Annotated in this window: 52 protein-coding genes, 20 tRNA genes and 1 riboswitch (1 of these 73 running past the window's edge); of the genes, 6 read left to right on the forward strand and 66 right to left on the reverse strand. The window is 29.8% G+C overall.

The window, feature by feature from the left end; genetic code table 11:
- Positions 1–179 precede the first annotated feature (179 nt).
- The 8 genes from ACQ3F0_RS16505 to ACQ3F0_RS16540 all read right to left on the reverse strand — a co-directional run bounded on the left by ACQ3F0_RS16505 (position 180) and on the right by ACQ3F0_RS16540 (position 8,175).
- Complete coding sequence (locus tag ACQ3F0_RS16505) at positions 180–428, reverse strand: DUF3892 domain-containing protein (RefSeq protein ID WP_428866472.1); 249 nt, start codon at positions 426–428, stop codon at positions 180–182.
- Between the two features lie 294 nt (positions 429–722).
- Positions 723–1,367: a tRNA (guanosine(46)-N7)-methyltransferase TrmB gene (trmB, locus tag ACQ3F0_RS16510; RefSeq protein WP_428866473.1), complete on the reverse strand. Its 645-nt coding sequence runs from the start codon at positions 1,365–1,367 to the stop codon at positions 723–725.
- 168 nt (positions 1,368–1,535) lie between these two features.
- On the reverse strand, positions 1,536–2,681 hold the full coding sequence (locus ACQ3F0_RS16515; protein ID WP_428866474.1) for an ABC transporter permease: 1,146 nt from the start codon (positions 2,679–2,681) through the stop codon (positions 1,536–1,538).
- The gene (locus ACQ3F0_RS16520) at positions 2,682–3,815 is read right to left on the reverse strand and encodes an ABC transporter permease (protein ID WP_428866475.1); all 1,134 of its coding nucleotides are present in this window, start codon (positions 3,813–3,815) and stop codon (positions 2,682–2,684) included.
- A 10-nt stretch (positions 3,816–3,825) separates the two neighbouring features.
- Positions 3,826–4,761, reverse strand: coding sequence for an ABC transporter ATP-binding protein (locus tag ACQ3F0_RS16525; protein ID WP_428866476.1), 936 nt, complete (start codon positions 4,759–4,761; stop codon positions 3,826–3,828).
- A 105-nt stretch (positions 4,762–4,866) separates the two neighbouring features.
- Entirely contained in the window at positions 4,867–5,493 is a 627-nt protein-coding gene (locus ACQ3F0_RS16530; protein WP_428866477.1) for a response regulator transcription factor, read from the reverse strand.
- Between the two features lies 1 nt (position 5,494).
- Complete coding sequence (locus ACQ3F0_RS16535) at positions 5,495–6,607, reverse strand: sensor histidine kinase (protein WP_428866478.1); 1,113 nt, start codon at positions 6,605–6,607, stop codon at positions 5,495–5,497.
- 191 nt (positions 6,608–6,798) lie between these two features.
- Positions 6,799–8,175, reverse strand: a complete 1,377-nt coding sequence (locus ACQ3F0_RS16540; RefSeq protein WP_428866479.1) for a PhoH family protein — start codon at positions 8,173–8,175, stop codon at positions 6,799–6,801.
- A 179-nt stretch (positions 8,176–8,354) separates the two neighbouring features.
- Here ACQ3F0_RS16540 and perR point away from each other — a divergent pair, with 179 nt between their 5' ends.
- Together perR and ACQ3F0_RS16550 are read left to right on the forward strand one after the other, a co-directional pair.
- Entirely contained in the window at positions 8,355–8,768 is a 414-nt protein-coding gene (perR, locus tag ACQ3F0_RS16545; protein WP_428866480.1) for a transcriptional regulator PerR, read from the forward strand.
- A 123-nt stretch (positions 8,769–8,891) separates the two neighbouring features.
- Positions 8,892–9,851 (forward strand): hypothetical protein, encoded by a 960-nt coding sequence (locus tag ACQ3F0_RS16550; RefSeq protein WP_428866481.1) that lies wholly within the window; start codon positions 8,892–8,894, stop codon positions 9,849–9,851.
- A 113-nt stretch (positions 9,852–9,964) separates the two neighbouring features.
- Here ACQ3F0_RS16550 and ACQ3F0_RS16555 read toward each other — a convergent pair whose 3' ends face one another.
- The 15 genes from ACQ3F0_RS16555 to carA all read right to left on the reverse strand — a co-directional run bounded on the left by ACQ3F0_RS16555 (position 9,965) and on the right by carA (position 27,357).
- A complete protein-coding gene (locus tag ACQ3F0_RS16555; RefSeq protein WP_428866482.1) occupies positions 9,965–10,567 on the reverse strand; it encodes a hypothetical protein in 603 nt (200 codons plus the stop codon).
- A 45-nt stretch (positions 10,568–10,612) separates the two neighbouring features.
- Positions 10,613–10,810, reverse strand: a complete 198-nt coding sequence (locus ACQ3F0_RS16560; RefSeq protein ID WP_428866483.1) for a hypothetical protein — start codon at positions 10,808–10,810, stop codon at positions 10,613–10,615.
- A 78-nt stretch (positions 10,811–10,888) separates the two neighbouring features.
- On the reverse strand, positions 10,889–11,080 hold the full coding sequence (locus ACQ3F0_RS16565) for a hypothetical protein (RefSeq protein WP_428866484.1): 192 nt from the start codon (positions 11,078–11,080) through the stop codon (positions 10,889–10,891).
- 87 nt (positions 11,081–11,167) lie between these two features.
- Complete coding sequence (locus ACQ3F0_RS16570) at positions 11,168–11,353, reverse strand: hypothetical protein (RefSeq protein WP_428866485.1); 186 nt, start codon at positions 11,351–11,353, stop codon at positions 11,168–11,170.
- A gap of 64 nt (positions 11,354–11,417) precedes the next feature.
- Entirely contained in the window at positions 11,418–12,011 is a 594-nt protein-coding gene (locus tag ACQ3F0_RS16575) for a hypothetical protein (RefSeq protein WP_428866486.1), read from the reverse strand.
- A gap of 124 nt (positions 12,012–12,135) precedes the next feature.
- Positions 12,136–12,717, reverse strand: coding sequence for a ribosome biogenesis GTP-binding protein YihA/YsxC (gene yihA / locus ACQ3F0_RS16580; protein WP_428866487.1), 582 nt, complete (start codon positions 12,715–12,717; stop codon positions 12,136–12,138).
- Positions 12,707–15,040, reverse strand: a complete 2,334-nt coding sequence (gene lon, locus ACQ3F0_RS16585) for an endopeptidase La (RefSeq protein ID WP_428866488.1) — start codon at positions 15,038–15,040, stop codon at positions 12,707–12,709. The genes yihA and lon overlap by 11 nt, the downstream gene beginning before the upstream one ends.
- A gap of 249 nt (positions 15,041–15,289) precedes the next feature.
- Positions 15,290–16,978 (reverse strand): ATP-dependent protease LonB, encoded by a 1,689-nt coding sequence (gene lonB, locus ACQ3F0_RS16590; protein WP_428866489.1) that lies wholly within the window; start codon positions 16,976–16,978, stop codon positions 15,290–15,292.
- A 177-nt stretch (positions 16,979–17,155) separates the two neighbouring features.
- Positions 17,156–18,448, reverse strand: a complete 1,293-nt coding sequence (clpX, locus tag ACQ3F0_RS16595) for an ATP-dependent Clp protease ATP-binding subunit ClpX (RefSeq protein WP_428866490.1) — start codon at positions 18,446–18,448, stop codon at positions 17,156–17,158.
- A 17-nt stretch (positions 18,449–18,465) separates the two neighbouring features.
- Positions 18,466–19,050, reverse strand: a complete 585-nt coding sequence (gene clpP, locus ACQ3F0_RS16600; RefSeq protein WP_428866491.1) for an ATP-dependent Clp endopeptidase proteolytic subunit ClpP — start codon at positions 19,048–19,050, stop codon at positions 18,466–18,468.
- Between the two features lie 470 nt (positions 19,051–19,520).
- Complete coding sequence (gene tig, locus ACQ3F0_RS16605) at positions 19,521–20,813, reverse strand: trigger factor (RefSeq protein ID WP_428866492.1); 1,293 nt, start codon at positions 20,811–20,813, stop codon at positions 19,521–19,523.
- Between the two features lie 164 nt (positions 20,814–20,977).
- The gene (locus ACQ3F0_RS16610; protein WP_428866493.1) at positions 20,978–21,769 is read right to left on the reverse strand and encodes a sugar phosphate isomerase/epimerase family protein; all 792 of its coding nucleotides are present in this window, start codon (positions 21,767–21,769) and stop codon (positions 20,978–20,980) included.
- An 86-nt stretch (positions 21,770–21,855) separates the two neighbouring features.
- Positions 21,856–22,701 carry a hypothetical protein gene (locus ACQ3F0_RS16615; protein ID WP_428866494.1) on the reverse strand — a complete coding sequence of 282 codons (846 nt, stop codon included), beginning with the start codon at positions 22,699–22,701 and terminating at the stop codon, positions 21,856–21,858.
- A 181-nt stretch (positions 22,702–22,882) separates the two neighbouring features.
- On the reverse strand, positions 22,883–26,068 hold the full coding sequence (carB, locus tag ACQ3F0_RS16620; protein ID WP_428866495.1) for a carbamoyl-phosphate synthase (glutamine-hydrolyzing) large subunit: 3,186 nt from the start codon (positions 26,066–26,068) through the stop codon (positions 22,883–22,885).
- A 227-nt stretch (positions 26,069–26,295) separates the two neighbouring features.
- Positions 26,296–27,357 (reverse strand): glutamine-hydrolyzing carbamoyl-phosphate synthase small subunit, encoded by a 1,062-nt coding sequence (gene carA / locus ACQ3F0_RS16625; protein WP_428866496.1) that lies wholly within the window; start codon positions 27,355–27,357, stop codon positions 26,296–26,298.
- Positions 27,358–27,694: 337 nt separating this feature from the next.
- Here carA and pflA point away from each other — a divergent pair, with 337 nt between their 5' ends.
- On the forward strand, positions 27,695–28,411 hold the full coding sequence (gene pflA, locus ACQ3F0_RS16630) for a pyruvate formate-lyase-activating protein (RefSeq protein ID WP_428866497.1): 717 nt from the start codon (positions 27,695–27,697) through the stop codon (positions 28,409–28,411).
- A gap of 52 nt (positions 28,412–28,463) precedes the next feature.
- Here pflA and pyrE read toward each other — a convergent pair whose 3' ends face one another.
- The 7 genes from pyrE to pyrB all read right to left on the reverse strand — a co-directional run bounded on the left by pyrE (position 28,464) and on the right by pyrB (position 34,225).
- The gene (gene pyrE, locus ACQ3F0_RS16635) at positions 28,464–29,033 is read right to left on the reverse strand and encodes an orotate phosphoribosyltransferase (protein ID WP_428866498.1); all 570 of its coding nucleotides are present in this window, start codon (positions 29,031–29,033) and stop codon (positions 28,464–28,466) included.
- A 128-nt stretch (positions 29,034–29,161) separates the two neighbouring features.
- Entirely contained in the window at positions 29,162–30,058 is an 897-nt protein-coding gene (locus ACQ3F0_RS16640) for a dihydroorotate dehydrogenase (protein WP_428866499.1), read from the reverse strand.
- On the reverse strand, positions 30,051–30,782 hold the full coding sequence (locus ACQ3F0_RS16645) for a dihydroorotate dehydrogenase electron transfer subunit (protein WP_428866500.1): 732 nt from the start codon (positions 30,780–30,782) through the stop codon (positions 30,051–30,053). The genes ACQ3F0_RS16640 and ACQ3F0_RS16645 overlap by 8 nt, the downstream gene beginning before the upstream one ends.
- Entirely contained in the window at positions 30,783–31,655 is an 873-nt protein-coding gene (gene pyrF / locus ACQ3F0_RS16650) for an orotidine-5'-phosphate decarboxylase (protein ID WP_428866501.1), read from the reverse strand.
- A gap of 10 nt (positions 31,656–31,665) precedes the next feature.
- A complete protein-coding gene (locus ACQ3F0_RS16655) occupies positions 31,666–32,859 on the reverse strand; it encodes a dihydroorotase (RefSeq protein ID WP_428866502.1) in 1,194 nt (397 codons plus the stop codon).
- Entirely contained in the window at positions 32,859–33,299 is a 441-nt protein-coding gene (locus ACQ3F0_RS16660) for an aspartate carbamoyltransferase regulatory subunit (protein WP_428866503.1), read from the reverse strand. The genes ACQ3F0_RS16655 and ACQ3F0_RS16660 overlap by 1 nt, the downstream gene beginning before the upstream one ends.
- Complete coding sequence (gene pyrB, locus ACQ3F0_RS16665; protein ID WP_428866504.1) at positions 33,299–34,225, reverse strand: aspartate carbamoyltransferase; 927 nt, start codon at positions 34,223–34,225, stop codon at positions 33,299–33,301. The genes ACQ3F0_RS16660 and pyrB overlap by 1 nt, the downstream gene beginning before the upstream one ends.
- A gap of 468 nt (positions 34,226–34,693) precedes the next feature.
- Here pyrB and pdxS point away from each other — a divergent pair, with 468 nt between their 5' ends.
- Both pdxS and pdxT read left to right on the forward strand, forming a co-directional pair.
- Positions 34,694–35,563 (forward strand): pyridoxal 5'-phosphate synthase lyase subunit PdxS, encoded by an 870-nt coding sequence (pdxS, locus tag ACQ3F0_RS16670; RefSeq protein WP_428866505.1) that lies wholly within the window; start codon positions 34,694–34,696, stop codon positions 35,561–35,563.
- A gap of 1 nt (position 35,564) precedes the next feature.
- Positions 35,565–36,131 (forward strand): pyridoxal 5'-phosphate synthase glutaminase subunit PdxT, encoded by a 567-nt coding sequence (pdxT, locus tag ACQ3F0_RS16675; protein WP_428866633.1) that lies wholly within the window; start codon positions 35,565–35,567, stop codon positions 36,129–36,131.
- 92 nt (positions 36,132–36,223) lie between these two features.
- On the opposite strand, the gene ACQ3F0_RS16680 is transcribed toward pdxT, so the two are convergent.
- The 31 genes from ACQ3F0_RS16680 to ACQ3F0_RS16830 all read right to left on the reverse strand — a co-directional run bounded on the left by ACQ3F0_RS16680 (position 36,224) and on the right by ACQ3F0_RS16830 (position 49,149).
- Positions 36,224–37,156: an ABC transporter permease gene (locus ACQ3F0_RS16680; protein WP_428866506.1), complete on the reverse strand. Its 933-nt coding sequence runs from the start codon at positions 37,154–37,156 to the stop codon at positions 36,224–36,226.
- Complete coding sequence (locus tag ACQ3F0_RS16685) at positions 37,157–38,227, reverse strand: ABC transporter permease (protein ID WP_428866507.1); 1,071 nt, start codon at positions 38,225–38,227, stop codon at positions 37,157–37,159.
- The gene (locus tag ACQ3F0_RS16690) at positions 38,228–39,751 is read right to left on the reverse strand and encodes an ABC transporter ATP-binding protein (protein ID WP_428866508.1); all 1,524 of its coding nucleotides are present in this window, start codon (positions 39,749–39,751) and stop codon (positions 38,228–38,230) included.
- Positions 39,752–39,879: 128 nt separating this feature from the next.
- Complete coding sequence (locus ACQ3F0_RS16695; RefSeq protein ID WP_428866509.1) at positions 39,880–41,010, reverse strand: BMP family ABC transporter substrate-binding protein; 1,131 nt, start codon at positions 41,008–41,010, stop codon at positions 39,880–39,882.
- A 49-nt stretch (positions 41,011–41,059) separates the two neighbouring features.
- On the reverse strand, positions 41,060–41,629 hold the full coding sequence (locus ACQ3F0_RS16700) for a xanthine phosphoribosyltransferase (protein ID WP_428866510.1): 570 nt from the start codon (positions 41,627–41,629) through the stop codon (positions 41,060–41,062).
- A gap of 147 nt (positions 41,630–41,776) precedes the next feature.
- Positions 41,777–41,878, reverse strand: a riboswitch (purine riboswitch).
- A gap of 100 nt (positions 41,879–41,978) precedes the next feature.
- Complete coding sequence (locus tag ACQ3F0_RS16705; RefSeq protein WP_428866511.1) at positions 41,979–43,055, reverse strand: DmpA family aminopeptidase; 1,077 nt, start codon at positions 43,053–43,055, stop codon at positions 41,979–41,981.
- 163 nt (positions 43,056–43,218) lie between these two features.
- The gene (locus ACQ3F0_RS16710) at positions 43,219–43,686 is read right to left on the reverse strand and encodes a hypothetical protein (protein WP_428866512.1); all 468 of its coding nucleotides are present in this window, start codon (positions 43,684–43,686) and stop codon (positions 43,219–43,221) included.
- 459 nt (positions 43,687–44,145) lie between these two features.
- Positions 44,146–44,222, reverse strand: a tRNA-Arg gene (locus tag ACQ3F0_RS16715).
- 130 nt (positions 44,223–44,352) lie between these two features.
- Positions 44,353–44,426, reverse strand: a tRNA-Gly gene (locus ACQ3F0_RS16720).
- A gap of 8 nt (positions 44,427–44,434) precedes the next feature.
- Positions 44,435–44,509 (reverse strand) — tRNA-Gly (locus ACQ3F0_RS16725).
- Between the two features lie 17 nt (positions 44,510–44,526).
- Positions 44,527–44,610 (reverse strand) — tRNA-Leu (locus ACQ3F0_RS16730).
- Positions 44,611–44,627: 17 nt separating this feature from the next.
- Positions 44,628–44,703, reverse strand: a tRNA-Lys gene (locus tag ACQ3F0_RS16735).
- A 3-nt stretch (positions 44,704–44,706) separates the two neighbouring features.
- Positions 44,707–44,781, reverse strand: a tRNA-Gln gene (locus ACQ3F0_RS16740).
- Between the two features lie 8 nt (positions 44,782–44,789).
- A tRNA-His gene (locus ACQ3F0_RS16745) sits at positions 44,790–44,865 on the reverse strand.
- A 4-nt stretch (positions 44,866–44,869) separates the two neighbouring features.
- A tRNA-Arg gene (locus ACQ3F0_RS16750) sits at positions 44,870–44,946 on the reverse strand.
- Positions 44,947–44,958: 12 nt separating this feature from the next.
- Positions 44,959–45,032: transfer RNA gene (locus tag ACQ3F0_RS16755), tRNA-Gly, on the reverse strand.
- Positions 45,033–45,037: 5 nt separating this feature from the next.
- A tRNA-Pro gene (locus ACQ3F0_RS16760) sits at positions 45,038–45,113 on the reverse strand.
- A gap of 60 nt (positions 45,114–45,173) precedes the next feature.
- Positions 45,174–45,250, reverse strand: a tRNA-Arg gene (locus ACQ3F0_RS16765).
- An 8-nt stretch (positions 45,251–45,258) separates the two neighbouring features.
- Positions 45,259–45,332: transfer RNA gene (locus tag ACQ3F0_RS16770), tRNA-Gly, on the reverse strand.
- A gap of 8 nt (positions 45,333–45,340) precedes the next feature.
- Positions 45,341–45,415, reverse strand: a tRNA-Gly gene (locus ACQ3F0_RS16775).
- A gap of 17 nt (positions 45,416–45,432) precedes the next feature.
- A tRNA-Leu gene (locus ACQ3F0_RS16780) sits at positions 45,433–45,516 on the reverse strand.
- A 17-nt stretch (positions 45,517–45,533) separates the two neighbouring features.
- A tRNA-Lys gene (locus ACQ3F0_RS16785) sits at positions 45,534–45,609 on the reverse strand.
- 3 nt (positions 45,610–45,612) lie between these two features.
- Positions 45,613–45,687, reverse strand: a tRNA-Gln gene (locus tag ACQ3F0_RS16790).
- Between the two features lie 8 nt (positions 45,688–45,695).
- A tRNA-His gene (locus ACQ3F0_RS16795) sits at positions 45,696–45,771 on the reverse strand.
- A gap of 4 nt (positions 45,772–45,775) precedes the next feature.
- Positions 45,776–45,852: transfer RNA gene (locus tag ACQ3F0_RS16800), tRNA-Arg, on the reverse strand.
- Between the two features lie 10 nt (positions 45,853–45,862).
- Positions 45,863–45,936, reverse strand: a tRNA-Gly gene (locus ACQ3F0_RS16805).
- Between the two features lie 3 nt (positions 45,937–45,939).
- Positions 45,940–46,015 (reverse strand) — tRNA-Pro (locus ACQ3F0_RS16810).
- Positions 46,016–46,130: 115 nt separating this feature from the next.
- Entirely contained in the window at positions 46,131–46,601 is a 471-nt protein-coding gene (locus ACQ3F0_RS16815) for a YfcE family phosphodiesterase (RefSeq protein WP_428866513.1), read from the reverse strand.
- A 12-nt stretch (positions 46,602–46,613) separates the two neighbouring features.
- Positions 46,614–47,210 (reverse strand): XTP/dITP diphosphatase, encoded by a 597-nt coding sequence (locus tag ACQ3F0_RS16820; protein ID WP_428866514.1) that lies wholly within the window; start codon positions 47,208–47,210, stop codon positions 46,614–46,616.
- Positions 47,211–47,219: 9 nt separating this feature from the next.
- Positions 47,220–47,963, reverse strand: coding sequence for a ribonuclease PH (gene rph / locus ACQ3F0_RS16825; protein ID WP_428866515.1), 744 nt, complete (start codon positions 47,961–47,963; stop codon positions 47,220–47,222).
- Positions 47,964–48,162: 199 nt separating this feature from the next.
- Positions 48,163–49,149 (reverse strand): AIR synthase family protein, encoded by a 987-nt coding sequence (locus ACQ3F0_RS16830; protein ID WP_428866516.1) that lies wholly within the window; start codon positions 49,147–49,149, stop codon positions 48,163–48,165.
- 91 nt (positions 49,150–49,240) lie between these two features.
- Between ACQ3F0_RS16830 and ACQ3F0_RS16835 the strand changes: the two genes are divergently transcribed.
- Positions 49,241–50,629 carry a hypothetical protein gene (locus tag ACQ3F0_RS16835; RefSeq protein ID WP_428866517.1) on the forward strand — a complete coding sequence of 463 codons (1,389 nt, stop codon included), beginning with the start codon at positions 49,241–49,243 and terminating at the stop codon, positions 50,627–50,629.
- A gap of 46 nt (positions 50,630–50,675) precedes the next feature.
- On the opposite strand, the gene ACQ3F0_RS16840 is transcribed toward ACQ3F0_RS16835, so the two are convergent.
- The 5 genes from ACQ3F0_RS16840 to ACQ3F0_RS16860 form a co-directional block, all read right to left on the reverse strand.
- Complete coding sequence (locus ACQ3F0_RS16840) at positions 50,676–52,214, reverse strand: ABC transporter substrate-binding protein (protein WP_428866518.1); 1,539 nt, start codon at positions 52,212–52,214, stop codon at positions 50,676–50,678.
- Between the two features lie 205 nt (positions 52,215–52,419).
- Positions 52,420–54,417, reverse strand: a complete 1,998-nt coding sequence (gene ligA / locus ACQ3F0_RS16845) for an NAD-dependent DNA ligase LigA (protein ID WP_428866519.1) — start codon at positions 54,415–54,417, stop codon at positions 52,420–52,422.
- A 115-nt stretch (positions 54,418–54,532) separates the two neighbouring features.
- Positions 54,533–56,776, reverse strand: a complete 2,244-nt coding sequence (pcrA, locus tag ACQ3F0_RS16850; protein ID WP_428866520.1) for a DNA helicase PcrA — start codon at positions 56,774–56,776, stop codon at positions 54,533–54,535.
- Between the two features lie 129 nt (positions 56,777–56,905).
- Entirely contained in the window at positions 56,906–57,205 is a 300-nt protein-coding gene (locus ACQ3F0_RS16855; RefSeq protein ID WP_428866521.1) for a YerC/YecD family TrpR-related protein, read from the reverse strand.
- A gap of 348 nt (positions 57,206–57,553) precedes the next feature.
- On the reverse strand, positions 57,554–57,671 hold the end of the coding sequence (locus tag ACQ3F0_RS16860) for a pseudouridine synthase (protein ID WP_428866522.1). The gene runs 599 nt beyond the window's last position; 118 of the gene's 717 nt are visible here — the last part of the coding sequence; its start codon lies off the right edge, out of view; the stop codon is at positions 57,554–57,556.

The raw sequence follows: 57,671 nt of genomic DNA on the forward strand, positions 1-57,671 counted from the left end.
TTCTACAATGAAGAAAGATTTCAAAAAAAATTAGGGTGCTTGACTCCAATAGAATATCGAAATCAAGCACCAAAATGTGCATAAATTTTTAATTAAATTACCTGTCTACTTGACAAGAGTCAGTTCACCTTTGCCTTTTCATTATTTAATGTTATTTATTTGACGTATTTCATATTAAATTAGATTTTTAAATTATCATTAATTATTGGCATATTATCTAAATTATTATTTGTAGTACTATCAGGGTTGCTCCTCAAATATTCTTCTCCTAGCTTAGACATAGAAACTAAAACTCCTTCTATCGAACCTTCCTTGGCAAGATCTACAGCCTCTCTCTTAGATAATACTCTGTTATCATCCAGTTTATAAGCCTGAATTTCTCCACCTTTATCTTTTTGCACTCCTATAATCTTATGTTTTTTATCCATTAACTTTCCTCCTCTTAAATTATTATATAATTACTATAAATTAAATTTTTACAAAGCTTATCTTTATTATTTGTAAATTATAAAATATTATTTACTACTATCTTAAATATTTCTACACCTAGTTTATTTTAGAAAATTGAAAATTCACAAAATAGCTATTAATTTATTATTTTAAATCGAGATATTTAACTAAAAAATTAAAGAACTATTAAAAAAGTATTACGAAATACTATTCGCAATACTTTTTATTTAATAATTTCAATTATAACGAAAATAATTTTGAAAACTAATTCTTTACTTAAGTTTCGCTATTAAAAACTTTGATTTTATGCCTCTTTCTTTAAATTTACTTTCGTATTCTGTCATAATATTTTTCTCTGAATATTCGCTATTATGAAGGTCATAAGTTTTATATAAAATTTCAAATCCACTTTCTTCAAAGTATTCAAAAGATTCCTCATATAATTCCATATCATCAGTTTTAAACCAAATCTCACCTCTTGGTTTTATAAATTGCTTATACATTTCTAAAAAATTGCTATGTGTAAGTCTTCTTTTATTATGCCTGTCCTTTGGCCAAGGATTACAAAAATTTATAAATATTCTGCCTACTTCATTCTTCTCAAAGATTTCTGCAATAAACATAATATTCATAGCTATTAATCTTGCATTTTCAACTTCCCCTTTTTCTAAGTTTTTCAATGCATTTATTAGTATCTCATCTTTTAAATCAATTGCAACAATATTTTTATCTAAATTTATCCTTGAAAGTTCAGTTGTAAATCCTCCCCTTCCACAGCCTAATTCAAGATATATATCATTATCATTTTTGAATTCTTCATTCCATCTACCTTTTAGTTCTCTTGCTTCATCTATAGATTTAAACAATGGACTTGCCTCAAGTTCTGGTCTTGCCCACCACTTCTTCCTTAGTCTCATTTTATTTCCTCCTAAAAATATTTATTTCATAGTTCACAATTGTAGGTGAATTTCCACGAAAATCTCTGTATAAAAAGTTTTAATCCTAAAAAAATTAGCTGAAACTCTTTTTCAGCTAACATTTTCATTATACTTTAAATTTTATGCTTTAACAATAATTTATTAATACTAAATAAAGCTTCCTGTTTTATCAGATGATTTCATTTTGAAAGCAGCTATTGCAAAGAATACTAGTGCAAATACAACTAATATTGCCAAATTTATCGCTACATCATTTATTGTTTTTCCTGATTGAATACTTATTATTGCTTCCATAACCCATTTTTGAGGAGTAAAGCTTGATATTTTCTTTAAACTATCTGGCATAAAACTTAATGGCCAGAAACATCCCCCTAGCATACATGTTGGAGTTATTATTAAAGTTGATAAATTACCTGCTTCAGAAGAAGATTTAGAAAATGATACTATTACCATACCTATCCCTATAGCCGCTAATCCAAATAACATTAAAATAATAAACAAACTCCATACAGGCATATGAATATTTATTTCCAAGATTTTAAATGCTCCAAACAATAATAAACAAATCTGTACTAAAATTATAATAATATTTGCTAGAACATTTCCTAAAACATATTCTCTTGAAGTAACTGGAGATGAACATATCCTTTGGTATGTTTTTATATTTTTTTCTTTTAAAATTAATTTAGTTATAGATGTACACCCAATTAGAATAAATAGAATAAAAAAACCTATTCCTTGTTGTGTTACTGTTTTACCAACATATTCATCCTTTAACTTTTCTTTAGTCAATACTAATTCACTGTTTTTGAAATTATCATAAATTTTATTAAATACTTCTCTATTTCCTTCAGATGCTACTGCAATATCTCTCATATTCTTAATATAATAATTCAAATAACTTTCTATCCATGCAGTTACATCCATTCCCCTTATAGTTTCTATTTTTAATTCCTTTACATTACTATTATAAATACTTTCTGTGAATCCATAGGGTATTTCTAATACTAAATCCACTTCTTGATTTGCAACTTTATTCTCAACTTCTTCTTCCTTTATATTCTCGAATTTGAATTTTTTAGTTTCTTCTAAATAATTAATCATATCACTAGATATAGTACTATTATCATTATTTATCAAACCAACTTTTGTAATTGCTGCTCCTGATGATGAATACAACATTAAGGTAACTAAAGCTGATGCTACAGGAAGTATAATATAAATTAGAAAACTTGTTTTTTTCTTAAATGTAACCCTTAAAAAATTTAAGGCTATTAATATAATATTTTTCATCTACTCTGCCTCCTTATTAAATCTTAATGATGCCAGTATCATAAATACTATAGCTAACCCTAAATTTATTGCAATTGTTGTTCCAAAATCACTAAAATCATTATTATACACTATACTAAATATTGTCGAATTAACCCATTTTACAGGAGATAATTTTGTTAACGCTATAAATATTTTATTTTGAAAACTTGAAACATTTATATATGCTCCACCTAGAAAACACATTATAGGAATTAACAAATTTAAAAATCCATCCATTGCATTTGAGTTTTTAAACATATAACCAGAAGCAATTCCCCATGATACAGCCATTATTATTAATGATAATATTATACTTAAGATTGCTCCAATATTATTTCCCCAATATACTTTTAAAATATACTTACTAAATAAAAATACTATTGCCATTTGTATAATTGTAGTAAATACTGCTCCTAGAGTTGAACCTGCAAATATTTCCATTTTATTAGCTGGACTTATCAGCATTCGACCAACAGTGTTTTTTAATTTTTCTCCTTTTACAGCAAATGCTCCCGTCATTGATGAATACATTATTATAAGCGTCAACATAGTAACTCCATAATAATCTAATGCCCTTGGTGTTCTATTAGCTACAATAGATTTTATACTCACATAACTCTCCATTGTGCTATTGTTTTCTGTAATTGTAGCTACCATCTTTGGATTTATTTTAGCAACTTCAATTATAGTATTGTACCTTTGTACAAATGTCTCCATTATAGCTTCAACAAAACTCGCTTGAAAGTTAAATCTATCATTTTCGTAGAGTTTTATTTCATTATTTTCCTCATTAACAACTATATAGCAAGCATAGTTGAGGTTTTTAATATCCTCCATAGCTTTTGTATTTTCTTCGATTTTTGTAAATACTATATCCTCTGTCTTACTCAATTCATCTATGATCTTTTCAAAAGATTCTGTTACATCTCCATTACCCTTTATTTCATAAGCTACGTTTATATTTCCTATAGAACCTACATTTTTAGATTGATCATTAAAAACTGTTCCTAAAATTACCATTAATAATATAGGAAACAATATCATAATAGCTAGTGTTCTTTTTTCTTGAAAATTAATCTTTATATCCTTGAGTACAATATTTAATATCCTCATAGCACACCTCCTAATCTCTTAATTTTCTTCCTGTTAAAATAAGAAAAACAGTTTCTAAATTAGGCTCTGTAGAAGTTATATTTCTTATTGAAATATTATTATTCGTAAAATAAAGTATTATATTTTCTAAATTATTTATTTCTTTATTACTATTAATAGTAATCATATTTTCCTTAAAATCTACACTTATTACACCATTTATATTTTCAATTTTTTTAATATCAATTTCACTCAATTCATCAATAGTCACTGTAATACTCTTTTTATCAGTTACTATTGCTTTTAACTCTTCTTTTGTTCCTTCTGCAATCAACTTGCCGTGATCAATAATTCCTACTCTTGTACATATACTTTCAACTTCTTCCATGTAATGAGTTGTATATATTATTGTACTTCCTATTTCATTAAGCTTATTTACTGACCTTAATATATGATTTCTTGACTGAGGATCTATTCCAACTGTAGGTTCATCCATAATAATCAATTTAGGCCTATGTGCTATTGCACATGCTATATTTAACCTTCTTTTCATACCACCTGAAAAAGATTTTGGATACTGTTTCACCTTGTCTTCTAACCCCACAAATTTAAGAGCTTCTAGCGTTTTTTCTTTCAAATCATTTCCTTTCAATCCATATAGACTAGCAAAGAATTTAACATTTTCATAAGCAGTTAAATCTTCATATATCGCTAATTCTTGTGGTACTACCCCTATATTACTTTTTGTGAATTTAGAATGTTTTTTTATATCTTTTCCTAATATCTCTACCCTACCCTTATTCATACCTAGTAACCCACACATAATGTTAATTATTGTACTTTTCCCTGCACCATTAGGACCTAGCAATCCATAAATCTCACCTTTTTTTATACTTATATTTATATTATCTACTGCAACATTATCACCAAACTTTTTAAACAATTTTTCAATTTTAACCATTGTCATGTCAAAACCTCCTTGATTCTTTTATAATTTCATTATATAAAAAAAATGACCTTCTTGTTAGTTAAGAAAGTCATATACTTTACATGACTATAGTCATATATATTCTTATTGACGCAAATAATTAATCGCAATTTGTGTTCTATGCTTTAGTCCTGTTTTCGATAAAATATTACTAATATAATTCTTCACAGTACCTTCTGAAATATATAGTTTTTCTGAAATTTCTTTATTAGAGTATCCTTCAGATACAGCTTTTATAATTTCTAATTCTCTTTGAGTAAAATTACTTTTATCGAATTTTCCATAGTTATCATTTATTCCATTTTTAAGTTTATCTATAACTAAATCTTGCATAACAGTGTTACCACCATAAACAGTTTTAATTGCATTAATTATTTTATCTGGCGAATTATTTTTCAATAAGTACCCTTTTGCACCATTAAGTATCGCTAATCTTATATATTCATCCTCATCAAAGGTTGTTAGGATTATTGTTCTTGTTTTAGTGAATTTAGTTATCTCTTTTACCGCATCAACGCCATTCATTACTGGCATTCTTACATCTAATAATGCAATATCTATTGAATTTCTTCTACAGCTTTCTACCGCTTCAGCACCATTTTCAACTGTTTTTATAACATCTATTTTCTCATCCATGCCTAAAATTATTTTTAGACTATCCCTTATTAATGGGTCGTCATCTGCAATGATGATTCTTATTTTTTCACTCACATTAATCCACTCCTTCTATGGGAAGTAACATTATTACAGAAAAACCATCACTTCCATCAAATATAACTTTTGCATTAATATTTCCACATCTTTCCTCTATGCCTGTAAGACCTAGTCCCTTATTTATCCTTCCACATCCTATACCATTATCTTTTATTTCCACTTTAATCATTTTATTTAATCCTCTAAAAGAAATAGTTACATTACTAGCTCCAGAATATTTAATTGTGTTAGTTAAGATTTCTTTTATATTGGTTTTAATTATCTTCCATTGATGGTACTTAATTTTATCAACATTATTATCATAAATAAGATTAGTAGTAATACCACTACTGTTTTCAATTTTATTAAGGGTAAGTTTCAAAGTATTAATTCCTAACTGTTCTTTTGGAGGTTTAATATTCCTAAGAGTAGCTCTTATACTCTCCATTCCTTCCCTTAGTACATCAATACTATTTTGAATCATATTTTTTGATGCAGATGTGTCTTTTTCTATAATATACTTTGCAGCTTCTAGTTGCATTAATGTGCCTGATATGGTATGCCCAATGTTATCATGGATTTCTTGAGCTATCTTATTTCTTTCCTCAATCTTTGAGGTATACTCTATTTGATTTTGATAATCTAATTCTTTTGATAATGCTTTATTTAATTCATTATTTTTCATTCTAAGATTATATAATAATTCATTATAATAGTTGATTTTTTTATTATAATATGTACAAGATTTGAATATTATAAAACTTATAAAAGATATAAACATGTATACCTCAAATATTTGTTCTGCAAACGAAATACCTAGGATAACATTAATTAAGAGACCACTCCACTTTTCTTTATCAAACCTTTCTGTAATCTCATATATATTAAAAATTAATAGTAATAGAAATAATTTATCAACATACACCATGCCTGTTATGCACAAAACTAATGAAATCAACTCAATAGCTTTTATTAATTTGTCATCTTTAAATAAATACATTGCTATATTTAATACAATATACACCAAAATAAATAGCACAACAAAACTACTCTTTATAATATTTATATTAAAATACATAGATATACTAAAAAAAACAATACAAGTTTTACTTATAAGTAACCAATTAATCATATTTTTATCCTTTTTATCCATTTATTATTCTTTATATGTATATATTACATTAATACTGCAAATTAAATCAATAGAATAAAGGCAAATATAGCTACAAAGTCACTCCTCTTCACTAAGAAATTCTATACAAGAATAAAAGCCAATTCCAATAAATTTTCCTATTTGGAACTGACTTTTGTTAGGAATGAAATTTATAATCTCTTAGATGCATCATGAGCTAGGGCAGATCTCTCACATTCGTCATACTTAAGGGTAATTTGGCTACATAGTGAACTTCCCTTCATTCTCTCGGATGCATAACATAATCCATTTGACCTATAATCTAAGAATGGGTGATCTATTTGTTCAGGATCACCTATTAAAATAAGTTTTGATCCCTCTCCAATTCTAGTAGTAATAGCTTTAACTTGCTTAGGAGTAAGGTTTTGAGCTTCATCTATTATGATCCAGTTCTTTACAATAGATCTTCCCCTTAGAAAAGCTACAGCTTCAGTAGTAATTATTCTTCTATCAAAAAGTTCCCTTATTTTATCATATAATTCTCTTTCATTCTTATATCTTTCTTTTTCATCTGAATCTATTAATATTTCTAAATTATCAATAATAGGTCTCATAAATGGGGCTATTTTTTCTTGTTCTGTACCAGGTAAATATCCAATTTCTTCATCCATAGCTACATTAGGTCTACATACTAATATCCTTCTAAAATCATTATTATTTTCTTCTAAAATCTTATGAAGACCAACTGCGATTGAAAATAAAGTTTTCGCTGTTCCTGCTGGTCCTTTTATTATTACAAGTGGAACATCGTTTGGATTACAATTTAAAGCTTCTAACATAAACTTTTGTCCAATATTTCTCGGAGTTATTCCTAAGGGATTTATATCTTTATACATTAGTGGAAGAATTTTATTCTTATTAACTTTTGCTAACGCTGTATGTTTGTTACTATCACAAGAGTGTATCAATAAAAACTCATTATCATAAAAATCTATTTCACTAATAATATCTCCTTTATTATTATAGATAACTAAATCTTCAATTTCTAACACTTTTTTTTCATAAAACTTATTTATATTTTTTGAAGATATATAAATTTCTTTTCTCCCCGTATACTGACTTTCATATTCTGGAACTACTTTTTCGTTATAATCATCTGTATTTATATCTAATGAATCAGCTTTTATCCTCTCGAATATATCCTTTGTAATTAAATAAACATCTTCTCCATCCTCTTTTAGCGCTTTGCAAACTTGAATAATTCTATTATCAGCTTTTCTTTTATCCCATGAAGGAGGTATCTGGGTATCATAATGATTCATCTCAACTCTTAATACTCCACCGTTAGGTAATTGAACTCCTCTATATAATTTACCTTTCTTTCTAAAGGAATCTATTAGCCTTGCAGCATGCCTTGCACTTGCTCCAAGTTCATTGCTGCTTTTTTTAAAAGTATCTAACTCCTCTAAAACTATTTCTGGAATAACTACATTCGCATCTTCAAAATTCAAAATTGAATGTGGCGAGTGCAAAATAACATTTGTATCAAGAACATACGTTTTTCTCAAATTTTGCTGCCCCCTTTCAATATATTTATATTATCAAATATCAGTTTTTAACCTTATAATTAAAATTAAACATAAAAAAATTTCGTTTTTTATGTTTATACATTTTTTTATTCATCAGATTGACAATTAATAATCTTTATTATATAATAATTATATGAATCATTTAAAGGATGGTGGCAATGAATAATATAACAAGTGTATTTAGAGAAAAAAAATTGAAATTAACACCTCAAAGAATTGCTGTTTACAAATACTTAAATTCAACAAAAACTCATCCATCAGCAGAAACTATATATAAAGCTTTACAACCTGAATATCCTACAATGAGCTTGGCAACAGTTTATAAAGCATTAAAAACACTTGTTTCAGTTAATTTGGTTCAAGAATTAAATGTTGGCGAAGGAAATTTTAGATATGATGCTGAAGTTAAGTCTCATCCTCATATTCAATGTATGTCCTGTGGTAAAGTAGATGATATTATGGAGGTAGATTTAGTCTATTTAAATGATAAAGTTTCCGAATTCACAGATTATAAAATTTTATCTAATAAAGTTTATTTCTCTGGTATTTGTCCAGATTGTAGAGATAATTAATAGGCCTAAGCCTATTTTTTTTATTTTCCTTTAATATTTTATCTATGTTAATCATATTTATAAATAGAGAAGTGTTACAAAATAACACTAAATCATTTTAATAATTGAAATGAGGCGATAACTTTGAAGTTTAACGTACTATTTATAAAAAGTAAATACATTCTTTATTTTCTAATTTTATTATTATTATTAGCTTTGTCCTTTATTTATATGAATATAAATAAAGACGATAACACAGTACCAACGTTTCAACAATATGCTTCAGAAGATTTTTATGAAATAGATCTAAACGGTGATGGTAAAAAAGATAAATTATACATAATAAAAAAAGAAAATAACTATTCTTTAAATGTAAATACTAACTTAGATAGCATAGTCATAAAATCTAATTCTAAATCAGATTTTTTCGGAGAGTTTTGTACCTATTGGCCTATAAGTATAAATTTTCAAGACTTAAACAGAGATAACACACCTGAAATTTTACTTCAGAGTAAATCAAATGATAAAGCTACTCAACATATAATAGCTTATGATAATGAAACGGCTTCTTTTAAAGATTTAATATCGAACGATAACAACCTTTTAGGCATTTTAGACTTAAGTAACAATAAAACACCAAAATTAATTAGCGGAAATATTTCAAAAAATGATATGATTATAAAAAGCTACATACTTATAAACAATAATTTTAATGAATTTACATATGCAAATAAAAGCGACGAAAATTTCTTTTGCAAAAATTTAATAAGTATAATAATCAATTATCTTAGTACAAAAGATAATCCTGAAGAGCTGTATCAGAATATTATAAAAAATCATTGTTCCAAAGAAATAGATACGAAAAGTTTAAACACATTGACTAGTTTAAATTCTGATAAGAATAATTTTATTTTTCAAGATGCTTATTTTCAAGATATAAAATCAAATAAGGAAGGCTACCCCACTGAATTAGAATGGAATTTATCTTTTAGAAGCAGTGATGATTCTCAAAATAAAGCCTTAGTAAACTACCGCTATAAAATTAATGCCATTCTAAATGAAAAAGATGAATTTGTTATAAATTCTTTTTATGCTATAAATTAAAAATATGACCGCATAGCGGTCATATTAAGGGGGATGGGGGGTTTTAGCACTAGTTTGAGAAACATCTTTGTTTCTCTGGCTTACATTATTTATAATTCCCCATTATCTAGAAATTATTCACTTCCCTCAATATATTTTTGTATAACTCTATCAATTTTATCTATATTTTCTTCACTTGCTATATTTTTTATGGATTCTAGTAATTTTACTACTTCATCATCATATAAATTATCATAATCACTTAATCCATTTATCACATTAGGACTGTCAAAATTTTCTTCACTAATTTCATCTCCTAATGCTTCATTTGAGCTTCTACTATAAAATTCTGAGAACTGATCAATAATTTCTTTTATATCGTTATTCATATTACCAAAATTATTTTCATTACCAAAATTATTTTCATTATCAATATTATTTTGGTTATTTATATTATTATTCATACTCTGTAATAAATCAGCAATAGCATTATTATTACCATTCCCCCCGGAATTACCTAAATTGCCCATAATATTATTTATCATTGGCATTAACGCATTGATATCAATCTTATTTAATAAAGATATTACATTGTTTAAATCAAAATTTTCAAATATTGAACCTAAATTACCTAAGCCTAAATTAGCTAAGCCTAAATTTCCTAGACCTACTCCAGAACTTGAATCTAAATGATTATAATCACCACTACTTCTCTTATGGTGTTTATGTTTTCCCATCTAATCACCTCTATATAATAAGGAGGGTTATACCCTCCTTAAATTTTATCTACCGCAGCATAAGCTTTGACAGCTTCTTTGTCCACAACAAAGCAAGAATAAGAAAACTAATAATGCAGCAGTATTCGGACTAATTATCCCTGCTTTTTTTAATACGATTAAGAATAAAGCAACTTTACAAGGATCAAATCCTCCACCTTTATTACATCCACATCCACATCCGCATCTACATCTTTTTGACATCTATATACCCCCCTTTCTTGGGCCTTGGTTTAATGTATTTCTTTTTTCTCCATAGGTTTTTTACTTTCGAAATTTCAACTATCTTCCGCAGCATATTCCCTGAGGTCTACATCCACTACAGCAGAGTAAGAATAATAACACTAGTATAATACCAGTATTTGGGCTAATGATTCCTGCTCTATTGAGTACTAATAGGAATAAAGCAACTCTACATGGGTCAAATCCACAACTTCTATTGCAATTATTTTTATATCTACATCGTTTTGACATCTCTTACCCCCCCCTTTCTGGGCTTTGGTTAAATATTATTTATAATCATTTGCAATCTAGCTTTAATATTTAATATCTAATTTTCAACTAATTGTTACAGCATATGCTTTGTCTGCATCCGAATCCACAGCAGAGTAAGAATACAAATACAAGAATTGAACCTGTATTTTGATTAATTATTCCTGCTTTACAAAGGATTAATAAGAACAATGCACATCTACATGGGTCTATACCACAACCACATCCTCTGTTACATCTACATTTCTTTGACATCTCTAACCCCCCTTTCTTGGGCCTTGGTTTTATTGTAATTTATTTTTTATTTCTTAAGTTAAAATTAGTCTAAACAAGTGTCACAACCATCATTTTTCTGAAGTGAATCAAATATACTGTTTAAGCCTCTATTTCCAGCACAGAAACATTTAAATACAAATATTAAGAAGAATATAATTATTCCTATACCAGAACCTCCGCAGCCAAAACCTCTTCCAAATCCACCACAACCGCCGTAGCCGCCGTAGCCGCCATAGCCACCTCGTCCACAGCCACAACTTCCGCCACATCCACAGCTTCCGCCACATCCACATGAGTCACAACATTCACATTGTCCACAACATTCACATTTTTGTTTTGCAATTTTTTTCTTTAATTTTCTGCAACGTTTCCTATCTTTTTTCTTTCTCAAGCAACAGCAATCGTCTAAGCAGCATTTATTTCCGCCAAATCCACCGAATCCAATTCCTCCTCTTCTTCTACAACAAACCAATAAAATTATTAGAATAACTAAAAATATTGAACTATTGCCTTTAGAAAAGCCGCAATCGCATCCATCCTTATCACAAGATTTTGCTGAGCCTAGTATATTATTTATATCTAAGCCCCCCATACTGTTTAGCATGTTAACCATATTTCCAATTTGAGACATATCCATATTTTTCCCTCCTTTGAGTCTCTCTATATCATCTTTTGTTATAATACATATTATTCTTAAAGATCCATATTTGACACAAAAAAATAAACAAGCAGTTGAAAAACTGCTTGTTTTTTTCTATATATTATATATTCTTATCAAATAACGAAAGAAGATTATCGATTCCTATCTTCTTTAGAGAAGAGAAAAACATAAATTCATCTTCAGGTTGAATACCTAATACTTCTTTTATAATTTTTTCATTTTTTTTGTATTCACTCTTTTTCAACTTATCACACTTAGTAGCTACAATTATTGCATCATATCCGTAATATTTTATCCAATTATACATACTAATATCATCACCAGTTGGTTTATGTCTAGAGTCAACTAGCAAAACAATTTTCTTTAAAGGTACTCTATCTACTAAATATTGTTCTACCATGTTACCCCATTTATCTTTCTCTTTTTTGGATACTTTTGCAAATCCATATCCAGGTAAATCAACAAAATAAAACCCATCATTTATAAGAAAGAAATTTATTAATCTTGTTTTTCCTGGTGTCGAACTTGTTTTTGCTAGTTTTTTTCTATTACAAATAGTATTTATTAAAGAAGATTTTCCTGCATTTGAACGTCCTGCAAATGCAATTTCCACCCTATTATCTTCTGGGTATTGAACAGGTTTTACAGCTGATATAATAAACTCTGATTTATTAATCTTCATCATTATTCTCCTCGATCAAAGCATTATGAAGTACATCTTCTACGTTTTCTACAGGTATCACTTTCATCTTACTAATAATGCTCTTTGGTATTTTTTTTACATCTTTCACATTGGCTTTAGGAATAATTATTGTTTTTATACCAGCTCTATAAGCTGCTAAACTTTTCTCTTTTAACCCACCAATAGGTAAAACTCTTCCTGTAAGAGTTACTTCTCCAGTCATAGCAACTTCATGCTTCACTTTTTGTCCACTTAATGCAGAAACCATAGCCGTTACCATTGTTATGCCTGCCGATGGTCCATCTTTAGGTACTGCTCCCTCTGGAACATGAACATGCATATCAAATTTTTCATAAAATTCTTCTGTTATATTATATTTTTCTCTATTAGCTCTTATATAACTATATCCCGTTTGAGCTGATTCCTTCATAACATCACCAAGCTGACCTGTAAGCTGTAATTTACCATTTCCTTTCATTACAGTTACTTCAACTGGAAGAGTATCTCCGCCATATCCTGTCCATGCTAAACCAGTAACTACTCCAACTTTATCTTCTTTATTTAGTGCATCTCCATCAAATATTTCAGCACCTAAATATTTCTTTATATGATTAACTGTTACATGTATATTTTTCTTATTGTTCTCTACTATATCTGTAATAGCTTTTCTTATTACCGTTGCAATATTTCTTTCAAGACTTCTAACACCAGATTCTCTAGTATATTTTTCAATAATGTAATAAATAGAACTATTTGAGAATGTAATTTTGTTTTCTTTCATATTATGTTCACTTATTTGTTTAGGAATTAGATGTCGCTTAGCAATATTAAACTTTTCTTCATAAGTATATCCTGATACTTGAATAATTTCCATTCTATCTAATAAAGGTCTAGGAATTGTATCAAGACGATTAGCTGTAGTAATAAACATTACTTGTGACAAATCATAATCTAACTCAAGAAAATGATCTCTAAAAGTTCCATTTTGCTCAGAATCTAATACTTCAAGTAAAGCATCAGCTGGATTTCCTCTAAAGTCATTACTCATTTTATCAATCTCGTCTAATAAAAATAACGGATTTTTAGATTTTGCCTTGTTCATTCCATATATTATTCTTCCTGGAATTGCGCCAACATACGTTCTTCTATGCCCTCTAATTTCGGCTTCATCTCTAACTCCACCTAATGACATCCTCACAAAATTTCTATTAACAGCATTAGCTACAGAACGTGCAATTGATGTTTTACCTACTCCAGGGGGACCAACTAAGCATAGTATAGGACCTTTTAAAGATTTACTAATTTTCTTAACAGCTAAATACTCAACAATTCTTTCTTTCACATCTTCAAGACCATAATGTTCATCTTCTAGTATTTTTCTAGCTTTTTTTATATCAAGACTATCCTTAGTTTTTTTAGTCCAAGGAATTTCAATTAACCAGTCTAAGTAAGTTCTTATTACTCCACTTTCAGCAGAAAAATTTCCCATTCTAGATAATCTATTTAACTCATAAAGTGCTTTTTCTTTTACTTCTTTCGGAAGTTTTGCTTTTTCAATTTTTTCACTATACTCATTTATTTCCTTTTTCTCATCGTCATTCTCGCCAAGTTCTTCTTGTATTGCTTTTAATTGTTCTCTCAAAAAATATTCTTTTTGTGACTTATCTATTTTGGTTTTAACCTTAAGACCGATTTTCTTTTCTACTTTTAATATTTCAACTTCATTTTTTAGAATTATTAATAATTTTTCTAATCTTTCAATAACATCAATTGCTTCTAATATTTCCTGTTTAACTTCATCTTTTAATTCAATATAAGAACAAATTATATCTGCGTATCTTCCTGGCTCTTCAATATCATCAACAGTCAGTAATGCTTCCATAGATTGATTATTTGATATTCTCAAATACTCTTCAAAAGATCGCTTTATAGATCTCATTAGTGCTTCGCATTCTTTCTCATCTTCACAGTCTTCATCTTGAAGTACTTCAACTTCCGCTTCAAAATACGAATCATTTTCCTTGAATTCTACTATTCTTGCTCTCTCTTTACCTTCTACAAGTACTCTTACTGTATCTCCAGGTAATTTTAAAATTTGTTTTACATTACATATAGTTCCTATTGCCTTTATATCATCTTCATCAGGTTCTTCAACTTTAGCTTCCTTTTGAGAAGTTAAAAATATTTTCTGTTCTTTTAACATAGCTTCGTCTAAAGCAAGCAAAGACTTTTCACGTCCAACATCAAAATGTAAAACCATTTGAGGAAATATTATTAACCCTCTTAGTGGAATTAGAGGTAATATCTTTTTATTGTTTTCCATTTTCATCACTCATTTCTAAATTAAAGTTCGGCTAAAAATCACTTTTTTTTACCATAAAAATATGTATATTAAAATTCAATATATGCTCTAAGCTATTTAATATATTGAAATTTTGAGACACGTACAAATGGGTTTGCGCTAAACTAGCTCTATACCATAATATGTATTGATTTTTATATACTATGCTATTATACATATAAATTAATATTTTTTCAATAAAATTAAATATATATCCCCTTTTATAAAATTTTATCTTGTTTTTGCAGAAAGCACATCTGTATCTTTAGGGCAATTTTTTATAATATTATACTCTGATTCCTCATTTTGTTGCTCAATTATAGCTATTTCAAAAACATCTTCTATCTTTTTAACAGCTATAATTTCTATATCATTTTCATTTACATAACTAGCATTCCAGTTTTCGTGTGGTATCAAAATTCTCTTCGCACCAGCCAAATTACCTGCTTTTATCTTTGCATTAATACCTCCAACAGGCTTTACCATACCGTGTAATGTTATTTCTCCTGTCATTGCTACATCATTTCGAATTGGCTTTTCAAAAATAGCACTATAAATTGCTGTTGCTATACTAATTCCAGCTGATGGACCATCTATTGGTACTCCTCCTGAAAAATTAACATGGATATTAAATTGATCCATTTTTATATTAAACTTATTTTCAATAACTGTTATAACATTTTCGACTGATGCCCTAGCAGTACTTTTTCCCATTAAGGTCCTGTTACTGCTTTTAATTTGTTCTTCATCAACAATTCCCGTAATTGTTAATTTTCCTTTTCCACTAGTGTTTTTTTGGGCAGAAGCCTCTATTTCTAATATTGTTCCTAAGTCTGCCCCATAAACAGCCAAACCATTAACATAGCCAATTTGAGGTTTATTAGGTACTTTTTTTTCTAATCTAGCTGCATAGTGACCATTTTCTATAACCCATTTCAAATCAGATTCACTTACAAAATTTCTTTCATCATTTATTGCAATTCCTGTAGCAAGTTGTATTAAATTAACTGTATCTCTACCATTAGTACAATACCTTGAAATCAAATGAATAGCATCTTCATTCACCGAATAATTCAACTTTTTCAGAGTATTTTTAGCAATTAATTCAACTTCATCGATATCTAAGCTCTTAAAAAAAACTTCTATACATCTAGATCTTATAGCAGGGCAAATTTCTTCTGGTTGTTTTGTAGTTGCACCTATTAATCTAAAATCAGCAGGAAGACCCTCTTCAAAAATTGTTTTGATATAACTTGGCATATTAGGATCATCAGAATTATAATATGCACTCTCCAAAAATACCTTTCTATCTTCCATAACTTTTAACAATTTATTGGTTTCAATAGGATGTAATTCTCCTATTTCATCAATAAATAAAATACCACCATGAGCTTTCGTTACTGCACCTGGTTTTGGCTGTGGCACACCTGCTACGCCTAAATGCCCAGCCCCTTGATATATTGGATCATGAACAGACCCTATTAATGGATCAGCAATACTTCTTTCATCAAACCTTACAGTTGTAGCATCAATTTCTATGAATTTTGAACAATCTTTAAATGGAGATAACTCTGTTTTTTTTGCATACTCTAGTACCAAGCGTGCTGCAGCCGTTTTTCCTACTCCAGGAGGTCCATAAATTATTACATGTTGTGGATTAGGTCCACATAGAGCAGCTTTAAGTGCTTTAATTCCATTTTGTTGACCTATTACTTCTTTAAAATCTCTAGGTCTGCTTTTCTCTGTTAATGGCTCTGTTAATGAAATTTTTTTCATTTGATTTAATTTTTCTGTATTCTTTTTATTATCAGTAGTTCCAATTATCTTTTTGCTCCTCTGCTCTTTTAACGCATTATAAAAGTATAATCCTATTATTGATGTAAATATAAAATTTATTACTGGTAATATAGTATTAGCCAATTTATCATCTCCTCAAAACTAATTTTATTTAACCTTATCTTTTATTATTTACCTATATTGTTTAATTATTCTGTGATTAAACAATTTAAAGTATAAATTTATACTTTAAAGAACAAAGGATGGAATTTATAAATTCCTTTACAATAAAAAAATAAAACTGCTGAAAATTCAGCAGTTTTATGCAGTTTCTGTATCTCTTTTTTTAAGTTTTATTTTTTTTCCACTTATCATTGGCCTTTTTTCTTCATCTGTTAGTACTAATTCTGGAGAATAATTTGATATAGTCTCTTCATTAACTATTACCTTGATAATCTTTTCATTTGTTGGAATATCAAACATAATATCCCTCATAATATCTTCAATAATAGATCTTAATCCTCTAGCACCAGTTTTTCTCATAATTGCCTTATCTGCTATTGCTTTTAAAGCCTCATCAGTAAATTCTAACTCTACATTATCCATTAATAAAAGTTTCTTATATTGCTTAACTAATGAATTTTTTGGTTCTTCTAAAATTTTAACTAAAGATTCATTATCTAACGAACTTAGTGTAACAACAATTGGTAATCTACCAACAAATTCTGGAATAAGACCAAATTTCAATAAATCTTCAGGTAAAATATTTTTTAAAGCTTCTCCAACATCTTTATTTTCTTTTGATTCTATATCCGCACCAAACCCAAGTGTACTTTTTCTAGTTCTCTTCTCAATAATTTTCTCTATTCCATCAAATGCTCCACCGCAAATAAATAAAATGTTTGAAGTATTTATCTGGATAAACTCTTGATGTGGATGTTTTCTCCCACCTTGAGGAGGAACTGATGCAATTGTACCTTCTAAAATTTTCAAAAGAGCTTGCTGAACACCTTCACCTGAAACGTCTCTTGTTATTGAAGGATTATCAGTTTTCCTAGCAATTTTATCAATTTCATCAATATATATAATACCTCTTTCTGCTCTTTCTATATCATAATCTGAATTCTGTATTAATTTAAGCAAGATGTTCTCAACATCTTCACCAACATATCCAGCTTCTGTTAAAGTTGTAGCATCTGCAATTGCAAAAGGTACATTTAGTAGTCTTGCTAATGTTTGAGCCATCAATGTTTTACCAGAACCTGTAGGTCCTAATAATAAAATGTTACTCTTTTGAAGCTCAACATCATCTAAATTCACTGAAGAATTAATTCTTTTATAATGATTATATACTGCTACCGCAAGAGCTCTTTTAGAATCATCTTGGCCTATTACATATTGATTAAGATAATCTCTAATTTCAATTGGCTTAGGAAGTTCGCCAGTATCTAAAGCAATGTTTTCATCAAATTCTTCAGAAATAATTTCTGAACACAATTCTATACATTCATCGCATATATAAACTCCAGGACCAGCAATTAGCCTTCTAACCTGTTCTTGACTTTTACCACAAAAAGAACACTTTAGCTGCTTTTTGTCATCATATTTTGCCATCTCTACACCTCTCTAGGTTATTTCTTTCTTTCAACAACATCATCTATTAAACCATATTCCTTTGCTTCATAAGATTCCATAAAATAATCTCTTTCAACATCTACTTTTATTTGTTCTAAAGGTTTCCCTGTATTTTCACCAAGAATCTTGTTTAATTTATCCTTAATTCTCAATATTCTCTTAGCATGTATATCAATATCTGTTGCTTGACCTTGGAATCCTCCTAATGGTTGATGAATCATTATTTCACTATTTGGAAGAGCGAATCTCTTACCTTTAGCTCCAGATGATAAAAGGAATGCACCCATTGAAGCTGCCATTCCTACACAAATTGTAGAAACATCTGGTTTTATATACTGCATAGTATCATAAATCCCCATACCTGCAGTTATAGAACCGCCAGGACTATTTATATATAAATATATATCTTTATCCGGATCTTCAGCTTCTAAAAATAATAACTGTGCAATTACCAATCCAGCTGTAACATCATTCACTTCTTCCCCTAAAAAAATTATTCTATCCTTAAGTAATCTAGAATATATATCATAGGATCTTTCTCCTCTGTTAGTTTGCTCAACAACAACTGGCACTAAACTCATTTTTTCTCCTCCTTCATTATATTAAGTTTGTTACATTAATTATACTATACCACTTCTCTTTTAAATTATCACCTAATTTTTCAATCTTATTCAAAGGTTAAATCTTAAAATAATATAATTGAACTTCATATTGAATATATAGCGTCAGAATTCATCTATCTGCGGTATATATTCAATATGATTTAGTTCAATATAATTTTATGAATTGACCAGATAAAAGGTTAAATCATAAAATTATATAATTGAACTTCATATTGAATTATATAGCGTCAGAACGAATCAATCTAGTTAGATATTGTGTTTCATTTTAATTTTACTTATTTTTTCAGGATTAACCAAGCTATACATTATATATATAATTTAAACTTAGAATTAATATAATACAAAAAGGCTGTGATTTTAAAATAATTGCCAGAATATACTCTGGCAATTATTTTGAATTACTCTAATTTAATTTAGTTTACTTATTGTTATGCAATTTCTTTACAGTTATCGATAATCAAATCAATTACTTTTTCATTTAAAACTTGATTTTCGATTACTGATTTTTGTGCTTTCATGATTTGATCTACTAAATCAGTAGCATCTCCTGCACTATATTGTTTAGCCATTTCTTCGGCTTTAGCTTTTATTTCTTCATCAGTGGCCTTAAGTTCTTCAACATCTGTGATAGCTTCAAGAACTAATCCAGTTCTAACTTTTTTCTCTGCATTTTCTTTCATAAGCTCTCTAAGCTTTTCTTCTGAAGAATTAGTGTATTTTAAATATGTTTCAAAATCTAATCCTTGATATGACAATCTCATTTGTAAATCTTTTACCATTGAGTCAATTTCTTTATCAATCATAACTTCTGGAATATCAATTTCAGCATTATCAGTTACAACATCTAAAGCAGCTGATTCATATTCATTTTTTTCTCTTTCAGTATTGCTCTCTTCTTTTTTCTTTCTAATATCAGCTTTTAATTCTTCTAAAGTTTCAAACTCAGAAACATCTTGTGCAAATTCATCATCTAAAGCTGGCAATTCTTTTCCTTTAATTCCTTTGATTGTTACTTTAAACAATGCGGGCTTTCCATTTAAATTTTCATTGCCATAGTTTTCTGGGAATGTTACATTAACTTCTTTTTCTTCTCCAATTTTTGAACCTACTAATTGATCTTCAAAATTATCGATAAATGAACCTGAACCAATTTCTAATGAGAAATCATTACCTTCTCCACCTTCAAAAGCTTCTCCATCAACAAATCCTTTGAAATCAATAACTGCAGTATCACCTTTAACAACTTCGCCTTCGTTCTTATCAAAGATTCTAGCATTTTTATCTTGCATAGCTTTGATATCAGCATCAATATCTTCGTCAGTAACTTCATATGTAACTTTCTTTACTTCTATACCTTTATAATCTCCTAATTTGACTTCAGGCTTAACAGTAATCTCTGCTGTATATATGAAGTCTTTTCCTTCTTCTAGCTGTACAATGTCGATTTTCGGATAATCAACAGGTTGTAGATTATTTTCTTCAATAGCTTTTGGATATGTATCATCGCAACAATAATTTATAGCATCTTCATAAAGAACTGCTTCGCCATAATATCTTTTAACTATAGCCATTGGTACTTTTCCTTTTCTAAATCCAGGAATATTAAATTTCTTTAAATTCTTTTTATAAGATTTTTTTAAAGCTTCACTAAAAGCTCCATGTTCAACACTAATTTCTAATTTTACTATGTTGTTTTCTAGTTTTTCTAACTTTATATTCATTCTGTACTCCTCCTACTTCTCACGAACATTCTTTTTAGACTTCTAATATTATAACATACCTAATAATAGATTAACAGTAATAAATCAATATTTTTGCAATAAACCTCTTTTATTTAAGCCAATATCAATAAATTTCGTCAAATATTTCAATTTAGGCTCTACTATCATAATGTATCATAAATTCTTTCTAAAATCTTCTTACTTTCAGTCAACTCAGAAAGTTTTTCATAATTATCACTGTACACTTCAATTATGCCCATCCCCTTATAATTTATATCATCTAAATAGGATTTTATTTTAGAATAATTTACTTTTCCTTTACCAGGTAGTAAACAAACATTCTCATCATCATAATCATTAATGTGATAATTGCACATCTTACTTCCCATTACATCAATATATTTCTTTATGTCCACACCAGCTTTATTAGCTTGCTTTATATCAAGAGTAAAATAAATCGGATATCTACACTTTTCTTTTAGTAAATTTAAAAATTCAATATCTGATGAAATACACCAAGATACATTTTCTTGAGAAAGTTTAATTCCACTTTCATTGGCAATATAGGCAATTTCATTATAAATATCTAAAATTAATTCAGTTTTTATTCTTTCTTTGTCTCTCAACCTCATCCCATGAAAAGTATAAGATTCCGCACCAATAGCGTTTCCAAGAACACATAGCTTTTTAAAAAGTTTCATCATATCTTTTCTTCTTCTTTTATATTCATTAAATAATAATGGTTCAAAAAATGATGAAAAGCCATGTATTGAATTTATTCTAAAATTATTCTCTATTCTTTTTTCATTTATTATAGTTGAAAATTCTTTTTCAAATTCACTTAAAGTATTTATAAATAATTCACCCGAGTTAAATCCTAAACTTTTCATTATTTTTATTGAGTTTTCCACATCAATATTAGGATAAAAACATGCTGATGACATTCCAATTTCCATTAAAAGCCCCCTAGTTTAATCTATGTAAACTTTGTTACTTTACTATACCATGTAAATAATCTCTCTTTAACATATGTAAAGGGAGATTATTTAATTACCTGCTTATTACCATCGATTATTACTTCTAAACCTTCTTCAGAAAGGTTTCCAATTTCAATTTTTTCACCATAATATTTTCCTTTAATCATATTATGAGAATCATTTGTAATTGAATATCTCCATAAATATTTATTTGGTTTAACTGAAAGTAAAGGTAATTGTGAAACATATACTATTTCATTGTCATTCAAAAATCTTGGAATCTCATTCCATATAAAACCTGGATATTTCCCTATTCTATTCTCTTTGGTATAAGTTTTGCCTTTACTAGATTTATGACTTTGCTTAGTTATTCCCCATTGTTTCCCATATATATCAGCTAATATTAAGTTTTGAGTACTACTATCTAATATAACCACTATACTTTTAGATGGGTTTATATCGTAAAGATTATCATTCAATTCTACTTTATCAAAAGTTTTAACACCTTCATTGACATTTATAAACGCAATAGCTTTCGCTCCACTTGGTAAAGGTATTTCCAAACTTTCTTGTTTTGATGTTTCTTCAACAACTTTCTCTTCTTCAACTATTTCTCCTACTGCTTCATCTTTAGTTATGTTTTCTTTTGTCGGGTCGTTTTTTTCAGCTTCATCATCATTAGTAATATTTTTTTTAGCATCATCGTTTTGTTTCTCATTATTAGCTTTATTTTCTGTTTTAAATAAACTAAAAATTTTATCTTTACTATCCTTAAAACCAAACTTACCAATAAGAGCTATAATGCTTATTAATGAACTTACTACAACAATTATAATCAAGCTTCTAATAATTCTTTTTCTTTTTCTCATTCTTTTATCATAGTCTCTGCTAAAAATACTTGGCTTTCCCATGAAACTCCCCCTATACTCAAAAAATTCATTTTTAAATGTCACAATGTATCGAAAATTCGAATAAAAAGTTTTTTGGTAACATAAATTTACTCACACAATATATATTATACAAAAAAGGACTTGAAATTTCAAAATTTCAAGCCCATTTTTGATGAATTTTTTATTTTTTTGATTCTTCTAGTTAAAAGTAACTGTCTAGGGAATAAAAATCAACATTTTCCTCTTTCTTTAAATAATTTATTGCATTTAAATATAAATTTGCCGTATCTATACAAGTAAATACCGGTATTTTGTATTCTGATGCTTTTCTTCTAATTTTAAATCCTTCAGTTTCTGGAATATTTCCTTTTGTAGGGGTATTTATTATTAATTTTATTTCTTCATCAGAAATCTTTTTAAATAATTCATTTCTATCAATTATTTCACATGGAATCTCTTTATCTTTTAATATTTTTCCCGTTCCTTCAGATGCTAAAACATTAAATCCTAAATCATAATACCCTTTAATTGTTTCTATTCCTTCTATTTTATCAACTTCTTTTAAAGAAACATAGATAGAACCTTCTAAATTAAATTTCATTCCTGAAGCAAGAAACCCTTTATAAATTGCTGCATCTAAATCTTCATCTACTCCTAGTACCTCACCAGTTGATTTCATTTCTGGTCCTAAGTAGGTATCAACATTAGAAAGTTTTTCATTTGAAAATATCGGGAACTTTACTGCATGCAATTTTTTACTTTCCAATAACCCTGTTCCATATCCTAGCTCTTCTACTCTTTTACCAAGCATAATTTCAACAGCAAGTTTAACCATAGGAACTGCTGTAACTTTACTTAGAATCGGTACTGTTCTAGACGCTCTTGGATTTACTTCAATTACATATACATCTTTCCCATCGTATACATATTGAATATTTACTAATCCAACTATATTTAACGCTTTTGCAATTTTCTTAGTAGTTTCTACGATACCCTCAATAACATCTTCTGGTATACTGAAATATGGATACACCGTTATACTGTCACCAGAATGGACTCCTGTTCTTTCAACATGCTCCATTATTCCAGGTATTAAAATATCATTTCCATCACTAATACAATCTACTTCTATTTCTTTTCCTCTTACATATTTATCAATAAGAATCGGATGTTCAGTAGATACTTTTACAGCCTCTTTCATATATTTTTCTAGAGAATTCTTATCATAAACTACTTCCATACCTCTTCCACCTATTACATATGAAGGCCTAACTATTACAGGATATCCTAACTCTTTAACAACACTATATGCTTCTTCTAAGCTGAATACAGCTTCACCAGATGGTAGTTTTACATCTATTTCTTTAAGTAAATTACTGAATTTATCTCTATCCTCTGCTAAATCAATAGACTCATTGCTGGTTCCTAGAATTTTTACCCCTCTTTTTGAAAGCTTCTCAGCAAGATTGATTGAAGTCTGACCTCCAAATTGAAGTATAACTCCTTTTGGCTTTTCTTTATAAATTACATTCATAACATCATCTATATTTAGAGATTCAAAATATAATTTATCTGCAGTGTCAAAGTCCGTGCTTACAGTTTCAGGATTATTATTCATCATGATAGATTCATATCCTGCTTCTTTTATTGCCCATGCACCATGTACACAACAGTAATCAAATTCGATACCTTGACCAATTCTAATTGGACCAGAACCTATAACCATTATTTTTTCTTTATCTGTTATTGTATTTTCTTCTTCTTCATCATAACATGAGTAGTAATAAGGAGTTTCAGCTTCAAACTCACCACTACATGTATCAACTATCTTATAAACAGGATATATATTCTTAAGGTTTCTAAAAATCTCAATCTTATCCACACTAATGTTTGATAACTTGCTTATTTGCTCATTTGTCAAACCTAAACTACAAGCTTCAGCTATTAGCTCATCATCTACAAATTTCATTTCTAATCGTTTTTCGACTTTAACTATATTATTTATACCATTTAAAAACCACATATCTATCATTGTAATTTCGTGAATCTTTTCTAAAGTAATACCTCTTCTAATTGCCTCTGCTACAGCAAATATTCTCTCATCATCTTGCATTTTTATTTTTTCTATCAATCCATTCTGATCTAACTCTTTTAATTTATCTAGTTTTAAACCAATTAAATTTCCTTCCAAGCATGTTATAGCTTTTAAAAGAGCACTTTCAAACTTTCTATCTATAGCCATTACTTCTCCAGTAGCTTTCATTTGTGTTCCTAATCTTCTCTCAGCTGTAGTGAATTTATCAAAGGGCCATTTAGGCATCTTAACAACTATATAATCTAATGCTGGCTCAAAACATGCACTTGAATTCTTTGTAACATAATTTTTTAATTCATCTAAGCTATAACCAATTGCTATCTTTGCTGCAATTTTTGAAATCGGATACCCTGCTGCTTTAGAAGCTAATGCTGAAGAACGACTAACTCTAGGATTTACTTCGATAACTATATAATTGCTTGTTTTTGTATCTAAAGCAAATTGAATGTTACAACCACCTTCAATTTTTAGATTTCTTATAATTTTTAGTGCGGAGTTTCTTAGCATATGATACTCAGTATCTCTCAAAGTTTGAGATGGAGCTACTACCATACTATCACCAGTATGAACTCCTACTGGATCAATATTTTCCATGTTACATACGATAATACAATTATCCTTTGCATCTCTCATTACTTCATACTCAAGTTCTTTCCACCCTGCAACACTTTGTTCCAATAAAATTTGATTTATAGGACTCATTAAAAGTCCCATCTCGCAAATTTCCTCGAACTGTTCAAGAGTTTCAGCAATCCCTCCACCAGTTCCACCTAATGTGTATGCCGGTCTAATAATTATAGGCAATCCAATCTTTTTTACAAATGCTCTACATTGTTCAATATTCGTTGCAATAGTACTCTCTGGGATAGGCTCATCAATTTCAATCATCAATTTCTTAAATTCATCTCTATCCTCAGCTTTAATAATTGCTTCACTATTTATACCAAGCAGTTTAACATTATATTTTTCTAAAATACCTTGTTCTCCCAAATTCATTGCAATATTTAAAGCTGTTTGTCCACCAAAACCAGCTAGTATTCCATCTGGTTTTTCTTTTTGAATAATTCTTTCAACACATTCCACTGTTAAAGGTTCAATATATACCTTATCTGCAATTTGGAAATCTGTCATTATTGTTGCAGGATTTGAATTTACCAATACCGTTTCAATTCCTTCTTCTTTAATTGCTTTACAAGCTTGAGTTCCTGAATAATCAAACTCTGCAGCTTGCCCTATTATAATTGGTCCCGATCCTAATATAATAACTTTTTTTAAAGTTTTATCTAATGGCATATTTTTTCCTCCCCTTTATTATAAATTGCGAACAAGTTCGAAATTTATAGTGACAAGTTACAAGTAATAAGTGACAAGTTGTGGATACCTTTCGCAAACAAAAGCTCATTGTTCCATCATCAAAGATGATAAAAGTTTAGTTAAAAATTTTCTGCAAGAAAATCATCATTAACTTATCACTTGTCACTGTTTTGGTTAGCATTTTATTTCAATTGCGAATAATTAATTTATCTTAAGTAGTCCATAAATTGATCAAACAAATAAGTAGTATCTGTTGGTCCTGGTGCTCCTTCTGGATGGAATTGTACTGAAAAAACTGGTAAGATATTAAGTTTAATTCCTTCAACCGAATCATCATTTAAGTTTACATGTGAGATTGTTGCATCTGTGCCCTCTAAACTTTCTTTACTTACAGCATATCCATGATTTTGAGATGTTATAAATGCTTTATCCCTATTCAAATCTAAAATACCGTGATTTCCACCTCTATGTCCATATTTCATTTTATAAGTATCTGCACCTATAGCAAGTGCTAAAAGTTGATGTCCAAGACATATACCGAAAGTAGGGTATGTTTCTATAATTTTATTTATTTCTTCAGTTACTTCAATAATATCTTTTGGGTCTCCAGGTCCATTACTTAATAAAACTCCATCAGGATTTATATTTTTTATTTTTTCAAATTTTGTATCATAAGGAACAACTGTAATATTACATCCTCTAGCCTTTAAATTTTCAAGTATGTTATTTTTAGCCCCAAAATCATATACAATAACATTAGGTCCATTTCCTTCAATCTTATATATTTCCTTTGTACTAACTTCCTTAACTAGTTCTTTATTCAATTTATAGTTATCAATTATTTGTCCTAGTTCAATAATTGATTTTTTCTCACTTGATATAACACACCTCATTGTCCCTGCAGTTCTTATTTTTCTTGTGATTTTCCTAGTGTCCACATTACTAATACCTAAAATATTATTATTTTTCAAAAATTCATCCAACGAAATTTCACTCATATAATTTGATGGTGTATCACAAAGAGACTTAATTATAAATCCTTTTGCATGAATTTTTTTCGATTCATTTTCTTTTATATTCACACCATAGTTTCCTACTAGTGGATATGTCATATTAACTATCTGTCCTGCATAAGATGGATCTGTCAATATCTCTTGATAACCTGTCATAGAAGTATTAAAAACTATTTCTCCAACCGTTGTCCCTTCAATTCCAAATCCTTTACCTTCAAATAACGTTCCATCTTCTAGATATAAAACAGCATGCATAAAAACGACCTCCTCATTTGGGGATTATTAAAATATTTTATTTTCTTATATTTATTCATTTTTTTTTATATTTATACATAGATTATCATTTTACAATTCTATTGTCAACTCACTGTATATAAAAAAAGCTCCTATCGTAAGATAGAAACTTTAAAAGTTATTATCTTACCTTTCTAATCTCACAGGATTAAATTAAAGGTGACTCATAAGTAATATAAAAATCATTATTACAATTCCTTATCTGTATCTCGTACAAATTTAAAGAATGTTATTGAACTAATTTTTGTTTGATATTATAGTATAAATAACACATATTATTGAGAAAAGAGGTAATTCATTGATAAAAGGTAGAATCCACTCTTTTGAAAGCATGGGCTTACTCGATGGCCCTGGTATTCGTAATGTTATTTTTTTACAAGGTTGTCCTTTAAGATGTTTATTTTGCCACAACCCTGATACTTGGAATTTTTCTAAAGGTCAAAGTATTGAACCTCATGATTTATTGCGAAAAATCCTAAAATACAAACCTTACTTTGGCAATAATGGTGGTGTTACTTTTTCAGGTGGTGAACCTTTAATGCAACCTGAATTTTTACTCCAATGTCTAAAGCTATGCAAGGAAAATAATATTCATACAGCTATTGATACTTCTGGCTGTGGTGCGGCTAATTATAGTGAAATTCTTAAATACTCAGACTTAGTTTTACTTGATATAAAGCATGTAGATTCTAAGAATTTCGAACTTTTAACTGGCGTAAATAAATCTAAATTGGACAATTTTATAAATGAATTAAACAAATCAAGTTCAAGAGTTTGGGCTAGACACGTGATAATTCCATCTATGACAGACTCAGAAGAACATATAAAAAAGCTAGCCAAAATAATAAATACCATAAAAAATATCGATAAAGTAGAACTATTGCCTTATCACACTATGGGAAATTTTAAGTATGAAAAACTTAGTTTAAAATATCCTTTAGAAAATATTCCTGCTATGGATAAGGACAAATGTAAGTCTCTCGAAAACAAGCTGAAAACTCTTGTCAATCTATAATTAATTTAATTAAATTTCAAGCTTTCACTCTAGTGAAAGCTTTTTTTCTTAATTATTTTATATTTCTACTTCCTGGTTTTACATAAGGAGTTCCTTCTTTACATAGTGGACACTCTTCTTTATCGTAACTTTGAACATCTATAGCTATTGCGCTATAGATTGGTAAGTCGATATTACTACTTTTTCTATCTACTAAGCAGCATATTCCAATTACTTCACCACCTAATTCCTCTAAAATTTTAGCTGTTTCTAATGAAGATTTACCTGTTGTAACAACATCTTCACTTATAATAATTTTTTGACCTTTTTTTATCTCAAAACCTCTTCTTAGAGCCATAGTTCCATCTACTCTTTCAGTAAATATTGCAGGTTTACCCACTTGTCTACCAACTTCATAAGCAACTACTATACCACCCATTGCTGGTCCAACTACGATATCAAAATCTACATCTTTTAATTTTTCTTTTATAACTGAAACTACTTTCTCTGCTTTATCAGGGTATTGAAGTAATTTAGCACACTGACAATATCTGTTACTATGTCTTCCAGATGATAATAAAAAGTGACCTTCTAATAAAGCTTCTGATTCTCTTAATATTTCAAGTACATTTACGTTTTCCATTATATAACCCCCGATATTTTAATTTTCATATAGACATACCACTCCAACTATAAATCTAACCAAGTCCAAAACTCATTGAAGCCTGAGCTTTTGCACATGTTTAGATTAAGTTTCCGTAAGGTATGGCTTTATATTATTCCTCTAATTTCACTTAAATTTGATATTCCTTCTTTTTTCATAAATTCTTCAATGCCTTTTATAATTTCTATTCCCGCATAAGGATTTGCAAAATTTATTGTTCCTATTTGTACTGCTGTTGCTCCAGCCATTATGAATTCTATGACATCTTCTGCTGTAGATATGCCACCAATTCCAACTACAGGTATATCTACACTTTTACAAACATCATAAACCATTCTAAGTGCTATAGGCTTTATTGCAGGTCCTGATAATCCAGCAGTTTTATTATTAAATATAGTTTTTCTTTTTCTTATATCTATTGCCATGGAATTGAAAGTATTTACTAATGATAAGGAATCTGCTCCAGCTTCATGACATTTAACAGCCATATCTACAATATTTTCTGCATTAGGTGATAACTTTACCATTAGAGGCTTTTTACAAATCTTTCTCACTTCTGAAACAGTTTCGTATGCAACATCAGACTTTATACCAAATGCCATTCCTCCATGTTTTACATTTGGACATGATATATTTAGTTCAATTATATCCACATCTGTATCATTCAAAAGTTCAATTCCTTTCAAATAATCTTCTAACGTTCCTCCACCTAAGTTAGCAATTAAAGCAGTATCAAACTTTTTCATATTCAAAAGTTCATTATTTATGAAATGCTCAACGCCTGGATTCTGCAACCCTACACTATTCATAATTCCACTCTTTGTTTCAAAGATTCTAATTCCATCATTTCCTGCCTTAGGAGTTATTGTAAGTCCTTTTGTACTTATACCACCTAACTTAGACACATCATAAAACTGGTTATATTCTTCTCCAAATCCAAAAGTACCTGATGCAGCTATCACTGGGTTTTTTAAATTAATTCCGCACAACTCCACATTAATCATTAAAAATCAGATCCTTTCCGTTAAATACCGGGCCGTCTTTACATGTTCTTTTATTTCCATCATTTGTCTTACATGTACAAACTAGACATGCACCAATGCCGCAAGCCATTCTTTTTTCCATAGAAACAAATACTTCTGTTTCTACTTCTTTACACATTGCTATTACTTTCTTCATCATGATATCTGGTCCACAACAGAACACAACATCATAATTCTCTGGAGCAAAATATTCAGTAATAAACCCTTTTTCACCTTTTTCTCCAGTTTCAGTAGCTATAATTACCTTATTTACATTTTTTTCCACAGTTTCCACAGAATAATCCACAGCTTTAAATCCCGCATAGAAATCTGTAGTTTTTGCTTTTAATTTCTTTGAAAGATATGCCATAGGAGCAATTCCTATTCCCCCTGCCACTATAGCTACTCTCCCATCATGCTCAAGATTATACGTATTTCCCAAAGGGCCCATAATCTGGACACTTTCGCCAATTTCAACTTCACTTAATAACCTTGTTCCTTTTCCTTCTACTCTATACAGAAAACTGATACCTTCATCATCAATATCATATATACTTATTGGTCTAGGAAGTAAAAGTTCATTATCCCAACTTTTCAACATATAAAATTGTCCTGGCTCTCCTTGAAAATCGCCTTTTAATTTCATTTTAAATATATCATCGGATTTCGCTATATTTTCTATAACCGTTTCACTTGTACAAATCATCTAAATTTTCTCCTTTGCACATTTTCTTATAGCATCACGCATTTTTATAGCTTCTTTCCTTGAACACTCTGCGAAGTTCTTGTCTCCATTTTCATACTTTTTATATGCAAGAAGTAGTCCTCTTGATGAATTTACTACCCCACCATTTCCATCTTTTAAATAAATTGCTGCTTCTTCAGCTCCTCCTCCTTGTGCACCAAAACCTGGTATCAAGAAGAATGTTGAATTTAGCTCTTTTCTAACTCTTTTTCCATCTTCAACTTCGGTACATCCTACTACTCCTCCAATGGAGCTATATCCACAATTTCCAAGGGCCTCTTCACCAATTTTCTGAACCTTTTCACCTACAATATCATATACATTTCTTCCAGCTTGACTTACTATTCCTTCAAAATCTACTGAACCTTTATTTGAGGTCTTTATTAAAACAAACAATCCTTTTTCATTGTTTTTTATAAAAGGCATAAATGGTTCTATACTATCCATTCCCATATAAGGATTTATTGTCATAAAGTCACTTTCAAATTCGCCAGTAAAGTGGGCTTTTGCATACATTTCTGCTGTTTTTGCTATATCTCCTCTTTTTACATCTGCAATAATTATATTCTTCTTTTCTCTAAGATATTGGAGAGTTCTCTTATAAGCTAATAATCCTTCAATTCCATACGATTCATAGTATGCTATTTGAACTTTAAAACAAGCAGCAACATCTTCAGTAGCATCTATAATTTCTTTATTAAAATTAAATATTTTATCTTCTATAGAATCAAATTTATTTGAAAACCACTCTGGTATATAGTCTATTGAAGTGTCTAATCCAACACAAACATGTCCTTTTTCCTCTACTGCTTTATATAATCTATCAACTATCATAATTTCCCTCCTATTTGTCATTTGCATCGTAAACTAAATTTCCTTCTTTTAATGTACTTAATACTTCACCATATACTTTCATTCCATCAAAAGGAGAATTTTTACCTTTGGATACAAATTTTTCTGAATCAACTGAATAACTTTTATTCAAATCGAGTAATACTAAATCCGCATCATATCCTTCGGTTATTTGCCCTTTATTAAGCTTCATAATTTCCGATGGTCTTCTAGACATTATATTAGAAAGTTCATTTAAACTAATATGTCCTTCTTTTACCAATTTGGTATAAGTCACCGAAAAAGATGTTTCTATTCCTGAAATTCCAGGAGATCCATTCTTCTTATCTTCTAATGAGTGAGGTGCGTGATCCGTTCCTATGGCATCAACATACCCCTCTTTTATTGCTCTAATCAAATAATCAATATCATCTTTTTCTCTTATCGGAGGATTAACTCTATATGGAGTATTTTCAGGTAGGGCTAAGTGATGTGGAGTAACTTCACAAGTTATTCCATATCCTTCTTTCTTAGCATCTATAACATACTCTAGTGACTCTTTTGTACTTACATGAGCCATATGAAGTTTGCAACCAGTATATTTTGCTAATTCAATATCTCTCCATGTCATAAAGTTTTCTGCAAGTCTCATATCTATATTACTTAAATCTTGAGATTCTGCATGAGAGATAATTGTTAGATTTTTATCTTTTGCTTTCTTCATTGCTTCTAACATAACATAATTATTATCCACACCTTTTCCATCATCAGAAATAAACATAACTTTTTCATCAATATCATCTAGGTGAGAAATATCTTTTCCCATTAAATCTTTAGTTATAGAAACAGTTTGATGTACATGTACTAATCCAACCTCATCAGCTCTTTTTAGTACATACTCTACTGTTTTCATATCCGAACATACCGGTTTAGTATTAGCTAATAAGTTCACAACAGTGTATCCACCTTTAACTGCTGCCTTTGAACCTGTTTGAATATCTTCTTTATAAGTAAATCCAGGATCTCTAAAGTGTGCATGTAAATCAACAAATGATGGCATCAATACCTTATCTCTTCCATCTATAGTTTTGCAATCTGCAATTATTTCCTTATCTACCCTATTTATTTTTCCATCCTTTATATACACATCTCCGCAGAAATCCTTTTTATAATCAACAATTCTAACATTCTTTATTAATATCTCCATTAAATATCTCCCTCATGATAGAATTCATATAACTCGTCACAGTATTTACATCTATATTCTTTATTCTCTCTATTAACTAAATAGAATTTATGCGAAATGTTTTTTTCAATAGAAGTTATACATCTAGGGTTTTTGCATTTTATCACGTTCTGGACTTTTTCTGGAAGCCTTATTTTTATTTTATCTGAAATAGTTTCATTTTCAATTATATTTACAGTTATACTTGTATCTATCAATCCTAATACATCTAAGTTTAAATCAATATTGTTTTCTATTTTTATAATATCTTTTTTCCCTAACATTTTACTTTGAACATTCATAATCAAAGCAACTGAAAATTCAGCTTTGTTCAGTCTTAAGTAGTTGAAAATTTTCATACCTCTTCCGGATTTTATATGATCAATAACAATACCATTTTTTATGCTATCAACATTCAACATTATTCACACACCCCCAACAACTTAGCCATTAATGCCATTCTTACATACATGCCAAATTTTGCTTGTGGAAAATAACATGCTCTTTTATCATTATCAACTTCATATGATATTTCATTCACTCGAGGAAGTGGATGAAGTACAATCATATCATCTTTTGCCATATCCATTATATCTTTATTCAATATATATCTATCTTTTAATCTTACATAGTCTTCTTCATTAAAGAACCTTTCTCTTTGAACTCTTGTCATATATAAGATATCTGCTTCTTCTATAGCATCTTCTAACTTTTCTAATTCTATGAATTCAATATTGTTCTTTTGAAGAACTTCTTTTTTTATATAATCTGGGATTTTTAATTCATTTGGAGATACTAATAAAAATTTATTGTTTTTGTATCTTGATAGTGCTTTTACTAAGGAATGAACGGTTCTTCCAAATTTCAAATCACCGCATAATGCTATTACATTATTATTAAAACTACCTTTTGTTCTTCGAATAGTTAATAAATCTGTTAAAGTTTGAGTTGGGTGTTGGTGTCCACCATCACCTGCGTTTATTACTGGAATTGATGAATACATTGAAGCTACTTTTGCAGATCCTTCTTTTGGGTGTCTCATAGCTGCTATATCTGCATAGCAACTAATAGTTCTGATTGTATCTGCAACACTTTCTCCTTTAGATACTGAACTAGAATTTGCATCGGAGAATCCTATTATCTGACCTCCAAGTCTTAACATAGCTGCTTCAAAGCTTAATCTTGTTCTTGTACTTGGTTCGTAAAATAATGTTGCTAATATTTTACCTTTCCCTACCTCAGAAAACTTTTCTGGGTTTTCAATAATTTTGTCTGCTAATTTAAATACTTCTTCTAACTCATCCACTGTAAAGTCCATTGGATCAATTAAATGTCTACTTTTTAACATTTTTATTCCTCCTTTTCAGTATCTCTGTACCAATTTAAAAGGCAAGCTTTTTTTAGTTTTAAATTGTATGTTATGAATAATTTTTTGTAAAATAAAAACCTTCTCTTATGAGAAGGTATAGTTAGCCTATAGTTTTACAGAATTCATCTGTATTTATATAAGTAATAGTTTCCTTCTCAGCCTCTCTGGACAAATTTAAAGGTTTCTGTATTTAATTCTTTTAATGAATTATAACACACATATTTTTTTACGTCAACATTAATATTCCCCATACAAAAACTCTACTTTTTGCAGTCGTTTTTATGTGTATATAGTTATCAAGTAAAAATTTTAAGTTGTTGTAATAAATACCTCCCCTAAATTGTATCGATACATTTGCACTGTGAAAACGTTGTAAGTATAATAGTTTTCAAGTGGTATTGCTTAACTAGTAATGCATAATAATTTTAAAAATGGAGGTCTATGCAAATGGAAAATCATACTATTAATAAAAATTTGGCACAAATGTTAAAAGGCGGAGTTATTATGGATGTTATAAATCCTGAACAGGCAAAAATAGCTGAGGCTGCTGGTGCTTGCGCAGTAATGGCACTTGAAAGAGTACCTGCGGATATTAGAAAGCAAGGCGGAATAGCTAGAATGTCAGACCCTAAAATGATAAAAGAAATACAAGAAGCTGTATCTATACCGGTTATGGCAAAAGTAAGAATAGGCCATATGGTTGAAGCTCAAATTCTTCAACAACTAGGAATAGATTTTATAGATGAAAGTGAAGTTTTAACTCCAGCAGATAATGCATATCATTTACATAAAAAAGACTTTAAAGTTCCTTTTGTATGTGGTGCAAGAAATTTAGGAGAAGCTCTAAGAAGAATTGGAGAAGGTGCTGCAATGATAAGAACTAAAGGAGAAGCTGGTACTGGAAACGTAGTGGAAGCTGTAACTCACATGAGATGCATGATGGATGAAATTAGAAAAGTAAAAAACTCCCCTAAAGAAGAACTTATGACTATTGCAAAAGAATTAGGTGCTCCATTAAACCTTATAGAATATGTTTGGGAAAATGGAAAACTTCCAGTAGTAAACTTTGCAGCAGGAGGTATAGCAACTCCAGCAGATGCAGCCTTAATGATGCAACTTGGATCAGAAGGTAATTTTGTTGGTTCTGGAATATTTAAATCAGAAAATCCTGAAAAGAGAGCAAAAGCAATAGTTATGGCAACTACTCATTACAATAACCCTGACATTATAGCAGAAGTATCAGAAAATTTAGGAGAACCTATGTACGGTCTTGATTCTAAGGAGTTAACAGTTAAATATGCAGAAAGAGGCTGGTAAAATAAAAATTGGTGTTTTATCTCTTCAGGGTGGAGTAATAGAACATATAAATCATATAAAAGCCTTAAACCATAATGCAATAGAAGTAAAAAAAGTAGAAGATTTAGATAATATTGATGGTCTTATAATTCCTGGCGGTGAAAGTACAACTATAGGAAAACTTTTAGTAAATCTTAATCTACTAAAACCTATTAAAGAAAAAATAGCTTCTGGAATGCCTGTATGGGGAACTTGTGCTGGAATGATACTTCTTGCAAAAAATATTGAAAATTCACCTGATAAATACTTAAACCTTATGAATATAAATGTTAGAAGAAATGCTTATGGTACCCAAATAAATAGTTTTGAGACTTGTGAAACTATAAAAGAAGTTTCACATGAGCCTATACCTTTAGTTTTTATACGTGCTCCTTTTGTTACAGAAATAAATGATAATGTTGAAATTTTATGTAAAGTTGATGAGCATATTGTCGCAGTAAAAGAAAAAAATATGCTAGCTACTTCATTCCATCCAGAACTAACAGATAATTTAGAATTCCATAACTATTTTTTAAATATGTGCATATAACTGCATCAGTATATAAAATGGCCCATTTTTTAATACAACCACTGTTCTAAATTAAAAAGCTCCCTGCAATTTATGCAAGGAGCCTTTAGTTTCTATCTCTCTTCTCTAAAATATGCTTCACCCAAAGAAGCTGGGCCTGCATTTTTGTTTTTTTGAATTGAAGCTATTACCAATATTACAATAGTAACTAAGTATGGAAGCATATCTATGAAATACAAAGATACATATTCTGTAATTCCAGAAAATCTAAATGCAATTATAGCTAATCCACCAAATAAGTAAGCTCCTATAAGTGCTTTATATGGATTCCATGCAGCAAAGATTACTAAAGCAACTGCAATCCAACCTCTACCTGCAGTTACATTTTCTTGCCAAGAAGGAACGTAAACTAATGATAAGTATCCTCCACCTAAACCACATAATGCTCCACCTAAAAGTACGTGAACATATTTATATAATGCAACATTAATACTTGCAGCATCTGCACATTTTGGGTTTTCCCCAACGGCTCTAAGATTAAGTCCTTTTCGAGAATTATAAAAATATATTCCAATAACTACAACCATTATATATCCAAAGTACACAAATATATCCTGTTTAAAAAATACTGGCCCGATAAGCGGTATTTGAGATAATCCTGGTATATCTAATGTTCTAAAAAAAGTTTTTAATGTATCAGGAACACCTTGTCCCATAAGTGATTTTCCTATAAGTGATGAAAAGCCTGTTCCAAAAATAGTTAATGTTAAGCCAGTAACAACTTGATTTGCTCTCAAACCTATTGTTAAAAATCCATATATAAATCCTCCACAAGCACCTGCAAAAGCTGCACCTAATACTGCTAATATTGGATTGCCAGTTGTTGAGCCTACCATAAATCCAATAACTGCACCCATCAACATCATACCTTCAACTCCAAGATTCAAAAGTCCTGCTTTCTCAGTTAAAATTTCACCTAGTGTAGCAAAAAGTATTGGAGTACCAGCTACTATTGCCGCTGCAAAAAACCCTATTATTACTTCCATTTAGTTTGCCTCCTTAACTTTATTTTCTTTTTCAAAGACAACCTTATATTTAATAAAAAAATCGCTCCCAAGTACAAAAAATAAAATCATACCTTGAAGTACTAGAGCAGCAGCTTCTGGGATACCAAATGCTGTCTGAATATATGCTCCCCCTTGTAATAAAGCCGCAAAAAGTATAGATACTACTAAAATAATTGGGGCTGATAAAGAACCTAACCAAGTAACAATAATTGCAGTAAAACCAACCCCTCCAGAAACCGTTACAGAAAGAGTACTACTTACCGCTGACGCTTGAATCATTCCAACCAAACCACATAATCCACCACTCAATAAAATAGCAGTTATCATAGTTTTTGATACATTTATACCTGCATATTGAGCCGTTTTTTTACTTTCACCTAATACACTTATTTCATAACCTTTTTTTGTGTAATTCATAAATATATACATTACAACAACTAATATTAGAGCTATTATCCACCCTATATGAATATTAAATATTCTAGGTAACACAGCATTACTATCAAAATTAGCTATTTTAGGAAATCCTAAAGATTTAGGATCTTTCCATTTATCGTATTGTAAATAAGTTACCCACTTTAAAGCTATATAGTTCATCATTAAAGTTACAATAGTCTCATTTGTACCCCATTTAGATTTAAGAACTGCTGGGATAAGCGCCCATAAGCCACCAGCTAACATTCCAAATATAGCCATTAATATTAAAACTATTGGTTTTGGCAGAAATGAAAAATTCAAAGCTATAAAAGCTGCTCCAAATGCACCCATTAATATTTGACCTTCTCCACCAATATTCCAAAATTTCATTTTAAATGCCACAGCTATACCTAATGAAGTTATCAATAAAGGAATAGCAATAATTATAGTTCTTCTAATTTTTGAGTTGGATCCAAATGCACCCTTTAACATAGAAGCATAAACCTCTAAAGGGTTAAAACCTAAAGCAACAATAAAAAGAGAAGTTGCTAAAATTGCTAGAATAATTGCTATTGCTGTTATTACAACTGTTTGAAGTCTAGTAGTCTCACCTTTTTTAACTATTCTAAGCATCTATTTCTCCTCCTTTTCCAATTTATTACCTACCATAAGTAGTCCAATTTCTTCTTTAGTTATCTTATCTCCATCAACTACGCCAGTAATTTTGCCATTATAAATAACAGCTATTCTATCACATAACTCTAGGAGAACATCCAAATCTTCTGCTATGTATATAACAGAATTACCTTTTTGTTTTTCTACGTTAACAAGATCATAAATAGTATGACAAGTATTTATATCCAACCCACGTACAGGATAAGCCATTATGAGTAACTTTGGATATAAACTTAATTCTCTTCCTAATAATATTTTCTGAATATTTCCTCCAGATAAATATTTTATTGGATAATGTATGCTAGGAGTTTTGATTTGTAATCTTTCAACCATTTCTTCTGCCTTTTTCATAACAGGCTTTCTATTTATAAATAGTCCCTTCTGCTTTTGGTATTCTTTTAATAACACATTATCTACCATATCCATAGACGCTACTAATCCCATACCTAATCTATCTTCAGGGATAAAACTCATACTAATGCCTTTAGTAATTATTTCTCTAGGAGTTTTACCCACTATGTTTTCTCCATCAAAGTTAATTTCACCTTTTTGAACATTTTGAATTCCTGCTATTGCTTCACAAAGTTCCTTCTGTCCACTTCCTGCGATACCTGCTATTCCAAGAATTTCACCTTTTCTAACATCTATACAAATATCTTTTAATTTTTCAATTTTTTCTTCATTAAAAACTGTTAGATTTTTTATTTCTAAAAGTTTTTCCTCACCATTTCTTTCAGTTCTCTCAATAGATAAATCTACTGCTTTTCCAACCATTAAATCAGTTAATTCTTTAGGACTTGTGTCTTTTTTATCTAATGTCTTTATTGATTCCCCTTTTCTAAGTACAGTAACTTTATCCGCTACATCCATAACTTCATCCATTTTATGAGATATAAAAATAATTGCACACCCATCATTTTTCATTTTTCTCATTATATTAAATAATTTAACACTTTCTTGTGGAGTAAATACTGTAGTTGGCTCATCAAGAATTAATATATCTGCCCCTCTATATAACACTTTTAATATTTCCAAATTTTGTTTTTCACCAACAGACATATCATGGACATATTTATCCAACTCCACATTAAGATCTAACCTTTTAATAATTTCTTCTATTTCTTTTTTCGCTGATTTCTTATCAATAAAAATTTTACCTTTTTGCCCAACTAAAATATTTTCCAAAGCTGTCATAGCATCAACTAGTTTGAAATGTTGATAAATCATACCAACACCTGATTTTATTGCATCTTTAGGTGATGTAAACTTAACTTCTTTTCCATGAACATACATTTTACCACCATCTGGAGAATAAACACCTGATAACATATTCATCAAAGTACTTTTGCCTGCTCCATTTTCTCCAAGTAGAGCATGAATCTCTCCACCATTTATAGTTAAATTTACATTATTATTTGCAACTACTTTACCGAATACTTTTGTAAGTTTTTCAACTTTAATGAAAGGAGCTACTTTCCCCATACTATCACCTGTCCTTAATTTGTAGAGTCTTCTGTTTAACTATTTCTTCATGTTGTAATCTCTTTATTAAACGTAAGATTTAAAATAAACATTAACTTTGCCTTAGTAGGCAAAGTTAATGTTCGATACTATTCTATAATTCCTTTTACACCTTGAACAAACCAGTTCATTTCTAAAAGATCTTTATCAGTAAGCTCTACGCCCTCTGCTACCTTAACTTCTCCGTTTTGATCTTTAATAGGACCAACGAATACTTTTTTTCCAGCTAGCATTTCATCCATAGCAGCATCAACTTTTTCTTGAGTACCTTCTGGAGCATTTTTAGTTATTGGAGTAACTACAACCATACTATCATCTTCATTAGTCATGTTTTCCCAGTAACTTCCTGCTTCCCAAGTTCCATCAATAACCTTTTGAACTTCTTTAACTAAATATGGACCCCAGTTCCATACTACACCAGTTAAGTATGCATTAGGAGCAGCTGCCTCCATATCAATATCACAACCTATAGAGAAAAGGCCTGCTTCTTCAGCCGCTTGTTGAGGACCTGTAGTATCTTGATGTTGAGTAATAAGACCAACACCTTTAGCTATTAAAGCTTCAGCAGCTTGTTTTTCTAATGCTGGGTCATACCAAGTATGAGTCCACACTACTTCAACTTCTACATCAGGGTTAATTGATTGAGCACCTAAAGTAAATGCATTAATTTGTCTGATAACTTCTGGAATTTCATAAGCAGCAACATATCCTATTTTATTATTTTTATTAGCTAATGCTGCAGCTATACCTGATAAATATCTACCTTGATACTGTTTACCAAAATAATTTGACATATTGTCAGCACTTTTATATCCTGAACAATGCATAAATGTTACATCTGGATGCTCTTTAGCAGATAATTCTATACCATCCATATGTCCAAAACTAGTACCGATGATTACATTAGCACCTTCATCAATCATATTTTCTACAACACTTTGAACTTCTGAAATTTCTTCTTTAACATTCTCTTTGTAAATTGTTTCAACACCTAGTTGCTCTTCAAGATACAATCTTCCATTATTATGAGCATCAGTCCAACCACCATCACCGATTGGTCCAACATATACAAATCCAACTTTTACAGTTTTTTTCTCATCTTGAACTTTTTCTCCAGTATTATTTGAAGTGTTATTCTTCGTATTGCTTGACCCACACCCAGTCAATAAAACCCCTAAAGCCATTACCATTGCAATTAATAAAGCCGTTATTTTTTTCATAATATCCCCCTTAAAATTTTAAAAAATTAAATTTATTTTAATTTATATTTTATTTGAAAATTACATTTCCATCTTTAAAACCATCAATAATGGCTAAAGATTCTAATTTAAGGCCTTTACTCTCAATTTGTTCCCTTGCATTTTGGAATGCTTTTTCTATAACTATTCCAATTCCTACTACTTCAGCATTTCCTTGATTAGCAATTTCCATCAAGCCATCAACAGCCTTCCCTTGAGCGAGAAAATCATCTATTATTAGTATCTTATCATCTGATTTTATATACTCTTTGGCTACTCTGATATTGTAAGTAGTATTTTTAGTGAATGAGAAAACCTCTGCTTCATAAGTATTCATGTCCATATTAGTTCCTTGATGCTTTTTAGCAAAAACTACAGGTACATCAAAATACTGAGCTACTATACAAGCAATCCCTATTCCTGATGTTTCGATTGTAAGAATTTTATTTATATCATTACCCTTAAATCTTCTTTTGAACTCTTTACCTATTTCATTAAATAATCCTATATCTAGTTGATGATTCAAAAAACTATCTACCCTTAAAATATCTTCTCCAATTACTTTTCCGTCTTTTAGAATTCTCTCTTTTAATAGCTTCATCTTTAATCCTTTCTTAAAATAAAATAAACTCCCTATTCTACTTAGGGAGTTATACACGAACATTAAAATCTACACTAATTTTTAATTAGCAAAATAATACATATTATTACATAACAGTATATTTACACTAATTATCACATGTAACCTTTAATTCATATAAACACCCATAGTCAAGCTATTTACGGCAACTTGGTAGAAACGTCTAGTCCATATTACTAGACATATATGAGTCACGAACATTATTTTATTTTTGTTTATTATTATTCGCCACGTATCTATATTAAACTATATCTATCAAAAAATCAATAGATTTCTTAATAAATTTTATAATAAAAAAGAAAAAGCAACTTTATTTAACCATTAAATGCATATATGATTTTAAACTCATTCTCTTATTCCCTCTATAACCAACAACTTCATTTGCAGTTATCATTGAATTTAAAATTGCCTCTTCTGTAGCTTCAGCAACTGCTCTGAAAGCCACATCTATTTTATCCTCGTTCATAATTTTTAATTCTAAAATTGAATTGTTATAATTATCGCTAGCTGACTTACTGGTATCTTGTTTAAGTACATTTCCTGTTGAAAAACCAATAATAATTTCCCCACTTCCATGCCCTATAAAAGAACCAACCCTAGCCATTCCAACGCTTGTTCTCTTGCATACTCTTTGCATCTGTCTTGATGATAACGGCAAGTCTGTTGCAACAACTACTATTATTGAACCTTTATCAGTCTCGCTTTTTAACTTCAATTCTTCTAGAATAGCATGTCCAATATTATTGCCATCAATTCTCAAATCCCTTAACAAACCATAATTTGATTGAACTAAAACTCCAATTGTATACTCAATTCCATCTAAATCAATAACTCTTGACGACGAACCAATACCGCCTTTCAATTGATGACAAGACATACCTTTACCTCCACCAATATCACCTTCTTGAAAATCAATAGTGGCTGCCTCAAAAGCTCTTAGTACATGTTCATCCTTAACAGGCCTATTAACGATATTACTCAAATATGAGTCATTACATTCAGCTACTACCGTATTAATTGATTTAATGTCAATACCTTCGCTTAATGATTTAGAAACCATATACTGTACTAATGCATCTTGTACAATCCCTACATTTAAGGTGTTTGTTAATGCTATAGGACTTTCCAACTGACCTAATTCATTAAGTTGAATTAACCCCACCGTCTTACCATATCCATTCAATACACAAGATGAAGCAATCAATTTGTTAGTAAAAATATTATTCCCTAAAGGATTTATCACAGTTACACCTGTTTTATATTCTGTAGTATCTATAGTAGAATGACCCACTGTAACTCCTTTAACATCAGTAATCTTATTAAATTTGCCTGGTTTTAAAAATCCAATTTTTATTCCATAATCTACAATCCTCAATTGTTTACTCATAAACTTCTCCCATTCTAATATTTATTACTTTCCGTATATTTAACTTATAGATACGCGTTATTTATCTTTCTAAATTATATCATTATTAAACTCACTTTTTGTGGAATAACCATACCATGAATTTTGCATAAAAAAAGATCTACAATTAGATCTATTTTTATTATTAATCACTTACACCTTTATGTTTTTTAGTTTTACATATATTGAATAATAAAATTGATAAACCAAGTAAAATTAAAGAAGGTACAAAAAACAAACCCTTGCTTAGTGAATTTATATATATTCTCTCTATACTAAATTCAAAAATATTTACTAGCACAAAAACATTTATCCACTCATAAATTAATGAAGTAAACCTAAGTATCATTATAGAAGGAACGACTTTATAAACATATAAATCATTTATTATAGCACAAATGGGAATATATAATGCAACAGCAGTAATGCTATGAAATGTATAATCTATAGGAAGATAAGTTATTAAAAAAACAGTTATTATAAATACCACACTGGAGATAAAATATTTCTTAATGTTAATTTTCTTATTAGCAAATATATAACTAAACAACATATATAAAAACGATTCTGGAATAATACTTAATATCAATTCTGGTAAAGTTAATTTAACCATTTCATTAGTTTTTCCTTTCAAATTTACTACGACTTTAATAAATTTCTATATTTATTATATCAACAATACGTTTGTCATTATGTCAAATTTTGCTATTATGCGTTGTTTTTTTTGCTACAAAATTTTACAATTGCTTTTTAATCCTTTGTAACAACCATATATATATTACTCATCCATATATACTCTACTTTAAAGTATATAAAAATTGATAAAACACCTTTTACTATTATTACTATTTTAGTAATTAATTTAATACTATTTAATTTTAGTAATTATTCAGCTGCTTGTTTAAACAAAAGATACATTTATAAAAAAACAACTTTTATTGAAATATTTTATGTAGTTTAAAGTAAGATATTAAAATCAATGATATGCTTTATGTCTTATATACTAAAAAGGCAGGAAAATAAAAAAGAAACAGAATTTGCAAAAATGCAAACCCTGTTATTTCAACGGTTTTGGCGCGCCCAGAGGGATTTGAACCCCCGACCTCCGGATTCGAAGTCCGTAACTCTATCCAGCTGAGCTATGAGCGCATATATTTAATTCACAATGCACAATTGTGGACATCTTTCGATAAATCGAAAGCTTTTTAGTTCATTAAAAAACAACATAATTCTTATATATAATTTATCAAAAAATGAAAAAAGGTTCAAAAAATAAAAATGGAGCGGGTAGAGGGAATCGAACCCTCATCGCTAGCTTGGAAGGCTAGAGCTTTACCACTAAGCAATACCCGCATAATGTTTGGAGCGGAAGACGAGATTCGAACTCGCGACGTTCACCTTGGCAAGGTGACGCTCTACCACTGAGCCACTCCCGCATGTTGATTTGAAACAATGGTGCAGGTGAAGGGAGTCGAACCCCCACATCATAGATACTAGATCCTAAGTCTAGCGCGTCTGCCAATTCCGCCACACCTGCATGTTATTTTGTTAAAATGGTGATCCACCGGGGAATCGAACCCCGGACAACTTGATTAAAAGTCAAGTGCTCTACCGACTGAGCTAGTGAATCATTTGGCTGGGATAGCTGGATTCGAACCAGCGAGTGCAGGAGTCAAAGTCCTGTGCCTTACCGCTTGGCGATATCCCATTGTGTTGTGGGGTGGACGAAGGGACTCGAACCCTCGACAACCAGAACCACAATCTGGCGCTCTACCAACTGAACTACGTCCACCATATGGCGCGTCTTAAGAGATTCGAACTCCTGGCCCACGCCTTAGAAGGGCGTTGCTCTATCCAGCTGAGCTAAAGACGCCTACATTTTTTTTGGAGCGGGTAGAGGGAATCGAACCCTCATCGCTAGCTTGGAAGGCTAGAGCTTTACCACTAAGCAATACCCGCGTAATTGGTCGGGGTGGCAAGTCTCGAACTCGCGGCCTCATGGTCCCAAACCATGCGCGCTACCATCTGCGCCACACCCCGATATAAAATCGGCATAATTTATTATATATGTTTACTTCTTAAATGTCAAGCCATAAAATATGGCGCGTCTTAAGAGATTCGAACTCCTGGCCCACGCCTTAGAAGGGCGTTGCTCTATCCAGCTGAGCTAAAGACGCTTGTTAAATGGAGCGGGTAGAGGGAATCGAACCCTCATCGCTAGCTTGGAAGGCTAGAGCTTTACCACTAAGCAATACCCGCATAATGTTTGGAGCGGAAGACGAGATTCGAACTCGCGACGTTCACCTTGGCAAGGTGACGCTCTACCACTGAGCCACTCCCGCATGTTGATTTGAAACAATGGTGCAGGTGAAGGGAGTCGAACCCCCACATCATAGATACTAGATCCTAAGTCTAGCGCGTCTGCCAATTCCGCCACACCTGCATGTTATTTTGTTAAAATGGTGATCCACCGGGGAATCGAACCCCGGACAACTTGATTAAAAGTCAAGTGCTCTACCGACTGAGCTAGTGAATCATTTGGCTGGGATAGCTGGATTCGAACCAGCGAGTGCAGGAGTCAAAGTCCTGTGCCTTACCGCTTGGCGATATCCCATTGTGTTATGGGGTGGACGAAGGGACTCGAACCCTCGACAACCAGAACCACAATCTGGCGCTCTACCAACTGAACTACGTCCACCATATGGCGCATCTTAAGAGATTCGAACTCCTGGCCCACGCCTTAGAAGGGCGTTGCTCTATCCAGCTGAGCTAAAGATGCATTTTAAAATTGGAGCGGGTAGAGGGAATCGAACCCTCATCGCTAGCTTGGAAGGCTAGAGCTTTACCACTAAGCAATACCCGCATTTGGTCGGGGTGGCAAGTCTCGAACTCGCGGCCTCATGGTCCCAAACCATGCGCGCTACCATCTGCGCCACACCCCGTTTAGTGTTTCTATTCAACAAGTTATTCGCTTGTTGAATTTGCCGTGCTTTCTGACGACAAGGATTATTCTACACTATTTTTTTTGTTTCGTCAACACTTTTTTCAATTTTTTTTTTATAAAGATCTAATACTTGGATTTATTTTATTATTTTCGACCTTAATAATAGCATAACTATTATACCCATCCCTTGATAAAGAGGGACTTCCCGGGTTCACAAACCATATTCCTTCTTCAAATAAAATTTCTGATACATGAGTATGACCAAATAGAACTAAATCTGCTCCTATTTCCATTGCGTGATGCTTTAAATTTAACATTGAGTCTTTTACATGATATTTATGCCCATGCGTCAGTAATATATTTATACCCCCTATTTCTTCGAATCTATCTATGGGCACTCTCGTATTGTAATCACAATTTCCTCTTACATTATAAACTTCCCCTTTGAAATCGCGAGTTATCTCTGTTAAATCCTGCACATTATCACCCAAATGAATCAAAACATCGGCATGACTAATAGCTCTTATCAATTTATCAAATACATAAGTATACCTATGGGTATCACTTATTACTGCAATTTCCATAATCTATCCCTCCTATAAAAGAGTTTTAATTTCGTCTTCTAATTTTTTAAGTGCTCTACCTCTATGACTTATAGAATTTTTTTCTTCACCACTCATTTGTGCAAATGTTTTTTGAAATTGTGGATAATAGAATAATGGGTCGTAACCAAAACCATTGTCTCCTGTTTCTTCGTCAATTATATAACCATGAACTTCTCCTATGACATTAATAATCGTTTCTTCATTAATTATTAATTCCATGGCGCATACAAATCTTGCATTTCTTTCATTCCTACTTACATCCTTTAATTCACTTAATAATTTTCTATTATTTGCTTTAGTATCACCATGTTCCCCGCTATATCTAGCCGAATAAACTCCTGGTTCTCCTCCTAATGCATCAACCATCAATCCTGAATCATCTGCTAAAACCATAACATCATTTGTAATATCTTTTATAGCTTTGGCTTTAATGTGAACATTCTCTTCAAATGTTACACCTGTCTCCTCAATATCTATATCTATACCAGCTTCTTTTAAAGAAACTACCTCCAAATTATACTTGGATAGAATATTTTTAATTTCTTCAATTTTGTGCTGATTATTACTTGCTACAATTAACTTTTTCATAATTTCCCCCTATTGTTTTCCAATTACTTCTGCATCTTTTCCTAATATCTCTTTTTGAAGTCCTATTAATTCCTTATTTCCCTTTTCCGCTAAATCAATCAGTTCATTTAACTCTCTTCTGCTAAAACTGGATTTTTCTCCTGTTCCCTGTAACTCAATAAATTCACCAGTATCCGTCATAACAACATTCATATCAACTAAAGCTTTAGAATCTTCTTCGTAACACAAATCCAAAATTTTATTTCCATCGTCGATAATTCCCACACTAACAGCACTCAAAAAATTTATTATTGGGTATTCTTCAAATGGTTCATTTATATTTATAGAGTTGACAGCATCCACTAGAGCAATGAAAGCTCCTGTTATTGATGCAGTCCTTGTACCTCCATCAGCTTGCAGTACATCACAATCTATCATAATAGTTTTTTCACCTAATTTAGTTAAATCTATAACTGTTCTTAATGATCTTCCTATCAATCTCTGTATTTCCATTGTTCTTCCATCAACTTTACCTTTTGATGTACTTCTACTTTTTCTAGTTTGTGTGGATCTTGGAAGCATGTTATATTCACTTGTTACCCACCCTTCCCCTTTACCTTTTAAAAATTTTGGAACTCTATCCTCTACTGTAGCAGTACAAATCACCTTTGTATTTCCTGTTTCTATCAAAACTGAACCCTCTGCATAGGGCATAAAATTTCTAGTTATTTTTGTTTTTCTTTTTTCATTATTATTTCTACCATCTATACGCATAATATATCCTCCTACAAATTAATTTCTAAAGATATAATACTCCCAAAATATTTATTATCAAGAATACCAAATAAAAGCTCATTATAAAGCTTATTGTTGTAGGTTTTAAATTGTAAATTTAAGTTATGGACACCTTTCAATTCTTGATTTTAGATCTCTGTCAACTGTATTGGTAACCTGTTAACTAACTTAACAATAATTAGTTATTGTCAAACAATCTATATAACTCATCTTCCTCAGGCATATCAACATTTAAATATCTATTATTTTCTACAAGAACTTTACCTTCATCAGTAATATTTCCTATAATAGTTGCTTCAATACCTCTTTCTCGCAATTCACAAATAGCTTTATCACCATTTTCAGTGCATATTAACATACTACCCGAAGAAATAAATTTCAAAGGATTTATTTCTAAATAATCACAAAGTTTCTGCGTTATATCAGTAATAGGCATTTTATCTTTATATATTTTAAACCCAACATTACTAGCTTCTGCCATTTCCCAAAGTGCTCCTAATACGCCACCTTCAGTAATATCATGCATAGCATGTACTCCTATTTTCCCACATACTACACCTTCTTTAACAACACTTAGTTTTTCATCATAACTTTTTGCTTCCTCTAACTCATCTTTTGTTAAAATATCTTTTATCGATGAATAAAAGTCATTTACTATTATAGTAGTTCCTTCTAACCCTAACTTTTTTGTTACAATAATGTCATCGCCAACTTTAGCTGTAGAAGTAGCTACAGCTTTTCCAAAAGGTGCTTTTCCTATTACAGTAACTGAAACGATAGTTTTGTTTACTGCATCCGTAACTTCAGTATGACCACCTATAATTTCTATTTTTAATTTACAACACTCTTCATGCAATTCACTCATTATCTTCTGAATATCTTCAATATTACTTTTTGGAGAAGCAAGAATCGTCACTAAGATTCCTAAAGGTTCTACTCCACATGAAGCTATATCATTTGCATTTATATGTACCGCTAATTTTCCAATATTAACATCTGCCGCAGTTATAGGATCCGTCGAAAAAATTCCTTCAAATTCTCCAAAAGATACGACAGAGCAATCTTCACCGATTTTACTTCTAATTCTTACTTCTTCTCTTCTATAACCTCTGTTATTATTAATAATTTTTTTTAAATCATCTGAACTCAACTTTCCTATTCTCATAACAATTTTCTCCTTTTCTTATAAAAACTAGCACTTTTTCTATTGATGTAACATATTATTTTTATAAGGATTAATTTTTGGTGGTGTATGTATGTTAAGATATATTGGCCCATTTTTAAGAATGAATAAATTGACCATTGAACAAATAAATAGTCAATTATTTCATCTCTCAAAAGAATCTATAAATAGTATAGTTTTAAATTCAAATTTTGGTATTGTAGCCGATAATAAAAAATACGACTATAAAATACCACACACAAATGATATTAACACAACTAACAAATTTTCTCCACTCCTATGTGTTTACAAAAAAGCTTCAGGCAAATTAAAAAAAAGAAATGAAAAAACAACATGGAATGAGAATAAATTTAAAAAAGATATAAACATAAGTAGCAATGCCTTCATGACTCTTTGTTTACTAGAATTACTAGATTATTATAAAAAATTTAAGAGTATTGATAAGTCAAAATATAATTACTACAAAATTTACTCCCAATTAGCTAAAGAACAATTAGAGTTTTATGCTGCTTATTTAAGAAATGACGAAGGAGTTTTTGTTGATAAAAAAGATTGTACTGAACCTATTACTGAAAAACTTAAATTGAAAGAAAAAAATGTAGCTTTTAATTTCGCAGATCAGGCCTTGTTGATGAACGCATACTATAAATGCTCATTATATCTTACTGAAGAAGATAAAGATGAGTTTCAAAATTTTGCGTATGACATATTCAAAATGTTTAAAGATTATAAAGATGAACTTTATGAAGTACCTAAAAATGACTTAAATAAACTTTGCCTATATATAACACTATTTTATCAATATACTTTTGATGAGGAAGCTAAAGCATTAGCTTTAGACCTATTTGATTGGTTCTTAGAAAACCATGTACGTGGAAATATAAGCGAATTTACTTCTATTGAAAATTTATCAATTTTATTCTGTAATTCGCAAATACTATATAACTACACTAAGTTATTAAATTTAAAAGAAATATCAGACGAAATTTATACTATACTTAAAAAATATTATGATAAAAATACAGGTATGCTATATAAAACTGGCCAAGATAGCGAAATAAAATATCAAGCTTCAGATTTAGTTATGTATTTTTCAATAATGTTCTATATGAACAACAAAAATGAATTTGAAGATGATGACTTGATAGAATTATATAATAACCATATAATTAATTCAGGAATTATATCTAAATGGCCCGATGCACCTTCCCTTGGAAGTGTTGAGAGATATAGAAACTATGAAGAAAAATCCGAAAATTTACTTCATGAACAATTTTTCAAACTACCATCTGGCTTAGAAGATGATTCTAATTTTGCCCCTGGTTTTTTGAAAACAGTTTATTACAATAGGTCAAAATCTACATTCAAACAAAAAAAATACATTTTTGATAGTAGAAAAAATTTCAATCTATTTTTTACAATTTTGTATTGCTACAATAGAAATTTATTCATCTCTAAATAAAGCAAACAATATAAAAGAGGAAAAACACTTCCTCTTTTATATTGCTTTATTTCAATTTTTCATTATCAATATAAGCATACTTCAATAATAAATTACCACGACTATTTACTTCTAAGTTTTTTATATATTCTTTTTTACCCATTATCAAATTTTCATTTTCTAGTTTTAAGTACATATTATCTTCTGTAAGCATCTTAGCTGCTTTTTTAATGTTTATAAATTTTTCATTATAGTTACTTGTAGTAATATATTTTAATACCGCTTCATCATAATCACAATTATTATATCCAAATATATTATAAATTGAGCCATGCATCCATTTTACATAGAATGTTTTTATATCATCATTTATACTCTCTTTTGTAACATATATATCAAAATCGCCTTTAACCAATTCTTCTTTCAATTCTTCTTTAGTATATACAGTTTTTAAAATAGTATTAATATTTGCATCTTTAAGATTTTCTAATAAATCATTAGAAATATTCAGCAAATTATAAGCTCCTTCTACATTACTATTTCCTAAATCACCAATATAACATAGCAAAGTTAATCCTTCTTTACAAATATCATTATCATCTATAAGCGAAAACTCTACATTATTTTCTTCTTTACTATCTCCACTTATAAAATAAGTTAATTTTTTTCTATTTTGATAGTTTCTTAAGATTTTACCTTCATTTGCATTGTAAATATATAAAACACTATTTTTAGTTTCTGCTTCGAAAAGCTCATTTTTTTCTGAAAGTAAACTTCTCTCACTTTCAGGCGTATTCCTCATAATATCAATTAACTCTACTTTGTACTTTCCACTAGCTACTTCAATACTATCATCATTTTTAAATCGTAACTCTTTCAATTTTATATTTTCACTGTCCCAATAGCACTTATTTTTATTAATAGTCATTTGATCATTTTCTGAATAACTTTTGATTTCAAAAGCACCTGAGTATAAAATATCATTATGATTTTTTTTCCATTCACCAAGTTTGTTAAAATCTTTCCTAAGAAGAAAACATGGTTCACTTAATATATTCAAGAAATTTTCATCTGGAAAATATAATTGAAATACTAATGTTTTTTTATCCTTAACCGTAATCCCAACAGAATTTGATTGTATCTTTCCTTTTGAATAATCTCTTGCTCCTTTCACATTAAATAACAAATCCTTATATTCCAATGAATTTTCTTTTAAAAAATTAAATAAAAAAACTCTATAATCATCTGCTGTTATTTTATCTCCATTACTCCAATAAGCATCATCCCTAATATGGAATGAATAAGAAAGTCCATCTTCAGAAATATCCCAACTATCACTAATTTGAGGTATAATTTTTCCATCCTTATTTTCAATAACCAATCCGTCAAATAGTAAATATAAAATATCCTCCTGAACCAAATCTCCTTTAGGTATGTTATTTAAAGTTTGAGGGATTTCTTCTATATTGTAAACAATATATTCTTTCGTATTATTTGCACTAACCTTTTTCTCAATAAATCCTAAGTATAAAATTGCAAAAACAAATCCTATTATTAATAAATTAAATGTAATTCTAACAATTGATTTTTTTAATTTTTTTTTCATATTTACCCCTTAATTAGCTTTTCTAAAAGAAAAGCATTCTAATTATCATTGATTGTTTAAATTATTGACAATTAATGATAATTTTAAACTTTAATGAAATGAATATATAGTAAAAAAATTTCTATTTTCCCAAAATTTAATTTATTATCTTAAAAATAAAAAGTCACACTTTTTAAGTGTGACTCATAATTTTTAATTATTACCGCTAAATATTTTTTATTTTTTCTATAAATTCATCTTCCGTAATTATCTCCACGCCCAGTTCAATAGCTTTATCATATTTAGACCCCGGTTCTTTCCCTACAATTACATAATTTGTTTTTTTGCTTACACTTCCAGAAACCTTAGCCCCTAAAGCTTGAAGTTTTTCTTTTATTTCACTTCTTTTAAAAGACTGAAGAGAGCCTGTAACTACTACTGTTTTTTCAATGAATGGATTTTCAATAATTTCATTTTCTTCGAAATATGGCGTTACTCCAAGTGCAAATAATTCCTCTACAGTTTCATTAATTTTTTCTTCAGAAAAAAATTCAACAATATTTTCAGCTACAATATTTCCAATATCAGCTATTTGAATCAACTTTTCTAATGATGCCTCTTTCAACTTGTGGATATTTTTAAATTCTTTAGCTAAGTCAGTGGCAGTTTTTTTACCTACATTAGGAATGCCTAATGCATAAATAAAAGATGCTAAATCACAATTTTTACTTCTTTCAATTGCATCTATTAGGTTTTGTGCTTTTTTATCACCGAATCTCTCTACTTCTAATAACTGATCTTTATTAATTCTATATAAATCAGATAAAGATTTTATATCTAATGATTCAAATAATTGCTCAGCTGTTTTTTCACTAAATCCCGCAATATTCATAGCTTCTCTACTACCATAATGTACTATAGATTTCACAAGTTGTGGCTTGCACGATAAAGTGTTTTCACAAAAATAATGTACCCCGTCCTGATGTATTTCACTTTCACAATATGGACAAACTTCTGGTGCAATAATTTCTTGTACTTCATTATCAGATTCAATTGTACCCATTATCTCAGGAATAACATCATTAGATCTTCTTATTAAAACTTTACTTCCAATCTTTACTGCTTTTCTTTTAATATCATCCATATTATTTAATGTTGCTCTTTTAACAGTAACACCACCAATGTCTACAGGTTCTAATATAGCCGTAGGCGTAACTCTGCCGCTTCTCCCTACATTCCACTCAACATCTAGTAGTCTTGTTGTTACTTCCCTAGCTTCAAATTTATACGCATGAGCCCATTTAGGAAATTTAACAGTATATCCAATTAATTCTCTAGTTCTAATATCATCAATAGCTATAACTATTCCATCAATTTCATAATTCAAATCTTCTCTTACTTTATTAATATATTCTATTTCATTTTGTATGTCTTCTATACTAGCACAAACTTTTATGTAATCATCCATTGGAAATCCTTTTGTTTTTATAAAATCTAACATCTCTAAATAAGATTTAAAAGGTTCTCCTTCATTGTAAACTACATTATAGAAAAAAGCTGACAGATTTCTTTTTGCAGTTTCTTTTACATTTAAATTTCTTAAAGCTCCTGCTGCACCATTTCTTAAATTCTTTAACGGAACTACTGCTGTTTCGTTATATTTTTGAAAAGCTTCCTTTGTCATTATTGCTTCACCATGTACTTCAACAGTATAGCCATAATCAATTTTCAATGGGATACTTTTTATTGTTTTTGCTTGAGCTGTTATATCTTCACCTACAACTCCCGTTCCTCTTGAAGCAGCTTTTTCCATAATTCCTTCTTCATCATAGGTACAATTTATTGTAAGTCCATCAAATTTTTTAGTAACTATGTATTTTAAATCTGGCAGTTTATCTTCATTATTTATATTATATTCATTTACAAATTTGACATTCCTATTGTGCCACTCTATTAATTCTTCAATGGATTGTGCTTTCCCTAAGCTCCATAAACGTCCTTTATGTGTATATTTATTAAACTGAGATAAAACAACATCACCTACTCTTTGCGTAGGTGAATAAGGCAACATATAACCTGTTTCAGTCTCAAGTTTTACTAACTCATCATATTTAACATCATATTCTTTATCTGAAATAGTTGGTGAGTCTAAAGTATAGTATTCATATGCATATTGATTAAGTTGCTCTACCAACTGTTTGATTTGTTTTTTTATTTCTTCCATGTTTTCCTCCATCATATACCTATTAAATTAAGAATTATGGAAACCTTTTGCAAGCGAAAGCTAGTAAATTCAAAGATTTTCTGAAAGAAAATCAACCATAATTGTGAATTGTGCATTAAATTAATTCTATAGGTGCTTTACTCAAAACAAACTGTTTAATTCCCATATTATCGAAAGCAATTGTGACTTTCTTATCTTTCTCAACTTTACTCACTGAGATTATTGTGCCGATTCCAAAATTACTATGTTTTACTTTCCGTCCTACACTAGCTTCTTTTGAATTTACATTTTTATTTGACTCTACTTTACTTTTTAAACTTGATTCTAAAACAGAAGGTCTTTTCTTATTAACCTGTAATTTATGCGCAGTATTGTAACTATTCTTAAATTGAGATTTCTTATTAGCAGAAGCATTAGTTTCCTTACTTCCAAAAGTTATTCTTTCTTTTAGTCCTTCTGAAATTTCATTTATGAAATCTGATTCTGGATAAAATGATGTTCTTCCAAAAACCATTCTTCTTTCTGCTGATGTCATATATAGCTTTTCTTTTGCTCTAGTAATACCAACATAGCATAATCTTCTTGCCTCTTCCATTTCGTCTTCACTATTAAAAGATCTGCTTCCTGGGAAAATACCATTCTCCATACCCACCATAAATACTATCGGGAATTCCAAGCCCTTAGCACTATGAACTGTCATCATTACTATAGAATCCGCATCTTCATCATAATTATCAACATCTGCAACTAAAGTAGTTTTCTCCAAAAATGCTGCTAATGACTTGTCCTCAGAATTATTTTCGAATTCAACCGCTGCTGAAACAAGTTCCTTAATATTTTCAACTCTACTTCTATCTTCTATGTTTTTTGAATTTTTATACATCTTTAGATATCCTGTTGTTTCAAGAATTTCTTCAATTAACTTAGATACAGTAATTTGATCTTTTCTTCTCATAAAACTATTCATTAAACTTGTATACTTGTTTATAGCTGTAGCTGCTCTTTTTGTTATTCCAGGAATATTTTCTATATCTAAAACAACACTATACATGCACTCTTCCATATAGTTAGCAAATTCTTGAATTTTTTCTATGGTAGCATTACCTATTCCTCTTTTGGGAACATTGATTGTTCTATTAAAACTTACATTATCAAGAGGATTATTGATTAATTTCAAGTAAGACATAATATCTTTTATTTCTTTTCTATCATAGAATTTCAATCCGCCAATAATTCTGTATGGTACAGAATTTTTTATAAGAACATCCTCAAATATCCTTGATTGAGCATTAGTTCTATATAATATAGCAAAATCTTTATATCGTCTAGCACCACTTTCTGCTAGCTTTTTTATATTATTTGCAACAAATGTAGCTTCATCTATATCAGATGTTGCTCTATAAATTTTCACTTTTTCTCCTGCTTCATTTTCTGTTCTTAAAACTTTGTTCTTTCTATTCATATTATTTTTTATTACAATATTGGCAGCATTCAAAATTGTTTCTTTTGACCTATAATTTTGTTCTAATTTAACAACTTTAGCATTAGGATAGTCTTTTTCAAAGTCTAAAATATTTCTAATATCCGCGCCTCTCCATTGATAAATACATTGGTCATCGTCTCCAACTACAACAATATTTTTATGACCTGCTGCTAATAATCTCACTAGTTCATATTGAGCTTTATTTGTATCTTGATATTCATCAACCATAACATACTTGAATTTTCTTTGATAAAATTCCAAAACATCCGGATATTTTTTAAACAAATCCACTGTTTTAAATATTATATCATCAAAATCCAATGCATTATTATTTTTCAACTTTTTCTGATAAAGGCCATATGCTTCAGATATTTTGCTCCATCTATAATTTGATTCAGCTTCTTTTTCATACATTTTGGGAGTAATTAAATTATCCTTTAGCTCTCCTATTTTAGATAAAATTTCTTTTTCATTCATATCTTTTTCATTTATATTTAATTCTTTCATACAATCTTTCATCAGAATTCTAGAATCAGAAGTATCATAAATTCCAAAATTCTTATTGTACCCAATTTTATCAATTTCTCTTCTTAATATTCTTATACAACTTGAGTGAAAAGTAGATACCCACATGTTATCCGCATCATCACCAATTAAGTTTTTAATTCTTTCTTTCATTTCACCTGCTGCTTTATTTGTGAAAGTTATAGCTAAAATACTATAAAATGGAATATTAAGATCTTGAATCATATGCGCTATCCTATATGTAAGTACTCTTGTCTTTCCGCTTCCTGCACCAGCTAAAACCAACACTGGTCCTTCTATTGCTGTTGCTGCCTCATATTGTTCTTTATTCAGTAAGTTCTTTAAGTCCATTCAACCACTCCTCAAATATTAACACATTAGTATCTTCAATGTATCAAATTAGTTAAACACCATTTTTTTATATCTACAAAATTCTTTATTTAAATTAAGAATTTTTAATTTTATTGTTCTGTTTATCTATTATTCCCAATTTATTCTTTCTAATACAAGGTTGTACCCGTCACTTCCATAATTTAGACATTTATTAACTCTACTAATAGTAGCTGTACTAGCTCCTGTCTTATCAGCAATTTCAGTATAAGTCTTCTTCTGTTTTAACATTTTAGCAACTTGAAGCCTTTGCTCTACTGATTTTATTTCATTAATAGTAAAAATATCTTCTATAAACTTATAGCATTCCTCAATGCTTTCTAAAGATAACATAGCTTCACACAAAAAATCCATTCCAGAACTTTTTAATTTTGACATATAATCTGCCATAAAATCACCTCTCGTATATTGCATAATTATATTTTATCACATAGTAAGGTTATCCCACAAAAGTATTTCACTATAGATTCACTTTAGTTTAAAACAGAGCAAAAAAAAAATGCTACCTCTAGGTAGCAAAATTGTTTTATGCAATAGGGCGAAGGTCACCCTGGGGCTGGGTACCTTCCGAAATAAAAAGGGGACTATTAATTTTTTATTTTCCCTTGCAGAAAATATTATATTAGAATTAGTATTAAAAAGCAAGTCATTTACAAAAAATATTGCATTTTTTTATATTTATTAATATTTTTCTTTCATTTTTATGTAATCGTTAAATTATTATACTTTTATATACAATTATATCATCTTAAGTTGTGCAACTTCTTCTTCAGTAAGTTCTCTAAATAGGCCTTTAGCCAAGTTTTTATCTAATTCCAAAGGTCCCATCTTTACTCTTTTAAGAAAAACAACATTC

This window comes from Clostridium sediminicola (genome assembly GCF_050402865.1).
In the GTDB taxonomy this organism is placed as follows: domain Bacteria; phylum Bacillota; class Clostridia; order Clostridiales; family Clostridiaceae; genus Clostridium_AF; species Clostridium_AF sediminicola.

Excerpts from the sequence above, each read along its gene's own strand:
- ACQ3F0_RS16560 (WP_428866483.1), bottom strand. The coding sequence starts at position 10,810 with ATGTCAAAAAGATGTAGATGCGGATGTGGATGTGGATGTAATAAAGGT.
- ACQ3F0_RS16565 (WP_428866484.1), bottom strand. The coding sequence starts at position 11,080 with ATGTCAAAACGATGTAGATATAAAAATAATTGCAATAGAAGTTGTGGA.
- ACQ3F0_RS16700 (WP_428866510.1), bottom strand. The coding sequence starts at position 41,629 with ATGAAGCTATTAAAAGAGAGAATTCTAAAAGACGGAAAAGTAATTGGA.
- pyrF (WP_428866501.1), bottom strand. The coding sequence starts at position 31,655 with ATGATAGTTGATAGATTATATAAAGCAGTAGAGGAAAAAGGACATGTT.
- ACQ3F0_RS16660 (WP_428866503.1), bottom strand. The coding sequence starts at position 33,299 with ATGTTGAATGTTGATAGCATAAAAAATGGTATTGTTATTGATCATATA.
- ACQ3F0_RS16610 (WP_428866493.1), bottom strand. The coding sequence starts at position 21,769 with ATGGAAATTGGAATGTCATCAGCATGTTTTTATCCTAATATTGATGTG.
- ACQ3F0_RS16525 (WP_428866476.1), bottom strand. The coding sequence starts at position 4,761 with ATGACAATGGTTAAAATTGAAAAATTGTTTAAAAAGTTTGGTGATAAT.
- clpX (WP_428866490.1), bottom strand. The coding sequence starts at position 18,448 with ATGGCAAAATATGATGACAAAAAGCAGCTAAAGTGTTCTTTTTGTGGT.
- trmB (WP_428866473.1), bottom strand. The coding sequence starts at position 1,367 with ATGAGACTAAGGAAGAAGTGGTGGGCAAGACCAGAACTTGAGGCAAGT.
- ACQ3F0_RS16820 (WP_428866514.1), bottom strand. The coding sequence starts at position 47,210 with ATGAAAAAGTTAATTGTAGCAAGTAATAATCAGCACAAAATTGAAGAA.
- tig (WP_428866492.1), bottom strand. The coding sequence starts at position 20,813 with ATGAATATAAAGTTAGAAAAACTAGAAAACAACATAGTAAAATTAGAA.
- ligA (WP_428866519.1), bottom strand. The coding sequence starts at position 54,417 with ATGGAAGAAATAAAAAAACAAATCAAACAGTTGGTAGAGCAACTTAAT.
- ACQ3F0_RS16555 (WP_428866482.1), bottom strand. The coding sequence starts at position 10,567 with ATGGGAAAACATAAACACCATAAGAGAAGTAGTGGTGATTATAATCAT.
- ACQ3F0_RS16520 (WP_428866475.1), bottom strand. The coding sequence starts at position 3,815 with ATGAGGATATTAAATATTGTACTCAAGGATATAAAGATTAATTTTCAA.
- ACQ3F0_RS16640 (WP_428866499.1), bottom strand. The coding sequence starts at position 30,058 with ATGATTAATGTGGAGTTGTGCGGAATTAATTTAAAAAACCCAGTGATA.
- ACQ3F0_RS16570 (WP_428866485.1), bottom strand. The coding sequence starts at position 11,353 with ATGTCAAAGAAATGTAGATGTAACAGAGGATGTGGTTGTGGTATAGAC.
- ACQ3F0_RS16505 (WP_428866472.1), bottom strand. The coding sequence starts at position 428 with ATGGATAAAAAACATAAGATTATAGGAGTGCAAAAAGATAAAGGTGGA.
- lon (WP_428866488.1), bottom strand. The coding sequence starts at position 15,040 with ATGGAAAACAATAAAAAGATATTACCTCTAATTCCACTAAGAGGGTTA.
- rph (WP_428866515.1), bottom strand. The coding sequence starts at position 47,963 with ATGCGTATAGATGGTAGAAATAATAATGAAAAAAGAAAAACAAAAATA.
- ACQ3F0_RS16840 (WP_428866518.1), bottom strand. The coding sequence starts at position 52,214 with ATGAAAAAAAAATTAAAAAAATCAATTGTTAGAATTACATTTAATTTA.
- ACQ3F0_RS16645 (WP_428866500.1), bottom strand. The coding sequence starts at position 30,782 with ATGATTTGTACAAGTGAAACGGTTATAGAAAATATAGCGAAATCCGAT.
- pyrB (WP_428866504.1), bottom strand. The coding sequence starts at position 34,225 with ATGTTAAAAAGTAGACATTTAATTGATCCAATGGACTTTACAGTGGAT.
- pyrE (WP_428866498.1), bottom strand. The coding sequence starts at position 29,033 with ATGGAAAACGTAAATGTACTTGAAATATTAAGAGAATCAGAAGCTTTA.
- carA (WP_428866496.1), bottom strand. The coding sequence starts at position 27,357 with ATGCATGCTGTTTTATATCTAGAAGATGGAACGTTATTTGAAGGTAAA.
- ACQ3F0_RS16705 (WP_428866511.1), bottom strand. The coding sequence starts at position 43,055 with ATGAGTAAACAATTGAGGATTGTAGATTATGGAATAAAAATTGGATTT.
- ACQ3F0_RS16815 (WP_428866513.1), bottom strand. The coding sequence starts at position 46,601 with ATGGAAATTGCAGTAATAAGTGATACCCATAGGTATACTTATGTATTT.
- perR (WP_428866480.1), top strand. The coding sequence starts at position 8,355 with ATGAATAATATAACAAGTGTATTTAGAGAAAAAAAATTGAAATTAACA.
- ACQ3F0_RS16695 (WP_428866509.1), bottom strand. The coding sequence starts at position 41,010 with ATGAAAAAAATAACGGCTTTATTAATTGCAATGGTAATGGCTTTAGGG.
- ACQ3F0_RS16655 (WP_428866502.1), bottom strand. The coding sequence starts at position 32,859 with ATGGAGATATTAATAAAGAATGTTAGAATTGTTGATTATAAAAAGGAT.
- ACQ3F0_RS16575 (WP_428866486.1), bottom strand. The coding sequence starts at position 12,011 with ATGGATATGTCTCAAATTGGAAATATGGTTAACATGCTAAACAGTATG.
- ACQ3F0_RS16830 (WP_428866516.1), bottom strand. The coding sequence starts at position 49,149 with ATGAGAATAGGAAAGTTGAGTTCAGATGATTTAAAAAAAATTATTAAT.
- clpP (WP_428866491.1), bottom strand. The coding sequence starts at position 19,050 with ATGAGTTTAGTGCCAGTTGTTGTTGAGCAAACTAACAGAGGAGAAAGA.
- ACQ3F0_RS16615 (WP_428866494.1), bottom strand. The coding sequence starts at position 22,701 with ATGGGAAAGCCAAGTATTTTTAGCAGAGACTATGATAAAAGAATGAGA.
- ACQ3F0_RS16690 (WP_428866508.1), bottom strand. The coding sequence starts at position 39,751 with ATGGGGAAAGTAGCTCCTTTCATTAAAGTTGAAAAACTTACAAAAGTA.
- ACQ3F0_RS16855 (WP_428866521.1), bottom strand. The coding sequence starts at position 57,205 with ATGGCAGATTATATGTCAAAATTAAAAAGTTCTGGAATGGATTTTTTG.
- pcrA (WP_428866520.1), bottom strand. The coding sequence starts at position 56,776 with ATGGACTTAAAGAACTTACTGAATAAAGAACAATATGAGGCAGCAACA.
- ACQ3F0_RS16535 (WP_428866478.1), bottom strand. The coding sequence starts at position 6,607 with ATGATTAATTGGTTACTTATAAGTAAAACTTGTATTGTTTTTTTTAGT.
- pdxS (WP_428866505.1), top strand. The coding sequence starts at position 34,694 with ATGGAAAATCATACTATTAATAAAAATTTGGCACAAATGTTAAAAGGC.
- ACQ3F0_RS16680 (WP_428866506.1), bottom strand. The coding sequence starts at position 37,156 with ATGGAAGTAATAATAGGGTTTTTTGCAGCGGCAATAGTAGCTGGTACT.
- ACQ3F0_RS16685 (WP_428866507.1), bottom strand. The coding sequence starts at position 38,227 with ATGCTTAGAATAGTTAAAAAAGGTGAGACTACTAGACTTCAAACAGTT.
- ACQ3F0_RS16710 (WP_428866512.1), bottom strand. The coding sequence starts at position 43,686 with ATGGTTAAATTAACTTTACCAGAATTGATATTAAGTATTATTCCAGAA.
- ACQ3F0_RS16835 (WP_428866517.1), top strand. The coding sequence starts at position 49,241 with ATGTTAAGATATATTGGCCCATTTTTAAGAATGAATAAATTGACCATT.
- ACQ3F0_RS16515 (WP_428866474.1), bottom strand. The coding sequence starts at position 2,681 with ATGAAAAATATTATATTAATAGCCTTAAATTTTTTAAGGGTTACATTT.
- carB (WP_428866495.1), bottom strand. The coding sequence starts at position 26,068 with ATGCCATTAGATAAAACTTTAAAAAAAGTTATTATATTAGGATCGGGA.
- yihA (WP_428866487.1), bottom strand. The coding sequence starts at position 12,717 with ATGAAGATTAATAAATCAGAGTTTATTATATCAGCTGTAAAACCTGTT.